The 41,102-nt window shown below is 42.8% G+C and carries 28 protein-coding genes; 21 read left to right on the forward strand and 7 right to left on the reverse strand.

The genetic code is table 11. The features are described 5' to 3' along the window. The first annotated feature begins 1,293 nt into the window (after positions 1-1,293). The 6 genes from JWR61_RS06735 (at position 1,294) to JWR61_RS06760 (ending at position 10,386) form a co-directional block, all read left to right on the forward strand. Complete coding sequence (locus JWR61_RS06735) at positions 1,294-1,440, forward strand: hypothetical protein (RefSeq protein WP_290336503.1); 147 nt, start codon at positions 1,294-1,296, stop codon at positions 1,438-1,440. A 643-nt stretch (positions 1,441-2,083) separates the two neighbouring features. Next, positions 2,084-4,495, forward strand: a complete 2,412-nt coding sequence (locus tag JWR61_RS06740; RefSeq protein WP_301927073.1) for a sugar-binding domain-containing protein — start codon at positions 2,084-2,086, stop codon at positions 4,493-4,495. Between the two features lie 361 nt (positions 4,496-4,856). Beyond that, positions 4,857-6,389 carry a D-arabinono-1,4-lactone oxidase gene (locus tag JWR61_RS06745; protein ID WP_301927074.1) on the forward strand — a complete coding sequence of 511 codons (1,533 nt, stop codon included), beginning with the start codon at positions 4,857-4,859 and terminating at the stop codon, positions 6,387-6,389. A 50-nt stretch (positions 6,390-6,439) separates the two neighbouring features. Then, on the forward strand, positions 6,440-7,981 hold the full coding sequence (locus JWR61_RS06750; protein WP_301927075.1) for a D-arabinono-1,4-lactone oxidase: 1,542 nt from the start codon (positions 6,440-6,442) through the stop codon (positions 7,979-7,981). A 143-nt stretch (positions 7,982-8,124) separates the two neighbouring features. Beyond that, a complete protein-coding gene (locus JWR61_RS06755; RefSeq protein WP_301927076.1) occupies positions 8,125-9,441 on the forward strand; it encodes an adenylate/guanylate cyclase domain-containing protein in 1,317 nt (438 codons plus the stop codon). 267 nt (positions 9,442-9,708) lie between these two features. Then, the gene (locus tag JWR61_RS06760) at positions 9,709-10,386 is read left to right on the forward strand and encodes a DUF1349 domain-containing protein (RefSeq protein ID WP_301927077.1); all 678 of its coding nucleotides are present in this window, start codon (positions 9,709-9,711) and stop codon (positions 10,384-10,386) included. A 146-nt stretch (positions 10,387-10,532) separates the two neighbouring features. Here the strand turns inward: JWR61_RS06760 and JWR61_RS06765 are convergent, their stop codons facing one another. Together JWR61_RS06765 and JWR61_RS06770 are read right to left on the reverse strand one after the other, a co-directional pair. Beyond that, the gene (locus tag JWR61_RS06765; protein ID WP_301927078.1) at positions 10,533-11,396 is read right to left on the reverse strand and encodes a S9 family peptidase; all 864 of its coding nucleotides are present in this window, start codon (positions 11,394-11,396) and stop codon (positions 10,533-10,535) included. Between the two features lie 361 nt (positions 11,397-11,757). Next, the gene (locus JWR61_RS06770) at positions 11,758-13,083 is read right to left on the reverse strand and encodes a Gfo/Idh/MocA family protein (protein WP_301927079.1); all 1,326 of its coding nucleotides are present in this window, start codon (positions 13,081-13,083) and stop codon (positions 11,758-11,760) included. A 115-nt stretch (positions 13,084-13,198) separates the two neighbouring features. On the opposite strand from JWR61_RS06770, the gene JWR61_RS28235 reads away from it, so the two are divergent. Next, the gene (locus tag JWR61_RS28235; protein WP_367881791.1) at positions 13,199-13,267 is read left to right on the forward strand and encodes a hypothetical protein; all 69 of its coding nucleotides are present in this window, start codon (positions 13,199-13,201) and stop codon (positions 13,265-13,267) included. 115 nt (positions 13,268-13,382) lie between these two features. Here JWR61_RS28235 and JWR61_RS06775 read toward each other — a convergent pair whose 3' ends face one another. The 3 genes from JWR61_RS06775 to JWR61_RS06785 all read right to left on the reverse strand — a co-directional run bounded on the left by JWR61_RS06775 (position 13,383) and on the right by JWR61_RS06785 (position 18,194). Beyond that, the gene (locus JWR61_RS06775; RefSeq protein WP_301927080.1) at positions 13,383-14,039 is read right to left on the reverse strand and encodes a hypothetical protein; all 657 of its coding nucleotides are present in this window, start codon (positions 14,037-14,039) and stop codon (positions 13,383-13,385) included. Positions 14,040-14,156: 117 nt separating this feature from the next. Then, positions 14,157-15,800 (reverse strand): amidohydrolase, encoded by a 1,644-nt coding sequence (locus tag JWR61_RS06780; RefSeq protein ID WP_301927081.1) that lies wholly within the window; start codon positions 15,798-15,800, stop codon positions 14,157-14,159. A gap of 219 nt (positions 15,801-16,019) precedes the next feature. After that, positions 16,020-18,194, reverse strand: coding sequence for a DUF5916 domain-containing protein (locus tag JWR61_RS06785; RefSeq protein ID WP_301927082.1), 2,175 nt, complete (start codon positions 18,192-18,194; stop codon positions 16,020-16,022). 212 nt (positions 18,195-18,406) lie between these two features. On the opposite strand from JWR61_RS06785, the gene JWR61_RS06790 reads away from it, so the two are divergent. Beyond that, positions 18,407-19,996 (forward strand): peptide ligase PGM1-related protein, encoded by a 1,590-nt coding sequence (locus tag JWR61_RS06790; RefSeq protein ID WP_301927083.1) that lies wholly within the window; start codon positions 18,407-18,409, stop codon positions 19,994-19,996. Positions 19,997-20,036: 40 nt separating this feature from the next. On the opposite strand, the gene JWR61_RS06795 is transcribed toward JWR61_RS06790, so the two are convergent. Next, the gene (locus tag JWR61_RS06795; RefSeq protein ID WP_301927084.1) at positions 20,037-20,693 is read right to left on the reverse strand and encodes a T9SS type A sorting domain-containing protein; all 657 of its coding nucleotides are present in this window, start codon (positions 20,691-20,693) and stop codon (positions 20,037-20,039) included. 218 nt (positions 20,694-20,911) lie between these two features. Here JWR61_RS06795 and JWR61_RS06800 point away from each other — a divergent pair, with 218 nt between their 5' ends. From JWR61_RS06800 to JWR61_RS06830, 7 genes are all read left to right on the forward strand, one after another. Then, positions 20,912-23,329, forward strand: a complete 2,418-nt coding sequence (locus tag JWR61_RS06800) for a zinc-dependent metalloprotease (RefSeq protein WP_301927085.1) — start codon at positions 20,912-20,914, stop codon at positions 23,327-23,329. Between the two features lie 48 nt (positions 23,330-23,377). Further along, the gene (locus tag JWR61_RS06805; RefSeq protein ID WP_301927086.1) at positions 23,378-25,210 is read left to right on the forward strand and encodes a CocE/NonD family hydrolase; all 1,833 of its coding nucleotides are present in this window, start codon (positions 23,378-23,380) and stop codon (positions 25,208-25,210) included. Positions 25,211-25,395: 185 nt separating this feature from the next. Then, positions 25,396-27,018, forward strand: coding sequence for an alkaline phosphatase PafA (gene pafA / locus JWR61_RS06810; RefSeq protein ID WP_301927087.1), 1,623 nt, complete (start codon positions 25,396-25,398; stop codon positions 27,016-27,018). Positions 27,019-27,102: 84 nt separating this feature from the next. Then, positions 27,103-28,134 (forward strand): hypothetical protein, encoded by a 1,032-nt coding sequence (locus JWR61_RS06815; protein ID WP_301927088.1) that lies wholly within the window; start codon positions 27,103-27,105, stop codon positions 28,132-28,134. A gap of 139 nt (positions 28,135-28,273) precedes the next feature. Beyond that, on the forward strand, positions 28,274-30,157 hold the full coding sequence (locus JWR61_RS06820; protein WP_301927089.1) for an ABC transporter ATP-binding protein: 1,884 nt from the start codon (positions 28,274-28,276) through the stop codon (positions 30,155-30,157). A gap of 26 nt (positions 30,158-30,183) precedes the next feature. After that, a complete protein-coding gene (locus JWR61_RS06825) occupies positions 30,184-31,209 on the forward strand; it encodes a phospholipase D-like domain-containing protein (RefSeq protein WP_301927090.1) in 1,026 nt (341 codons plus the stop codon). 88 nt (positions 31,210-31,297) lie between these two features. Further along, entirely contained in the window at positions 31,298-32,995 is a 1,698-nt protein-coding gene (locus JWR61_RS06830) for a GMC oxidoreductase (protein ID WP_301927091.1), read from the forward strand. A 407-nt stretch (positions 32,996-33,402) separates the two neighbouring features. Here JWR61_RS06830 and JWR61_RS06835 read toward each other — a convergent pair whose 3' ends face one another. After that, complete coding sequence (locus tag JWR61_RS06835; RefSeq protein ID WP_301927092.1) at positions 33,403-33,687, reverse strand: transposase; 285 nt, start codon at positions 33,685-33,687, stop codon at positions 33,403-33,405. 196 nt (positions 33,688-33,883) lie between these two features. Between JWR61_RS06835 and JWR61_RS06840 the strand changes: the two genes are divergently transcribed. The 6 genes from JWR61_RS06840 to JWR61_RS06865 all read left to right on the forward strand — a co-directional run bounded on the left by JWR61_RS06840 (position 33,884) and on the right by JWR61_RS06865 (position 40,866). Then, complete coding sequence (locus tag JWR61_RS06840; protein ID WP_301927093.1) at positions 33,884-35,440, forward strand: serine hydrolase; 1,557 nt, start codon at positions 33,884-33,886, stop codon at positions 35,438-35,440. A gap of 317 nt (positions 35,441-35,757) precedes the next feature. After that, on the forward strand, positions 35,758-36,210 hold the full coding sequence (locus tag JWR61_RS06845; RefSeq protein ID WP_367881792.1) for a (2Fe-2S)-binding protein: 453 nt from the start codon (positions 35,758-35,760) through the stop codon (positions 36,208-36,210). A 51-nt stretch (positions 36,211-36,261) separates the two neighbouring features. Then, entirely contained in the window at positions 36,262-38,430 is a 2,169-nt protein-coding gene (locus tag JWR61_RS06850; RefSeq protein ID WP_301927095.1) for a molybdopterin cofactor-binding domain-containing protein, read from the forward strand. Positions 38,431-38,570: 140 nt separating this feature from the next. After that, positions 38,571-38,981, forward strand: a complete 411-nt coding sequence (locus tag JWR61_RS06855; protein WP_301927096.1) for a cytochrome c — start codon at positions 38,571-38,573, stop codon at positions 38,979-38,981. 24 nt (positions 38,982-39,005) lie between these two features. Continuing rightward, a complete protein-coding gene (locus JWR61_RS06860; RefSeq protein ID WP_301927097.1) occupies positions 39,006-40,142 on the forward strand; it encodes an XdhC family protein in 1,137 nt (378 codons plus the stop codon). A gap of 115 nt (positions 40,143-40,257) precedes the next feature. Then, positions 40,258-40,866, forward strand: coding sequence for a nucleotidyltransferase family protein (locus JWR61_RS06865; RefSeq protein WP_301927098.1), 609 nt, complete (start codon positions 40,258-40,260; stop codon positions 40,864-40,866). Positions 40,867-41,102: the final 236 nt, after the last annotated feature.

A 41,102-nucleotide genomic window follows, 5' to 3' on the forward strand; every position in this document is an offset into this window, starting at 1 on the left:
CCTCGGCACATCTCAGGCATTCTTCAGCGCATTTTTTGCAATGCTCGTGTTCATGCATTCCGCACTCTTCGGCACAGTGCCGGCAAATTTTTTCACAGAAAGCTAAGAAGTCATGTGAAAATTCGCTTTGCCTGATGAGCAGCCTTGCGGCCAGGGAGCAAATTTCTGCACAATCCCGGTCAAGTTCTATGCAATACGCCATAGGAGTTACATCCGGCTCATCAAGACATGATGCGCCGCAGATTTCGCATGCTGTCGCACACGCTAAAAGTTGATTAATAAGCGCTTCATGCTTATGCCCGGTGTGATGGTGTGATGGTTGTTCGTGTTCCATACTTTAATTTTTTAGTAAACTATTAGTTGTTGATACAGGTACAGACACAAAAAGCTATCCAAATATGGAATTTTGGTATTTACTTACTTTGTAAGTGCAACAGTCTACCAGGACGTTGCCGCAGATACAATCCAATAGTTGCAGTCTTGTAATGGGGAAAACAGCTATTATCGAAGTCCAGCGCTTACTTTTAAAATGTGTTATGTTTAATAGCATTACACCTTTTAAATCCAACCCATTATTTCTTAAGCAAAACAGCATAGCCTGAACGTTACTTCTTATTGGATACAACCACAACGATATGGGGATGAACGTGATGAGAAAGGAGCACCAGGAATGCATGTTGGACAGACAGAGGTACTTCAAGTGCAGCACCTTAGCCACTGGCCGTTGTACGTCTTGTTAAGGCAACCTCGTCCGTTGGCCTCACTATCAAATTTTTATTCAGGCCGCATTGTTTTGCGTTACATGAGCCGGGGCAGTACCGCTACCTGTTACCCTTTGGTAATGGCTGGCTTCGCTTAACCAGGAATACCGGATTGAGGGGCTTATCCCAACCAAAGGAGCAGGTAATTTTTATTTTTTTTAAACTATCTGAATGTTTAAATGTAATGGAGTACGCAAAACCTTTTCAATAAAGTACTAACTCGATTATATATAGTTTCAACCTTACCAAAATTTAAAACAACAACATGCTAAACAAATTTTTAAAATTTGAATTTGCCATCTTAATTCTTTCTGTAGTAATAATATTTATCTCAGAGTATTATTATATCGTTTTGAACAATCATGACCGGGCTATTTTTATTGGGTTGTGGCCACCAACCATGATATCCTTATTGGCTTACTTAAATTCTAAAAAAAGCAAATAATGGAAAACCTAGATTTAATTATATTGACAATTTTGGTTTCGGGTTCATTTTTCGGATTAGGTTTGTCCATATTTAAAACCGAAAAAAATGCCAGGAAAAACAATCCGTAATTTCGTCCTTCCTGCCTGTCACAACATTTTAAAAGAATGCCAGTCGCATAGCCTGGAACGTTGGGTAATTTTGAATTACTTTTTGCAGCAGTTTATTACTGCGGCGTTCTTTTCAATTGAATAACTCAATTAATAACACTTGCCAAATTACATGTGCTTTGTATTTGCATTTGTTGATAGTTGGTTAAGGCGGTTATTTATTCCTGGAGTATTCTGCCACTATAGCTCAAAAAAGTATAGTTATCAACAAGGTCAGCATTTGAATTGCTTTTTAAAGCGTGAACAACAAACCCTGCCAACATATTGAGGCAATAATCAACTGCAGAAACATCAGCGCCCGGCCAGCCTTTGTTGCTTTACCTCGCTGTGTTCCAGATCCCGGGAGGATGATATTAAAAGGAGCCGCTGGCGATTGAAAAAAAATAAATCAATACGCCCATCTGGCAAAATAACGACGTCTTTGTCGATCTGCGATTTATGTTCTAACAGTCAAAACCATTCTACAAATTCAGCAAACGATTTATGGGGCTTGAAGGGTTTGTCTTCAAAGTCATTGTTTCTTGTTGTCTGTATAGCTAGCTGGCAGAAAACGTTAGTGAAAAAAATAGGGCTATTTTTGGCAACCCTATTTCCTTTTCATTGCTGATAATTTTCATTGCCAAAATGCAATCAATTTTTTTTAAGTTAGCCTAAATTGTGCAGGACAATAATTTTGTATTTGTCAAACAGGTATTATTTATCTTTCCAAATAAGTTAAAAGAATAAAAATGAAACAAAAAAAATATGTATTGGTTTTTTTGTTGTTGCTCCTGCAGGTTACTTCAATGACGTTTGCACAGGGGTTTGGAGATCGGGTGCTTTTTAATGACCGCTGGTCTTTTCATTTGGGCGATATTCAATTTGGTGGAATAGAGCAGCTTGATCATTCAGGCTGGCGGGTGCTGGATCTTCCGCACGACTGGAGTGTTGAAGGTATTGCCAGTACAAAAAATGCAAGCTGTACGGGTTTTTTGCCGGGAGGCATTGCCTGGTACAGAAAAAGTTTTGATATGCCGGTCGAACGAAAAGGTCAGCAGGTGTATATTTATTTTGGTGGTGTATATAACAACAGCGAAGTTTTTATTAATGGAATCAATGTGGGTAAAAGACCCAATGGATATATTTCGTTTATGTACGACCTTACTCCGTATCTTAAATTCGGGGCAAAAAATACAATCGCTGTAAGGGTGAATCATAGTGAAGATGCAGACTCCAGGTGGTACACCGGGTCGGGAATTTATCGCGATGTGTATATGGTGTATGCCCAACCGGTACATATTGATTTGTGGGGCGTGTATTATACTACTAAGCAAACCGGAGCAACTGCAAGTATACAAATAGAAACCAATGTTATCAACACCAATAGCAAGGATGGTGCTATTGTTCCGCTTGTGGTAAAGCAGGAACTGTTTGATGCAACGGGGAAAAAAATAACATCAACCATTTCTAAATCAAAGGTTACAGATAAAAATAAAATAAGCCAGGGTCTACATTTTTCGAACCCGGTGTTATGGACATTGGATGCACCTTATCTGTATACGCTTACAACAACCCTTCTTTCAGGAAAAGATACCCTTGATAAGACCAGTATAAAGGTCGGTATGCGTACCATTTCTTTTGATGCCAACAAAGGTTTCGCTTTAAATGGGGTCAGTGAAAAATTAAAAGGCGTATGCATTCATCACGATGCCGGCGCCCTCGGGTCGGCAGTGCCCAAAGAGGTCTGGCGGAGACGGTTCAGTATTTTAAAGGACATGGGTTGCAATGCGATTCGAATGTCACACAATCCGCAGGCGACTGACTTGTATGATTTATGTGATGAGCTGGGGCTGCTGGTGATTGATGAAGCTTTTGATGAATGGGAGTATCCCAAACATAAATGGATTACCGGGTGGAATGACGGAGAACCCGGATTGCAGGGCAGTTCTACCTATTTTAAGGAATGGAGTGCCCGGGATTTGAGTGATATGGTATGCCGCGACAGGAATCATCCTTCTATCATTATGTGGAGTATCGGGAATGAAATTGACTATCCGCAGGATCCTTATTCGCATCCTATTTTAAACCAGGCTGGTATTCGCCAGAAACATAAAGCGGGCCATATCATTTCACAGCCGGGGGCAGAGAATATGGGATACATCGCGAAAGACCTGGTATCAATCATAAAAAAGTTTGACCAATCAAGACCAACTACTGCTGCATTGGCCGCACCGGTAATGTCGAACGAAACGGATTACCCGAAGGCACTGGATGTGGTTGGGTATAATTATACAGAAAGCAGCTATGAAAAAGATCATACAATGTACCCGGACAGAATCTTTTACGGAAGCGAAAACGGAACCAGTTTAGAAGCATGGAAAGCAGTTACAGAAAATGATTACATCCTCGGCCAGTTTTTATGGACAGGATATGATTTTCTTGGCGAAGCAGGAAGCTGGCCTTCAAGAGGATCAACTGCAGGTCAAATTGATTTAGCCGGGAATATAAAACCAAGGGGTTATTTCAGAAAAGCGTTATGGTCAACCTCACCCACTGCATATGCAGGCACCTATCCTTATCGTGCAGAAGAAAAACCTTCCATGAATGCTCCTGCTCTATGGAATTATAAAGAAGAAGAAAAAATCAGGGTGGTTTGTTACACCAATTGCGAAGAGGCTGAACTGCTTTTAAATGGCAACAGAATAGGGGATAGAAAGCCCTACGATAAGGCAACCGGAATTATTTTCTGGGACATCCCTTTTAGTGCAGGCAAATTAGAAGTGCTTGCATTTAATAAGGGTATTCAAAAGGCGGCTTCCATTATTGAAACAGTTGGCAAGCCAGCCTATATTGCTGCGGAGGCGGATAAAAAAAGTTTTACAACAAAAGGAGAAGTCGCTCATGTAATGGTAACTATCAAAGACAAAGATGGGCGCACAGTACCCTTCGCCGACACTGAACTTCTTTTCCAGGTTTCAGATAACGCTGTTTTGTTGGGCACCGAAAACGCATCCAGTGTACTTCCGGATAATTTTAAGGACAATATTCAAAGATGCAGGAACGGCAAAGTGCTGTTGTATATCAGGTCGGTTGATCCTTCAAAACCTGTGCATATCAATATCTCTGCCCCGCTGTTTGAGGAATTGATTGTTACACTATGATGTATTGGACGTATTTTTTAACCCTCGTATTATACATTGTGTGATAATGGAATTACCTGTCTGGTATGCAGCATGCAAAGGAGATTGAGATTAACAACGGGAAAAGATGGCCGATGTAAGCGTTGTGTTTGAGTTGACACCTGAAAAAGGACAGCCTTGCATTGGCTGATGCAGAAGTGATTACTGCCGTTTATACCAGCACCTTCCAACAAACGTATTGCTGCCCTGTTAACGGCAATCGCTTTGCTGTTGGTGATAACCTGCCTTCCCGTTAAGGGCGATAATATAGTTTGCATCCTTTCTTTATTTTATTTATTTTAGAATACCAATTCTGTCATTACTCTAATCCCTCATCTTTTTTATGGACACACTCAGCATAAACAGCGCCACTTATTATTTGCCCGAAAGCGAGGCCGATGTCATCACGCTCGTTAACCAGGCCAAAGCACAAAACAAAACCATCTGCCTGCGGGGTTCCGCACATTCTTTCCCGCTTATCAACACTTTGGAAGCGGAAGCCGCGACCAATAAAAACCTGTACATCCTGCTGGCAAAAATGAATACGGTCCACATTGATAAAGACAACGCGTTGGTTACGGTAGACGGTGGTTGTCATTTGGGTTTAGACCCTTTTGACCCCGCGAATATTTCCACCCTGGAAAACTCTTTGTTGTACCAGTTAGATCAGGCCGGGCTGGCGGTACCAGATCTTGGCGGTATTACCCACCAGACAGTTGCCGGATTTTTATCCACCGGTTCATCAGGTGGCAGTACGCAGTTTTCTTTTGACGATGCATTGATGAGCATTAGCCTGGTCAATTGCGGCGTGAACGGCGCTGAAAAAGTTACATTCAACCGTCCTGTTCCGGATAATCCGGATGATCCTTTTTATGGTATCGGTGTAGCCACCATCGGCTTGTTTGGCGTGATTGTTTCCGCCACTTTTAAATGTGTACCGCGGTTCAATATAGTGGGTACAGAAACCACCACTACAGAAGCCGCATGCCCAATCGATTTGTTTGGCAATGGCAGCGGTGATAAACCATCCCTGCAAACTTTTTTAGAGCAAACCCAGTATGTGCGGCTGATGTGGTGGCCGCAAAGAAATGTGTCGAAGATGGTGGTGTGGCAGGCGAAGCAACAGGCGCCCACACCTGATTTTAAAATAATTCCTTACCAGGAAGTACCCTGGGTGGCGGGCAGCCCGATACCTTTAACGATGGCTGCTGACCTGGTATTTTCGGCCATTGGTACCTGGCCCAACTGGTTACTGGATGCCATGGGCGACACACCAAAATACCGGGAAATAAAGGAGATGGTGGACCTGGCTTTTTATCCTGCTATTCTTCCGCTCATTTGTAAATTTTTTGTTCAGGATGGAGAGAATCAACCCTTCCAGGATGTGTGGTATAATGGCATACCGATGGATAACCAAATGAGTGACCGCCTGATGCCGGTTTGGTTTACAGAATTGTGGATACCCATTGGGAAGACACATGAAGTAATGACAACACTGTTGAATTTTTATAGCGAAGGCCCGCAAAATACCGGCGCATTTTCCTGCGAAATATATGCTACCAAAAGCAGCCCCTTCTGGATGAGCCCCTCTTATCAAACCAACGTTATCCGGATTGACGTTTTTTGGTTTGCCAATAACAGCGGCGACCCGGTTGAATTTTATAAACCGTTCTGGGCCCTGCTGCAGCAATATAATTTCCGGCCGCACTGGGCAAAATACCTGCCGGGGGGTGATAGCCCCCAGGGCGTGGCCTACCTGAAATCTGTCTACCCAAGATGGAATGACTGGATGGCCTTGCGGGAGCAAATGGATCCCGGCCAGGTGTTTGTAAGCGACTACTGGCGTGGCCATTTGGGTATTGCGCCCGTGCAATAAAAATATTTTTCTTCCATTTTATTATAACGAAATATTAATAGCTTTTTATCATGATTACTCCAGACGCAAAAGGGTTATATCATCCTGCCAGCAATGATGACATCAGTACGCTGATTCAATATGCTATACAAAATAAATTACAGGTAAGGGTAAGAGGTGCTGCACAATCTGTCAACGCAGCGGTGGTAACAGATGCCGGTAACAACATCAATATACAACTGGATCAGATGCGGACTGTAGTGTTCAATGATGCTGCTGTGCAGGTTACCGTAGGTGCCGGTTGCAACCTTGGGGTTGATCCTTATGATCCTTCTGAAACAAGCAAATTGGGAAACAGTTTTTTTGAACAGCTCACTCAACATGGATGGGCCATCGCCAATGTGCCGGACGCCATTCATCAAACCGTGGCAGGCTTTATTTCAACCGGTTCCTCAGGGCCTTCCATGCAGCATTCTTTTGATGAATGCATCGTGGCCATTACTTTGATAGATGGCACCGGTACTCTGCATACGTTTACTAAATCAGATAACTTAAGCGATCCGTTTTATGCTGTTGGAACCAGTATGGGCTTGCTGGGAATTATCACGTCCGTTACGCTGCAATGTATTCCGGCTTTCAATATTATTGGCAGCCAGTCAACCACTAAAATAACCGACTGTGCGTATGATTTTTTAGGCAACGGGGGCGATGGCAAACCGTCATTGCAACAAATGATGAGCAGCGCCGAATACACCCGCATGCTATGGTGGCCTTTCTCTACCGTACAACGCGTTATTACCTGGCAGGCACATACTATGCAGCCATCCGACTACAACCAGCACACGGGTACGCCGCAACATTTTACTCCGCAACCGTACCAACCCGTGTTTAAAACGGTTGATGGATCTGCACTGCCGATGCAGGCCGCTGCGGCAGAAGGGTACAAACTGATTGCAACATGGCCGGCGTGGCTGCATGCTATCACGGGTAATTCACCGGCTGAGCCGGTTATTGAAACCATAACGGAGACCGTGGCGCCCTACCTGTACCCGCTGATGCTGAATATGTTTTTTGCCTGTGACAGTGATAAAAATCCACCGCAACAATTTTGGGATAACTGGCTGGGCAGCCTGCCGATGGACAGGGTAGAGTTTAGCAACAACCTGTTTAATATGTGTTACACAGAAATTTGGGTAACCGCAGATAAAACGCAGGAACTGATGAGCGCTTTTCAGCAACACTACCAGGAAGGTGGCTTTGCCGCTACCTGGGTATATTGTGTGGAAGTGCTGGGAGCGAAGGCAAGTAATTTTTGGATGAGCCCCGGCTATCAGCAAAACTCCGTCCGCATAAGTATCATGTGGTGGTTAGACAATCCTGTGCAGCCACTGAATTATTACCAGCAGTTCTGGGACTTGCTGTATCAAAAAAATATTCCTTTTCGTTTGCACTGGGGAAAATACCTGCCGCCCGCTGCATCCAGCCAGGGCCCCGCTTACCTGCAACAACAATATCCCCAATGGAATAACTTTATGGCGCTGCGTAAGAAAATGGATCCCGATAACCTGTTTTTAACAACCTACTGGAAAACTCAATTAGGAATTACCGTTTAATTAAGTGAATTTGTAGCTGTAAAACAAGTCCCCGGAAACCAATTATCCTTACCGTAGCATTAAACCGTAACAGCAATGAAGGTTTAATCAATGCATCTGTGAATAACGGTATCTTAAACAGAAACTACAAGCTGCATCAACAAATGGACGCAATAGGGAAAACAGCTGTCACATCAACCGGCAACAGCAATTTTTTGCAATGGGGCAAAAAGGCCTGGGCTTCCATCATTACCATTGGCATCACCAGCCAGCTAACGGCCTGGGAACAAAAGCGCACCCGTTTGCTCAATGGTGTTTCCGCCATGGCGCTTATTATCTTGTCCATCTATTGTTTATTGTATCTTAGTAAAACCGAGCGCCTTGTGTTGATTGAAAGCTTCCAGGGCGTGGTGGCCATGGCCATTGTATTACTGCTCAACCATTTTCACAAATACATTGCGGCCTGCCATTTTTTTAATATCTACAACATGCTCTGTTATTCCTTCTTTGCCATTTCGCATGGCAAGGTAGATGCGGCAGAATATATATTGGTGGCGGGAAGTATTGCTTCAATGCTTTTTTTCAGGGACAGGGTTACAGTGATTACTTATTTTATTTTAAACGCCGCCTGCTTTGCCGCCTGCAAATATTCCTTTACGGTAATGCAGCCTTTTTTGTTTATGCCCAATGGCGAAAACCTGTACTTCGCCAACCATGTAACGTTGTTTATTATTTTATTTCTGATCGTCTTTTATTTTAAATCAGAAAATGAAAAACAGGAAAACCAGCTGGAACAACGGAACCTGTTGCTGCAAAAAGAAAAGGAAAAGTCAGATAATTTATTGCTGAATATTTTGCCTGCCGAAACAGCCGAAGAATTAAAGGAAACCGGGGAAGCCGCCGCCAAAAGTTACAAGATGGTAACGGTGCTGTTTCTGGATTTTAAAGATTTTACCTACATGGCCGAAAGCATGCCGGCCGAAGAACTGGTAACCGCCATCAACTATTATTTCAGTGCCTTTGATAACATCATCCAGCGGCACGATATTGAAAAAATAAAAACCATCGGCGATGCCTACATGTGTGCAGGCGGATTACCGCAGGCCAACAAAACCAATCCCACAGACGTTGTGCTCGCGGCGCTGGAGATACAGGAATTTATGCAGCAGGACAAGCAACAAAAGCAGCAGCAAAACAAACCTTTTTTCGAAGTCCGCATCGGCATTAATTCAGGCTCCATCATTGCCGGCATTGTAGGCATCAAAAAATTTGCCTACGATATATGGGGCGATACGGTCAACATTGCCTCCCGCATGGAATCCAGTGGCATAGCGGGTAAAGTAAATATCAGCGGCGCCACCTACGAGTTGGTTAAAGATGCATTTAACTGCACCCACCGCGGTAAAATAGAAGCCAAACACAAAGGGTTGATTGATATGTATTTTGTGGATGGGTGTAAGGATACGGAAAGTCAGCAGTAATTATTGTATGCAAAACAGGTTCACAATTTTCAGTCCGCCTTTTTTGAAACGTGTTTCAATAATCCGCTGGTTTGGCCACCTCAGTGATTTCATATTTGCTACAATGCGATGTATCAGCAAGGAGCAGACGTTGCAAAAATAATGATCGCTTTCATATAATAAATGTTTACATTCATTTATAAATATTACACATCTTTGTATGCATGCTTATGGTAGCAATACACCAGTTAGCGGCAATGCTGCTTGAACGCTTAAAAAACACTCCAAATGTTTTACAGAATACATTTAAATACATTACTGCTTATCTTATTATTGGTTGTTGTACAACATAGTATAGCACAAAAAAATGACAGCATAAGAATTAAAAGTATTCCCTATCCTTTAAAATGGGATAATGAACCAAAGAAATACTCAATGGACAAAAATGGGGTAATCATTACTGCCAGCGAAAAAACTGACATGTTCAGAGACCCTAACGTCGCCTACAATACAGACAATGCTCCTAAGCTACTTTTCACTGCTGACAGTAATTTTGTAATTACAGCATCAATTGAACACAGTTTCTCCAACAAATGGGATGGAGGTGCCATCGTTCTCAAACAAGACAGTCTTAATTGGGTAAAATTTTGTTTTGAGCGCGACTATACCGGGGCAAGAAGGGTGGTTAGTGTGGTAACAAAAGGCATTTCCGACGACTGCAATTCTGTTGAGATAACCGGTAACAAGGTTTTTTACAAAGTTGCCAAAGCGGGCAATGTTATAACACTGTACTATTCAATAAGCGGCACAAAATGGTTTCTGGTAAGGCACTTTCAGTTTGACACAACCAAACCTTTCCAGGTGGGGTTCTTGGCGCAATCGCCTGTTGGGAAAAATTGTAAAGTCAAATTCCAAAACATTACCTATACAATAAAAAAGATAAAAGACCCTTATCTTGGCGACTAATAAATAAGGCTTTCAAAAGCGCATGCCTCCAACAAAAGTATTTGTAAAAGCTTTAGTCCCGTCTGCGTTTTCACCGCAATCAGCAACAATTATTGAAATCTTACCGTGAAATCCCGACGCTGAATGATATTCGCATTACTACAAAATCATGTAGCATGCTTCAATATAAAATCAACAATTGGCGTTGGATTTATAAGACTGTGTGGATGATGACCCACACCTGGTTTCAGTATGATTTGTATCGGCGCCTTCATCTCTTTATAACGCTGCTCAACTAATTGTATATTTTCTGCTATCGGCACCACGGTATCTGCATCTCCGCAAACACATAAAACAGGGATATGCGCATCGGCTAATGGCTTTAGATTATCTACCGGATTAAATTGATAAGCCATCGCTGCAGCATCATCTGCAAAGCCATATACTTTTTTTAATTTTTCCCAGTCACCCGCTGAACCTTCTCCCTTTCCCTTGCCGCCGGGCCAGCTTTTAAAATCACATACCGGCGCATCCACATATATACAACTTACTTTTTCAGGGTTTCTTGCGGCCCAGTTAAATGCAAATAATCCTCCTCTGCTAAATCCTTCCAAAACCGTTTTAGGATGCAATTTTCTATTTTTAATGAGGTAGGCATAATATTTATCCATGAGGTCAAGTGCTATGGGCGCACCATACATATCCTGCAAATCCATATACACCACAAAAAATCCTTTTGCCAGTAAGGTACTGTCAGCCTGCGGTTCATGACCAAAAAACTCCGTACGCCAGATCCATGGATTGCCCGGCTTTCTCTTTTTCGGTTCCACCACCAGGCAGTTTCTTCCATTCAATACAAAGTCTGTTCTTTTAAATCCCATCCAGGTGGAATAAGTAAATGAGTCTGTTGCTTGCAGCGGTTGCGTTACAACAGGCAGTGCGAGTGGCTTGCTATTTTCGGGATAGTTTTTAGCTTCCAGTGAATGATGAAGCACTAAAAGGGAAATCAACAAACAAATAAATCGAAACATACAATTACAATTTTATCAGCAACAAGTTACTTAAAAGCAGGAACTTGTTGTACTGCCGGAAAGCATGGTGCTGCCATTGATTCTGCAAAGACACGGCTATTGAATTTTTTCTTTGCTATAGTTTAACATAAACCCGCTTCGTGTTTTTGTTGCTTACCCAATGCAATAAAATTTACAAATCACTACCGGTGTAAGACTAGTTATTTTGCATTTGTGATGTATGCTGGGTTGGGGGGTCGCGGATGACGCATTGTTATTGCAGGGGCTCTCCGTGAAGCCCGCTGGTACAGAACCCAAGCCTTTCGGGGACTGAAACAATTTTAAAGTTCCAATGATTCTAAACACTACCCAACAATAACAATTATAATTTGATCGCCCATTCATTCATCATTGGCCTGCCAAGCAAAGCAGTTGCTTCTGCGTCATTTTTAAATGTTTCTTTTTTCGGGTTCCATTGCAGGCGGCGGTTTAGCCGGTAAGCCATATTGGCCAGGTTACATACAGAGGCGGTACGGTGACCTGTTTCCACGTCGCAGATGGGCTTTGTGCGTGTGCGTATGGCGTTTAAAAAGTCTTTGTAATGATTCTCGCTTTTGTACACATGCTTTTCATTTTCTCCAATAATCCTGGTTGCCAGCGGAGCAGGTGTTGTCTCAATCTGACCACGCTTTATTCTTAACTCTCCTTCCGTTCCGGTAAAGAGTACAGCGCCATCCCATTCCCATTTTTCATGCGTCATGATAACGCCATTTTTATACCGGAAGGTAAGGTTGGGATGCTCGCCACCATCAGGTGCAATAATTTCCACCGGGCCGCTGTTATCCATATCCAGCGCCCATTGTGCAATATCAAACATGTGTGCGCCCCAGTCGGTCACCATGCCGCCGCCAAACTCCCTGTAGTTGCGCCAGTTGGGAAACACATCTTTTGAAACCGGCGGCGCCAGTTCGGTATTAAATGCGGCGGGCTCATTGGGTCCAAGCCATGTTGTCCAATCAAGTCCGGCTGGTATAGGCTCCGCAGACAGGTTGTATTTTTGAGGCGGTGGTCCCACATTTACTTTCACTGATTTTACTTCACCGATATAACCGTTGCGTACCAACTCAACGGCTTGCCGAAACTCCGGCCAGGAGCGCTGCATACTACCGGTTTGAAACACCCTGTTGTATTTGCGGGTGGCATTCACCATTGCCCGGCCCTCTTTTATGGTAAGCGCCAACGGCTTTTCACAGTAGATGTCCTTGCCTGCTTCGGCGGCTCTTACCGCAGCTGCTGCATGCCAGTGATCGGGAGTGGCAATTACTACTGCATCCACATTTTTAAGGGACAGCAGTTCCCGCATGTCGTTGTAAACCGGTATATCAGCATAGCTGCCAATGGCTGCATTGGCAGCATAGAAATTTTTAATCTTGTCGATGGTGAGGTCGGCTTTGTCTTTATACACTTCGCTGATGGCGGCTATCCGTATTTGGCCGGTTTTAAGGAAGGCCTCGGTTAAGCCCCGGCCTTGTTTACCCGTACCGATAAAGCCCAGGTTAATCATATCGCTGGGAGCGGTGTATAGGGTGCCATCCGGCATTTTTCCACCCAGCACAAAGCGGGGTACAATGGTAAAGGCAGCGAAGGCTTTTGCAGAAGTGGTTATAAATTTCCTGCGGTTGTAGTTAGCGTTTTGATCTTTTTTCATGTATGGCAAATTATAATGGAATGTACAGTATTTTTTGTTTGCGCAATGATGTGGCGTTCAACATTTTTTTAATCAATAAAAGCTACAATAAAACAAACCTTTTTCCGAAGTCCGCATCGGCATCAATACAGGCTACGTTATAACGGGTATTGCAGGCATTAAAAAATTTGCCTACGATATATGAGCGATACGGTAAGAATGTAGCATATTAGCTGCTTTGCCAAACAGCTGCAAAAAGATACTTAAGTCGAAGATTCGCATAGCTATGCTTCATTCAAACTTGTTTGTTGTCTGCTGTTTTACCATTGTTCCTCAACGATTGTCTTACTGATAATAATATCAAATCCATACAATCCCTTTGCAATCTCGATGTCTACGCTGCGATATTTTTCAATCGCCGTTCCACAGGGAAAAATAAGCTCCTTCTCTTTATCCTTATACATTATATGAACATATGGTTCGCCACAGCTTCGGCTGGATTTTGCTAGATGTCCGTATGAAACAATTGGAAGAGTAATGACGATTTTGGAATTGTCATTAAAAATTTGGTTAGACCACATAAATAGAAAAACAAAAACTCCTCCAAAGGAAACAATATTAAAAAAATAATGAAAAAACATTGGATTCCGTTCAGGTGTGTACGGATTAAAGCAATAAATATTAAATACTTTTTTGAAAATTGGGGTCACTAATAAACCTGTCAACACCCATATAGATAAAGGAATATAAACAGAAATAAATGTCACTCTGTAAATATATATTTCCCAAACTGTCAATAATGCGCCTGTAAGGAAAAGTCCACCCAATAAATTACTCTTTAAATTATAGTAAGGATATTTAGCTTTCAGTCCTTCCAATGCTTTCTTTCGATAGTCCGGTGGTCTTACCTGGAGGTTCTTTTTTTTCCTTTTTCTTATCATAACAGAGCGGCTAAAAAATGCAGGAGCAGCTTTCACTTAACGGAGTGATTAATTTTAACGCGATTAAGTTTGCTTTTATATTGCCAGGATGCGTGGAAAATATCGCTGACAAATATTACTATTTTAACCGGTATTACAAATAAATAACCAACCTCAGGGCTTGCCGTACACCTTCTCTCCACCTAAAAAAGTAGCCACTACTTTTACTCCCAATAATTGTTGCGGAGCAACCTTCATAAGATCAGCATCCAGTATAACAAAATCCGCCAGCTTGCCTTGTTCTAGACTCCCTTTTTCATTTTCTTCAAAATTGGCTTTGGCTGCCCAGATGGTCATGCCCCGCAGGGTTTCTTCCCTTGATAAGGCATTCTCAGTTTGAAAACCGGTGGCAGGATAACCTTTGGCGTCTTTTCTTACAACGGATGCATAAAAAGTTTTAAAGGTAGAAATGTCTTCCACTGGAAAGTCGGTGCCTAAAGGAATCCAGCCATTTTGTTGCAGTAACTGTTTGTAGGCGTAGGCGCCCTTTTCCCTTTCTTTACCCAACCGTTTATCGGCCCAGTACATGTCGCTGGTAGCATGCGTTGGTTGTACAGAGGGGATGATGGAATTGCTGCCAAATAAATTGAAATCATTTTGATTGATTACCTGTGCATGTTCGATACGCCATCTTAAATCGTTGTTGCGTTTCAGGTACCTCGCATAGGTGTTCAGTATAATCCGGTTGCCGCTGTCGCCGATGGCATGCGTGCATAACTGGTAGCCCTTTTGTGCTGCAAAATTGGCCACGGAATCAAAATGCGCAGGTGTGCTTAATAAAAACCCATAGTGCCCGGGCTGATCGCTGTAGGGTTGTAGCAGGCAGGCCCCTCTTGAACCCAGTGCACCATCTCCATACATTTTTATACTGCGGATGTTGAGCCGGTCTGTTTTTACAATGCCATTTTTATCAAGCCAGTCAAAATTCTTTTTGGCATCACTCAGCATTACATACAAACGCATCTTTAACGTACCGGCTTGCTGTAATATGTTTATTTGTTCGGCTACTGTATAATCAAGGCCACAATCATCAATGGTTGTTAAGCCGACCGCAAAGCAATTTTTTTGTGCGGCCTGCAGTGCTTTTTTAAATTGCACTGCTGTAACGGAAGGTATTTTTGATGCTACCAATTCCACTGCGTTATCAACCAACATACCCGTGAGTTCTGTTCCCGGTTTGTTGACGATTATTTCTCCGCCGTTTATTTTGTCGCCTGCTTTTATGCCTGCTATTTCCAACGCTTTTTTATTGGCTATGGAGGCATGCCCGTCTACTCTTTCCAGCAATACGGGCCTGTCGGGGAACAACACTGTCAGTTGGTCATTGGTAGGAAAATCTTTTTTTGCCCAGTCGTTCTGGTCCCACCCACGGCCGGTTAACCAGCCTTCTTTATTCACCGCGGCAAAAGCCTTTACTCTTTTTAGTACGTCCTGCCAGCTGGTAGTGCCGGTAAGGTCAACCTGTTGCAGGCTCATACCATACCCAACAAAATGTGCGTGCGCATCTATAAAACCAGGATAGATAAATTTACCGCCCGCATCTAATTTTTGTTTGCAGGTATATTGTTTTTCCAGGTTGGCTTTGGTGCCGGTAGCAACAATTTTGCCATTGCTGATCACCATGGCTTCAGCAACCGAAAATGCGGCATCAACAGTATAGATGGTGCAGTGATATACCAGCAGGTCTGCTTCTTGTTTAGCGGCGAAGGAAGACCAGGCAATGAGAATACCAGTGAATAAGCAAATGATTTTTTTCATAGAATAAATCTAAGGAGGAATGAATAAAAATTGCTGGTTAAAAATTAATAATTAACAATTAATAATTGGAAATGCATAGGCTGCATATATAGCTTAAACATCTGATTTGGACAAACCATTCACTTCCAAACCATTCACCATTGACAACTCACTACTCACAATTCACAACTCACAATTCACCACTCACAATTCACCACTCACCACTCACCACTCACATACTCACATACTCCACCAATAAGTAAACTTCAGCGCCAATGCCCGGTTGCGGATAAAAAAGGGTGCTGTGTAATAGTTATCTGTATAAACAATATAAAAATCACTGGCCGGTTTGTAGCGCCATTGTAACCTTGTGTTGACATTTACATTTTTTTGCTGGTTGTTATATTGAACAAAAGCCGTGAAGAAAAAAGTATTTGTTAAGGTAAGGTCTATGCGGGGGCCTATCAGCCAAAAGTTGGTAACGCCCCAGGGCTTCGCCAGGTCAATGTGGTTGAAGCTGGTACTCAAAGTAATATTTACAAAAGGCTGAAAACGGTATCCTAAATCGGTAGTAAGCGCCAGCCTGGTGCCGTTGGCATAATAACCGCCGTACCGGGTGGTAAAACCATAAGTAAACAATCTTTGAGGCTTCGAGGTAAAAGTAGTGCCCCAGGAATTCCAGCTGTGTTTACTGCCGGTAAGCAAAGAATCTTTACCCGAATTGGTTGGGTCAAACGGCTTCAACAATTCTACATAATCGTGCGCCACCCAGGCATCAAAAACACCCTGGTTGCGAAAGCTTATTTTATAATCCAGGTAAGTTTCATTATCCGTTTGATGCATTTTACTGTTAAAGAAATAGGTTGAACTCAGCAATGGTCCATGACTTAAAATTTTTCCTTTTTTATTAGGGAAGAAATTGTAACTGACCTGGGGATTTAATTTGACGTAATTACTGCGGGGAACGTAGCCCACTTCGGCATTGTAATTTTTGCCCACAATTTCATGTTGCCATAACAGCAACCATTTTTTATCGGTGTATTGAAAGTTAGCGGCATGTACAAAATCGCCGGATGATTTGCCTGGCGTAAAAGATTTTAATACCATGGCTTTACCGGTGAACATATTATTGGCAGAAGCCAGATTGTACTCAACTCCAAGGTTGCGGTTGTATAAAGAGTAAACCGGCTTGCTGCTGTCTTTACCCGGTTGGTAATTCACAGATTGTTTGTTTACAAACATCAGCCTGATGTTTGACCGGGCAAACAGCCGGCGCTGCAAAGCAACTACAGTAAAATTTTGCGCCGGTAAACCAACTTCATCCTGGCTTTTTGTTTTCATGTCCATCACTCCGATGCGCCAGTTTTTATCAAGACTGCCGCTCAAACGGGCACCATAATTTATCGGCACCCCCAACCCAATCCGGCGGCTGAAAAAGGGCCGGATATTGGTATAGCCAAAATTGGCAAACAGGTCGGCATTCTCTAAAAAGAACTGTCTTTTTTCAGGAAAAAATAATTCATAGCGGTCCAGATTGGTAACCTGCTTGTCTACTTCTACCTGGCTGAAATCGGGATTTACAGTAAGGTCTAAATTCAGGGAAGAGGAAAGCGCAATCTTGGCATCTGCGCCAATGGCCTTTCGGTAATCATTGGGAGTTTTATGGTCATAATCTTTGCTGATGCCACCGAGCACATACGGAATCACCGAGACGTTGGCACCGGGTTCGGGCGGAGCTTCGTCCCATATCAGGTTGCCGGTATATGCCAGCGATGCCGTGGGAAATTGTCTTGGAATCGGCGTCCAGCTTGATTTTTCAGCTTCTTTAATATCAAGCCTGCTAAAATTGATGCCCCATTGTTTAATACCTTTTTTATACCGGATGGATTTAAACGGAATGGCGGCTTCAAAAATCCATTTATCAGGATAATTTTTTACCGCCGATACCCATTTGTTATCCCAGCTAAGGTCTGCACTGCCGCCACTGTATAAACTGCCATCCCATTGAGCCCCGGCTGCATTGGCGCCAAAAGTAAAGCCATTGGTGCGGTCATCAAAGGGGTCCATAAAAAATATAAAATTATCGTTGCGGCCAAAACTAAAATCCCTTCTTAAAGATTCTACCATATAAGGCGCCGGTTTGGTAAGATAGCAGACAGCAATGATGTAGATGTTCTTTGCATCATAGGTCATGCGCACGGAAGTTTTTACTTTGGCGTGGCTGGTATCCATCGGCAGCACCATAAAAAAGTTCTCGGCGGCGGGGGCGTCCTGCCAGGCCTTTTCATTCATTTGACCATCTATGGTAACAGGCAAACTGGTTTTGTTGATATGTAATTGGTAAGCCGCGTTTTTTTTCTGTCCAAAAGCAACAGTCGTAAGCAGGTAAAAAGGAAGCAATAATAGTTGTCTCAATACAGCAAGATTTTGGAGTTTAAATTGGGCTACAAGATAAGTATTGTTGCTAAAAGAAAGGCCGCCATTGGCAAAATGTGTTCAAATAAAATAAACAGGCTCCATCGGCTGACACAAAATAAAAACGTGATTGAGTTATATCTTTGGTATGACGACTATCAGTCATAAATTGTGTAATAATCGGCATATTTGACAAATTAAAGCAGTAAATAATGGAACTGTCATCACAGCAACCAGGCCTGGAAAAATTATTGTTCAGGTACAACCCTGCCGGCCTGCCGGTACCGGGTGCCGAAGAAGAGTTACAGTTATTTAAACAACTGCAGCAGGATTTTAGCCACCAGTTTAAACAACACTTTCCCGATCATCTTGCCAACAAAACCATTGTAGTGGTGCCCAGCCTTACGCTTGACCAGGAAGTGCTGTCGAAAATTAAGGGAGCGCTGTATTACGAAGAAAGATTGCTTTGTTTGCTGATGTTATTGCGCATGCCTTGTACACATGTAACATTTGTAAGCAGCATGCCAATTGACCCGGTAATAGTTGATTATTATTTGCACCTGCTGCCTGGTATAACAGGTTATCATGCCAAAGAGCGCTTAACACTTTTAAGCTGTTACGATGCCTCGCCCGCTTCACTTACCCAAAAAATTTTAGACCGGCCAAGGCTGATCGCCAGGATAAAAAAAAGTATACCAGCAGGCGACGTGGCGCACATTGCGTGTTTTAATACCACACCGCTTGAAAGAACACTGGCGGTAGCAATAGGTATTCCGTTGTTTGGCTGTGATCCGTCGCTGAGTTATCTCGGTACAAAAAGCGGCAGCAGGCGGATATTTTTAAAAGCCGGTATCCAAATGCCCCCGGGGGCGGAAAATTTAAAAAGCTATGAAGATATTGTACATGCAGTAGCTGCTCTAAAAGATATGTACCCGCAAACCAAAAAAGCGGTTATCAAGTTAAACGATGGTTTTTCCGGGGAAGGAAATGGCGTACTTACTTACCCTGGTATTGCAGATAAAAGAGACTTGTTTAACTGGATTCATCATAATCTTTACCAGGCTATCAAGCCTGTGGCACAGGGTCTTTCCGTTGAAAAATTCCTGGAAAAATTTTACCAGATGGGAGGCATCGTGGAAGCATTTATTGAAGGCGATATTAAAGCCTCGCCATCGGTGCAATGCAGAATTGATCCTTTTGGCAAAGTGGAGATGATATCTACCCATAACCAGGAGCTGGGTGGCGATAGCGGCCAGGAATTTATAGGCGCTTATTTCCCCGCAGATAAAAGTTACAGCCTTGCCATTTGTGAAGCCGCACAACTGGTGGCAGAAGAATTGAAACACAAAGGTGTACTGGGGCGTTTTAGTATTGATTTCATCTCGGTAAAAGAACCGGGAGGATGGAAGAATTATGCCATTGAAATCAACCTGCGCAAAGGTGGCACTACCCATCCTTTTTTGATAATGGAATTTTTAACAAACGGGCATTACGACTGTACTACCGGCTTGTTTGAAACCGCCAATCAACAGCACCGGTATTATTTTGCATCTGACAATTTACAAAAGGAAACTTATAAAGGCCTTACCCCGAAGGACCTGATAGATATTGCCATGTTTCACGGCTTGCATTTTGACGGTACTTCACAAAAAGGGGTGGTGTTTCACATGATCGGGGCACTATCACAGTTTGGAAAGATTGGTATTGTTTGCATCGGTGCTTCGCCCGAGGAAGCTTATGGGTATTACACCAAAGCGGTGGCTGTTTTTGATGCCGAAACGGCACGCCAGCCAGCGGTGTGATGAGTGTTTAACATAACCGGGCAGCCGTCACGCTGAACGTCTATACCTTCACTATTTTCTGGTGGATGATGATTTGTCTGTTCGCAACAACTTGCACCACATATATTCCGCTGGGTAAACTGCCCATTCCGTCCAGCTGAAATGTGTTTTGCCCTTTGCTGATAGTTATATTTTTGGTAGCTGCAATTTGACCGGTGGTGCGTTGTATTGTAATGGAGCCATTGTTATTTTGATCTGCCGAAAACCGGATGGTTATATTTTCTGTAAATGGATTAGGATACAGCAGTGTAGCATTGGTTTCGGCTGCGGCCAGTTTAACCATTTCAACATCGCTGAAAGTAACGATGCCGGTTACATCCACTTCCTTTAAACGATAATAGGCCAGGTGTTTTCCACTTAGGGTAGAATGATGATCGACAACCTTGTAACTGTTATTTACACCATTGTTAAGTCCGCGTACAATTATTCCGGTTGATTTAAAATTGGTGCCGTCAAAAGAGCGCTCCACATCAAAATAACTTTCGTTTACCTCATTGTCTGCTATCCAGTTTAATTCTACTCCTTTCTGTATGGCTGATGCTTTAAATGAAACATATTTAACAGGTAAAACGCTGTAGTGTGGCTGCTGCGACTGTGCTGTAAGGCTGAATGAAATCAGCAAACAAAAACAGGTTAGGGATACACGGATGGTTTTCATTTTTCAGGGTTTTGGGGCGGAGGTAATATTACTACCTGTACTCATTAACACTACAATGGTGCCAGAAGTAAAGCTGCTCATTTTTAAGCAGTTAGAAAAATATTTTAGGCCAACTGTTCCATTTTATAGACGGTTAGTTTATTTTATGGAAATTGCTTTATTGACTCCGGTGGTTTAGCTGATCCTTTGTATTTTGTGTATTCAATAAAAACAGTTCCATGCTACGTTTATCTTTTTTATGCCTTTTAGTTCCGTTTTTATCAATGGCACAAACCAATGCCATCAAAGACAAAACAAAAAACATGAAGCCTTATGAAGGCTTTTTTACTTTTTACAGGGATGACAGTACGGGGAAAATCTGGTTGCAGATTAATAAACTGGAAGAAGAGATATTATACCAGACATCTTTACCAGCCGGTCTAGGAAGCAATGACGTAGGTCTCGACCGCGGCATCATGGGCACAAGCTATATTGTAAAGTTTAGCAGGGTAGGCAATAAGGTATTGATGATTGAACCTAATTATAACTACCGTGCTGTAACCGGCGATGCCGCCGAAAAAAGGGCCGTTCAACAATCCTTTGCGCAGTCAGTTATATGGGGCTTTACCATTGCTGCTGAAAACAACAACAATCTATTGGTAGATGCAACGGATTTTTTACTGCGTGATGCCATGCAGGTGGCCAACCGGTTACAAAATACCAAACAGGGCACTTATAGCCTGGATGCTTCCCGCAGTGCCATGTTCTTTCCGCGTACAAAAAACTTTCCGCTTAATACAGAATTTGAAGCCACGGTTACATTTGTCAATCACGATGGAAAAACGGGCAACTATGTCAATTCGGTGGTACCGGCCGCAGAAGCGGTCACGTTGCGCATGCACCATTCTTTTGTTCAGTTGCCGGATAATAATTTTGAAACAAGATTGTATGATGCCCGTTCACCCTTTATCACGAATTCGTATTATGATTACAGTACGCCGGTAACAGAACCCATTCAAAAAGATTTTATCATCCGGCACCGCCTGCAAAAAAAAGATCCGTCCGCAGAAAAAAGTGAAGCGATTAAACCAATTGTATACTACCTGGACAATGGCACACCCGAACCCATCCGCAGCGCTTTGCTGGAAGGGGCAGGCTGGTGGAACCAGGCATTTGAATCGGCTGGTTTCATCAATGCTTTCCAGGTAAAAGTGTTACCGGATAGTGCTGACCCAATGGATATCCGTTATAACATGATTAATTGGGTACACCGTTCAACACGTGGCTGGAGCTTTGGCGGAGCGGTGGTTGACCCACGCACAGGAGAAATTCTCAAAGGCAATGTTACACTCGGTTCGCTGCGGGTAAGGCAGGATTACCTGATTGCGCAAGGTCTGCTGGCACCTTTTGAAAACGGGCAATTACCTGCCGACAACAAAATGCTGAAGATGGCTTTGCAACGGTTGAAACAACTGGCTGCCCATGAAGTAGGGCATACCATCGGCCTGATGCACAATTATATTTCCAGCTCGCAAAACAGGGCCAGCGTGATGGATTATCCGCCGCCCATGGTATTACTAAACAGCAACAATGAAATCGATTTAAGCAACGCCTATACCAACCAAATTGGCGATTGGGATAAGGTAAGTATTCAATACGGTTACCAGCAATTTTCGAAACAAACAAATGAAGCCGAAGCGCTCAATAAAATATTAACGGATGCGGCAAGAAACGGACTGACGTTTATCTCCGACAGGGATGCACGTGATCCGGGCGGACTTCATCCCAGCGCCCATTTATGGGACAATGGAAAAGATGCGGTGACCGAATTAAAGAATGTAATGAAGGTAAGGGCGAAGGCCTTGTCGAAGTTTGGTGAAAACAATATCCGTAAAGGTGTACCTATGGCCATGCTGGAAGATGTGCTGGTGCCCATTTATCTTTTTCACCGTTACCAGGTAGAAGCAGTTACAAAAGAAGTTGGGGGAATGTATTATACGTATGCATTGCGTGGTGATGGTCAGCTGGTAACACAGCCTTTAACAAAGCAGGAACAATTAAATGCCTTGAACGCAGTGGTTGAATGTATCAATCCGCAAACACTTGCATTGCCCGAAAATATTATTAAGTTGATACCACCCCGCCCGGCGGGGTATGAGTATAACCGGGAATTGTTTAACCGCCGCACCGGCCTTGCATTTGACCCGCTCGCCGCCGCAGAAGCCGCTGCGGATATGCCCTTATCTTTTTTATTTAACACCAGCCGCTTAAACAGGATGGTACAATACCAGGCGGAAAATAACGGTCTGGGTATTGATGAGATGATAGCGGTGCTGATGTCAGCAACCTGGGATGCGCCTTCATTAAAAGGTTTACAGGGTTTGATTCAGCAACAAAACCAGCAGCTGTTGCTTACCTATTTGCTGGCGGTATCCGTCAGTAATGATGCTTCATTTGCTGCGAAAGCGCAAATGCTGAATGCGATTGAAGTAATAAAAAAACGTGCGACAGACAAATTAAAAACATCGGCAGATGCCAACAGTAAGGGTTACCTGTTGCTTACTTTAGAAAGAATAAAAGCACCGGAAAAAGCAAAGCCCACTTTGCATGAAGCCCCGCCTCCCGGATCTCCCATAGGTTGCGAAGCGGATCAATAATATGCAGATTGTAAAATTTAATAAATGCGATCTTATAAATTCAGGTATATGAAAAAAATATTGCTTTGTTTGTTATGTGTTGTTTCCTTCATTGCATTAAAGGCGCAGGATGACAGTATCCGTTTTTATAAAAAAACGTCGGTCATGATTCCGATGCGGGATGGCGTAAAATTGTTCACCGTGATATTGAGCCCGGTGGATGCAAAAAAGCCGCTGCCATTTCTGATGCAGCGAACTCCCTATGGTATTCCGGTTGGCAATGATACGGTGTATAAAACCGAATCACTGCGTAACATACTGGCGGATGGCGGATATATTTTTGTATACCAGGACATTCGCGGAAAATATAAAAGCGAAGGCTCGATGCAGATTCACCAGCCATTGATTCATGCCACAAAAAAAGGCGCTATCGATGAAAGTACTGATACATGGGACACAGTTGACTGGCTGTTGAAAAATGTAGCCAATAACAATGGGAAGGCCGGTATTTATGGTATTTCCTATCCCGGCTGGCTGGCGCTGGCTGGTTCGGTTGATCCGCACCCGGCTTTAAAAGCAGCTTCTGAACAAGCCTGTATGGCCGACCTGTTTTTAGGCGATGATTTTCATCACAACGGAGCTTTCCGTTTAAGCTATGGAATGGAATACAGTTATGAGATTGAATTTGATAAAACGACCGACAGTGATTTTCCCTTTCCGCAATACGATCTGTTTGACTGGTACCTTAAACTGGGTTCATTAAAAAATGTAAATGAAAAATATTTTCACAACAAAATTCCTACCTGGAACAATTTTGTTGCGCACCCTGCTTACGATGCCTTCTGGCAAACCAACTCGCCTTTAAGCTATGTGCATGCACCGCAAATTCCACAGTTGCATGTGGGCGGCTATTACGACCAGGAAGATATCAACGGCCCGCAACTGATGTATGGGCACATGGAAAAGAAAGACAGTTTCAACCGCAATTTTATTGTGCTGGGCCCATGGAATCACGGACAGTGGGGCGGGGGCAGGGGCGATAGTTTGGGGAAAATTTCTTTTGAAAGAAAAACCGGAGTTGACTTTCGCGTGCTTCAAAAAAAATGGTTTGATTACTGGCTGAAAGGCATTGGAGATGGCAAGTTTGACGAAGCCACTTGTTTTCAAACAGGCAGCAATCAATGGAAAACTTATACCAGCTGGCCCCCTAAAAATGCGGTTGCAAAAAGATTGTATGCAGCTGCCAATAATAAAGCCTCCTTTACCCGGCCAACGGCTGCGGTGGCTTTTGAAAGTTATGTAAGTGATCCCGCAAAACCAGTTCCCTACAGAACGCTGCCCATTGAAGCTACCTATGGCGAAGGCAGCAGGTGGCGGCCCTGGCAGGTAGAAGACCAGCGTTTTGTAAGCAACCGTCCGGATGTGCTAAGTTTTGTAATGGATTCACTTACTTCAGATATTACAGTAACAGGAAATATTATCGCCCATCTTTTCGCTGCGACAAGCGGTACAGATGGAGACTGGATTGTAAAACTCATTGATGTATATCCGGCATTTGATACTAAAAGTCTATTCATGAGCGGCTACCAGTTGCCAGTAGCAATGGAAGTATTCCGGGGGCGTTTTCAAAAAAGTTTTTCCAATCCGCAGCCGTTGGTTGCCAATAAACCCACTGAATTTACCATTGATCTGCACAGCATCAATCACACATTTAAAAAGGGCCATCACCTGATGATACAGGTGCAGAGCAGCTGGTTTCCGTTGATTGACAGGAACCCGCAAAAATTTGTACCGAACATTTTTGAAGCAAATGAATCCGATTACATAAAAGCAACACAACGGGTGTATTTTTCGGCGCAATACCCAACGTATATTGAATTGCCGGTAATGGGAAATAATTAATAAGCGGTTGTAATTAGCAGCTGGTGCTTTTTGTGCAGGCATATCCGTTCTCAAAATGGAGTTGGTTAGCCGGAGAAAATGCAAAGACCCATTAAAAAATAATTGTTAACAAACCCAACATTTTATTATGTAAATTAGAGCTGGTATTCACTACTTTTTGTCTCTTTCATCCTAATAAATGTTGTATGAAAAATTTCATTGTAACAATACTGGCCAGCATTCTTTTTTTTAATCTTTCTGCTCAAAATCCGGTTGCAACTGGTCCGTCTAAACAGGCTCCTGTTCAGCGGCCAAAGCTGGTGGTGGGTATCGTAGTGGATCAGATGCGCTGGGATTACCTTTACAGGTATTACAATCGCTATGCGGCCGATGGCGGCTTCAAACGCCTGATGGGTAAAGGGTTTAGCTGCGAGAACACATTTATACCTTATACACCTGCTGTAACCGCCTGCGGCCATACCGCTATTTATACAGGTTCAGTTCCTGCTATCCATGGCATTACCGGTAACGATTGGTGGGATTACGATTTGAATAAATATTTATACTGTACCGACGATGATAGCGTAAAAACAGTTGGCAGTAATACGGAACTGGGTAAGATGAGTCCCCACAATTTACTGGTTACTACAATTGGTGATGAGTTGCGCCTGGCCACCAATTTTAAAAGTAAAGTGATTGGTGTTGCTTTGAAAGACCGCAGTGCCATTTTGCCCGCCGGCCATAGTGCCAATGCTGCTTTTTGGTATGATAATAAAACGGGCGACTGGATCAGTTCAAGCTATTACATGAACCAGTTACCGGCCTGGGTAAATGAAATTAACGCAAAAAAGCTGGTGGATAAATATTATACACAGGATTGGAATTTACTGTACCCTGCTGCAACATACGATCAAAGTGTACCGGTTGTCAAACCCTTCGCTCATCCGCTGAAACAATATGTTGCCAAAAATTATGGCGTTATTTCCGCAACACCCTATGGCAATAATTTTACTTTTGATATGGCCATGGCAGCCGTAAATGGTGAACAACTTGGTGCCGGCTCCTCAACTGATATGTTAACCGTTAGCCTTTCTTCACCAGATTATATTGGCCATGCCTACGGCCCTAATTCCATTGAAGCAGAGGACGGTTTTTTAAGACTTGATAAAGAGTTGGGTGACTTTTTTAATTTTTTAGATCAGCATTTTGGCAAGGAAGAATGCCTTGTTTTTCTTACGGCCGATCACGGCGCAGCAAACGTGCCTTCATTTTTAAAAGAGCATAAAATACCGTCCGGTAATTTTGATGATGAAAAAATTACGGGTGCAATTAACCTGCAGCTGAAAGCAAAAACGGGTATTGATGAACTGGTGATTGGCATTATGAATTACCAGGTATATCTTAACCGCAATGCCATTGTAACATCAAAGCTCAATAAAGATTCTGTTGACAAATGGGTAATGGATTATTTATTGCAGCAGCCCGAAATGGAGCGGGTATTGTTGCTGGACAACCTGGCTGGGGTAACGCTAAATGAAAAGATAAAATCAGCACTTACGAATGGCTATTATCCAAAACGAAGTGGTGACCTTCAACTCGTTCTTAAGCCGCAGTACATCGATGGATTTTTGCGGGGCGGCACCACGCATGGCGTGTGGAATCCTTACGATACGCATATTCCGTTACTGTGGTATGGTTGGAAAATTAAACCCGGCAGTTTAAACCGTGAAGTATATATGACGGATATTGCCGCCACGGTCGCTGCATTGCTGCACATTCAAATGCCATCAGGATCTGTAGGACACGTAATTGAAGAAATAATGAAATAGCTTTTTACAAATAGTTATTTTGCATCACAGGTTTTGATGATAACCCGCATTGCAAATCAACATTTATCATCGAACTATTTTTTTATGCAACTATTTTTTATAAGACTGCTGGTAGTAATTATTTTACCGCTATGCGTTTACAGCCAGTCCCCAACCTTTGATAAGGTACAATTTTTTAAACAGGAAAAGCCTGTCCCAGTTACGCTGGAAGCTTACTGGAGTAAAATAATGAATCAAAAAAATACAGAGGGTAAAGTGTTTCCGGCAAGGCTTAAAGCTACTCTTGATGACAGTTCCCATTCCGATGAACCGGTAGATCTCGTGGTACGCGGGCATTTCAGACGTGATTATTGTATGGTGCCGCCAATCAAACTGAGTTTTTATAAATCAGAAAGCTCTGTGATGCATTCCCTTAAATCGCTTAAACTGGTTAGCGCATGCAGACTTACCAATACTTACGGACAATACCTGGTAAAAGAATTTCTGTTGTACAAAATGTACAACCTCTTAACAGACAAAAGCTTTCGGGTAAGGATGTTACAGTTGGAATATAAAGACAGCAGCGAAAAAAAAGGCAGTTTTACCAATTATGCTTTTTTGATTGAGGATGTAAAAGACATGGCTAAAAGAAACGGATGTATAGAAAGCGATAAAAAAAGAATCAATACAGTGAGTACTGACCGTAAACAGATGACAATAGTAGCTTTGTTTGAGTATATGATTGGCAATACGGACTGGTCTGTGCCAGCAGGGCACAACATAAAATTGCTGGAATCTAAAGACGACAGCCTTGCAAAGCCTTTTTGCGTACCATACGATTTTGATTACTCTGGCATCATAAACGCAGACTACGCTGCACCAGATCCTCTACTCAATACCGAATCAGTCACGCAACGGGTTTACCGGGGATTTCCGCGTACAATGGACGAATTAAAAGACGCATTGGCAACTTTCAAACAGCAAAAAGATAATATTTATGCACTGGTTAATAATTGTGCATTGCTCACCAGCAAGAATAAGGGTTATATGCTGGATTACCTGGATAGTTTTTATAACATTGTAAAAAATGAAAGGACTATAAAAACAGTTTTTATTGACAATGCAAGGTATGATTGACCGTAAGCGTTATTCATAAAAAATTACCAGGAGATGAAAGGAGCTTCACGGTTTATTTTAAACCTTTACATCCATTTTTTATTTTATCTGCGGTTGAAACTTTTTTGAATCAGGGTTTACACTGAAATTTCTCACTGGCATGGAAACAAATATTTCTGATAAGAGCAGCAACTTCGCCGGTTCAGTCACACGCAAAAAAGCCGGGGGGCTAACCTCACTGGTATTCGGTTTAATACATCCTTACCGCAGGTGGCTGAATTTTATTTTGCTTGCCATGCTGATTGAAACAGCCATGAGTCTGGCAGCGCCCTGGCCATTAAAAATAATCATCGATAATGTAACGGCCCATCATGCATTGCCTGGTTGGCTGGTGTGGATGCAGCATACTTTTTTTGGCAGCACCAATTCAGGTCTTGCGGCCGTAGCCGCCGTGTGCGTTGTATTGATTGCATTGACCGGTTCACTCGCCGGTTACGTAAACAGTTATTTTACCGAAAGTGTGGCGCAGTATGTGGCCAATGATTTAAGACGTCGAATGTACCATCACCTGCAACGATTGTCCCTTGCCTATTACGACAGTACGCAGGTGGGAAAAGTCTTAAGCACCATCACATCAGATGTTTCAACTATACAGGATTTTGCATCCGCAGTTTTGCTAAGCATTTTTATAGATGTGCTTACCATTGCCGCTATGCTGGGATTGATGTTTTACCTCAATTTTCATTTTGCGTTGATTGCTTTTGCCGTCACACCGTTCCTGTTATGGTTTATCGCCCGTTTTAAAAAAGTGGTAAAAAAAGCCACGCACGAAGTACGGCAGGAGCAAAGTAATATGGTAGTAATATTACAGCAGGGACTGGAATCTATCCGTTCTGTAAATGCCTTTGGCCGCCAGGATTTTGAGGAAGATAAATTGAAAAAAATAAGTCTTAAAACAGTGGGTGCAGCATTAAGGGCAAGGCGCTTAAAATCGCTGATGTTACCCGTTGTAACCGTTACGGTGGCTATTTGTACAGCCATTGTGCTGTGGCAGGGTGCCGGCCTTGTTGTTAACGGCACTATGACGGTAGGTGCGCTGACTGTTTTTTTGGCCTACCTGGCAAAATTTTTTCACCCGGTGCAGGACCTTGCTAAACTAACCAATACAATAGCCCAATCAACCGTGGCACTCGAACGCATCAAGATGATTCTTGACACCGATTCATTTATTCCACAAAAACCAAATGCGATCGTTCCCGGAAAATTCAAGGGCGAAATTATTTTTGAAGAAGTTAGTTTTTGTTACACCAAAGAATCGCCGGTTTTGCACCAGCTTAATTTAGTGATTAAGCCAGGCCAGCGAATTGGTATTTGCGGTGCTACCGGTTGCGGTAAATCTACCGTGGCCAGTTTAATTCCCCGTTTCTATGATGTTACAGGTGGACGCATTTTGATTGATGGCATTGATATAAAAGATTATCAGCTGGATGGGTTAAGAAGCCAGATTGGCTTTGTGCTGCAGGATACAGTATTGTTTTATGGTTCCGTAAAAGAAAACATTGCTTATGGCCGGCCGGAAGCTTCCGACGCAGAAATTATTGCTGCAGCAAAACTGGCCAATGCTGATGATTTTATCGTAAAAATGCCGCATGGTTATGATACTTTGGTAGGAGAAAGGGGAATGACTTTGTCCGGTGGTCAGCGCCAGCGTATTGGTATTGCCCGCGCCATTGTGCGCAACTCGCCGATTCTTATTTTAGATGAGCCGACAGCCGCACTGGATGCCAGCTCTGAAAAAATTGTGATGGATGCATTGGAAAAACTGATGAAGGGGCGCACGGTAATTATCATCGCTCACCGCCTCAGCACTATCCGCAATGCGGACAAAATTATTGTAATGAAAGATGGCCTGGTAGCCGAAGAAGGATCACACCAGGAACTGCTCGAAAAAAATAAAATGTATGCCACCCTGTACCACGTACAGGCAAGTGAATCTGCAATAGACATTTTAAAGGAAAGTTCGGCGCTCACAGGCAACGTATAATAGTAATATTCAAAAATTAAATAAGTATGTATCACCGCTCTGTTCTTATTTTACCTGATGATGGCATCCAGCCTGTGATTGATGCGATTGAAACGGCGAAAATAAATCTGCGGATAAAGATGTTTGTATTTTCTGACCCCGTGCTGATTGATGCAGTAATGGCAGCAAGTAAACGTGGCGTTAAAGTAAAAGTGATGCTGAACCCGGCAAGAAGGGATGGCGAAGAAGAAAATGAAACGACGCATCAAATACTTGCAGCGGCAGGTATTGACGTAAAAGACAGTAATCCCAATTTTGGCTTGACACATGAAAAGTCAATGGTGGTGGATGATAAAATTGCCTTTGTAAAATCATTGAACTGGGAGACTAAAAACTTAACAGAAACACGTGATTATGCCATCATAACTTCCCATCCGCACGAAGTGAAAGAAATCATTATGTGCTTTGAAGCTGACTGGGACAGAAAAGATTTTAACCCCGGTGCAAATGCACATTTGATCTGGTGCAGCGGCAATGGCCGGGAAAGAATAGCACATTTTATTGATGAAGCAGTACATACTTTGTTTGTACAAAATGAACGTTTCCAGGACCTGGTGATTATTGAGCGGCTGGTACGTGCAGCAGAACGTGGTGTAAAAGTGCATGTGATGGTTAGGCCTCCGCACACCCTAAAAAAAGAGAAACTGGTAGAAGGGGTGGGTGGCCTGAGAATAATGAATGATGTAGGTATCAAAATACACAAATTAAAACACCTTAAACTGCATGGTAAAATGTTGCTGGCAGACGGCTGCCGGGCTATTGTCGGCTCTATCAACCTCGCCCCTGGAAGTTTTGATGACCGCCGCGAACTGGCCATAGAAGTGCACGATGCAGCCATAGCAGAGCGATTGCACGAGATAGCTCATTTTGACTGGCACAATTCTCATCCCCTGGATCTTACAGATGCCGGCCTGTTTGAAGACCTTGAAAAAAGAGGCCATGGTGGATCAGAAAAATTGGTACTCGACCTGGATGTGCCGAAGCATAAAAAACACAAAAAGCATAAAAAATAACTTCTTCTTTTTAATATTCATTTTACAGGCTGTTATCATTTTTTATAAAATTTGGGTTGTAAATTTACCCTTCACACAAACAGCTTACATGCCTCCGGATTCCACGAATATTAATAATAAGGCCACTGCACAAAACACATACGATGTAATTATAGTAGGCTCCGGCATTACCGGCGGCTGGGCTGCCAAAGAATTGTGCGAAAAGGGATTGAGAGTATTGTTGCTGGAAAGAGGCGCCAATGTGGAGCATCCCAATTATCCCACTGCCACAAAAGATCCCTGGGATTTTCCGCATCATTTGCATTTATCTGAAGCCGATAAAAAAGAAAAATTTATCCAAAGCCGCCATTGGTCTTTTAAAGAAGACAATAAACATTTTTACATCAACGACCAGGAAAACCGGTATGATGAAATCAAGCGTTTCGACTGGATAAGGGGAGACATTGTTGGCGGCCGTTCGCTGCTTTGGTCACGGGCCTGTTACCGCTGGAGCGATCTTGACTTTGAAGCCAATTTAAAAGATGGTCATGGTGTTGACTGGCCCATTCGTTATAAAGACCTGGCGCCCTGGTATGATCATGTAGAATCTTTCATTGGTGTAAGCGGCTCGGCAGAAGGCTTACCACAATTACCGGATGGCATTTTTCAGCCGCCATTTGAGATGAATGCGGTAGAAAAATATTTTAAAACAAAAGTAGAGGCGGGTTTTGCCGACCGCAAAGTAATCATTGGCCGCACTGCCAATCTTACCAAACCGGTGCAGGGGCGTGGTCAGTGCCAGGCAAGGGATCTTTGTCACCGCGGGTGTCCTTTCGGGGCTTATTTCAGTACCAATGCCAGTACCATGCCTGCGGCCTATGCCACGGGTAATCTAACGGTTAGGCCCTTGTCGCTGGTAAATAAAGTGCTGTATGATGAAAAGAAACAACGTGCAACCGGCGTTGAAATAGTGGACATGAAAACCAATCAAACAGAAGAGTTTTATGCAAAGTTGATATTTTTAAATGCGGCCACAGTTGCTACTGCATTTATTTTATTGAACTCAACGTCGTCCCGTTTTCCAAATGGCCTGGGCAATGGCAGCGGGCAGGTAGGGCGCAATTTAATGGATCACCACAAAGGTTTCAGTGCTTCCGCAGCCGTAGATGGTTTTGAAGATATGTATTATTATGGCAGAAGGCCAACCAATATTTATATACCGCGGTTTAGAAATGTACAACAAAAAGATAACGGATTTTTGCGGGGCTATCACTTTGGCGCCAGCGCCTACCGCAACCAGCAGCAAAGCGATACCATCGGTGCTGAGTTAAAAGAAAGTATGTGTGAACCTGGTGGATGGCGCATAGGATTATATGCTTTTGGCGAATGCCTTCCTTATGCCGATAACCGCGTTACATTAAACAACGATAAAAAAGATAAATGGGGCAGACCGGTAATTGCCATCGACTGCGAATTTAAGGATAACGAAAAAGCAATGCACGAAGACATGGGCGTCACAGCAAAGGAAATGCTTGCTGCCAGCGGTTTTAAAGATATACAGGTGGGAGGCAAAATTTCTTTTCCCGGCAATGCCAACCATGAAATGGGTACGGCCCGTATGGGACGGGATGCCAAAACATCTGTACTCAATGGCTTTAACCAAATGCATGAAGTACCCAATGTATTTATTACCGACGGCAGCTGCATGACATCCGGCAATTGTGTAAACCCATCTTTAACCTACATGGCGCTTACAGCAAGGGCATGTGATTATGCAGTGAAGGAATTGAAGAAGATGAATATTTGAGAGAAGGCGTACATCTTCAAAGTTTAGAATATTTTTATAAGGCTTGTGGTAATTGGGATAAATGATTCGAGTGACTCATAAATCATCTTTTGAATATCGAAATGTTGAAAAAATATGAGTACTGTGTATTTAATCCCGAAGGGATGATAATATTATAGAACAAAAAGAACGTACAAAATAAATATAAACCCCGAAGGGGTGATATTATTTTCATCAATAAATTTGGATATTTACTCGTACCATTCAAAAAGATATTTTTCATCAAACTCTATTTTAAAAGCTGTCAAAAGACTGATATATTCCTGTCGGAAAGTTTTCTTTTTATGATGAGCTTCCTGGTTTAATATATAGTTGTACACGTTTTCAATTTGTGACTGGCCATAAGAAAACGCGCCGTAACCTTCCTGCTATTGAAATTTCCCCTTCACCAGTTTATGATCATTGATAAAATTGGAAGAATTATTTTTAATATCCCGGACGAGGTCTGATATTGCGGTTGCAGGTTTTAAACCTATAAACGCATGTATGTAATCCGGCATTCCGTTGACAATAATACTCTTCTGGTCTTTACCGCTGATGATACCGGAAATGTATTTATGTAAATCGGTTTTAAAATTGTCGCCGATCAGGTTAGCCCTTCCTTGTACAGCGAATACTACCTGAATATAAACTTTAGAAAAGGTACCGGGCATACTATTTATTTGAGATTAATAATGTCACCCCTTCGGGGTTTGATGCTTAACAAAATACATTTTTTACTATAATAATTTCAGTCCTTCGGACTTTTATTGAAAAGTTTAATTATCATGTAAGCTACATTCCAACAATGAACGTAATCCTCTTTGCCCAAAATATTTTGTATCGTACATTCAATAAAATTTATTTTCCATGCAATTGAAATCATTCATTTTACTTGTTCTAATCGGTATAGTCTATTCCGCATCGGCACAAATCAGTTCTGCAGCTATCGATAGTTTGGTTGAAAAAACACTAAAAACATTTGATGTGCCGGGCATTGCCGTGGCTGTTGTAAAAGATGGCAAAATTATTCATGCCAAAGGCTATGGGGTACGCTCTTTAAACACCAAACAAAAAACAGATGAGCATACCTTGTTCGGTATAGCCTCCAACACAAAAGCCTTTACCGCAGCAGCATTGGGTATTTTGGTTGATGAAGGAAAAATAAACTGGAACGATAAAGTGACCGACTATATCCCGGAGTTTAAAATGTACAATCCTTATGTGACGGAAGATTTTACCATCCGCGATTTATTAACCCACCGCAGCGGCCTCGGTCTGGGTGCCGGCGACTTGATGTTCTGGCCCGACTCCAATAATTTTACAAAAAAAGACATCATTCATAACCTGCGCTATTTAAAACAGGTGTCCGGTTTCAGAACAAAATACGATTATGATAACCTGATGTACATTATAGCAGGCGAAGTGGTGGCGAAAGTATCAGGTGTTAGTTGGGAGAATTTTATTGAAACACATATTCTGCAACCGCTTGGCATGACAGAAACGTCCACCTCGTTTAAAACCGTTCCCAACAAAACAAATGTAATTGATCCGCATGCGCTGGTGGATGGGAGGGTACAGGTGGTCCGCCGCGACTGGAGTGGGGTGGCCAATTCTGCCGGCGGTATTTACAGCAACATTACCGACATGAGTAAATGGATCATCATGCAAATGAACAACGGTAAATATGGTGACGGACTCAGTAAAAAAATATTCAGTGAAGAAGTACATGAAGAAATGTGGACACCGCAAACCATTATTCCTGTGCATGGCCCATCACCTTACAATACCCATTTTGCCTCTTATGGTTTGGGCTGGTTTTTAAGCGATGTAAAGGGCTATCTGCAGGCAACGCATACCGGTGGGCTCGCTGGCATTGTAACACAAATTACCCTGATACCCGAAATTAAATTAGGCATCATCGTTTTTACCAACCAACAATCCGGCGCAGCTTTTACAGCAATCACCAACACCATCAAAGACAGTTATCTTGGTGTTACCGGCGTGGATCGCATCAAACAAAATCATGACCGCGTCGTAAAGAATGAAGCAGAAGCAGCAAAAATAACCGGCGATATATGGAAAGATATTGAAGCGCAGCAAAAGAAGAATACTTCACCAAAAGATACTGCTCTTTTCACCGGAACTTATACGGATAAATGGTTTGGTGATGTAGTGATCTATTCAAAAAATGGCAAGTTGTGGTTTGAATCCAAAAGATCTTTCTTATTGAATGGTGAAATGTTTCCTTACAAAGGCAACACATTTATTGTAAAATGGGGCGACAGAAGCCTGGATGCAGACGCGTATGTGCAATTTGATTTGGATAATACCGGTAAGGCCAATCGGATAAAAATGAATCCGATTTCACCGCTGACAGACTTTAGTTTTGATTTTCAGGATTTGGATTTTACGCGGGTGAAATAATGTGCAAACATTTTTGTTTACCTAAACAACTGTTTGTATTCTTTATAATAAGCGTTGACGAGGAAAAAAAGCAACCAAAGAAAAGGCAGATGGAAACACTATCCGAAGCCAGGCTTTAAACCCGTCCTAAGCAAAAGGGACATCCGTAGAATTATTTGCTATTGGGGTTTAGATCTTTTAAACAAACGATGAAATAGTTTGTTTAAAAGATGCAGGCTAAATTCACCAAAACTGATAAAAATATTTCCCGCTACCCTTAAAAATATTTACTTTGTACAGTCATATTTTACAACTTCCAAAATAAACATACCATGGCCATTTATGAAATTAACATCAACAGTAAATCTTATAAGGTAGATGTGGAACCCAGCATGCCGTTACTTTGGGTAATCCGCGATTTTGTTGGATTAACCGGAACCAAGTTTGGCTGCGGTATTGCGCAATGCGGGGCATGTACCGTACATCTAGATGGTACGCCCATCCGGTCGTGCAGCTTTCCTGTTTCTGCCGTAGGTGCGAAAAAAATTACTACTATTGAAGGGGTTTCAGCAAATGTAGATCACGCCATACAAAAAGCCTGGATAGAACTACAGGTGCCACAATGCGGATACTGCCAGTCGGGCCAGATAATGAGTGCAGTGGCGCTGTTGAAGGCAAAGCCTAAACCGACGGATGCAGACATTGATATTGCTATGCAGGGAAATCTTTGCCGCTGCGGTACCTACCAGCGCATACGCAGTGCCATTCACCGGGCGGCTGAATTAATATAACCGTTCGCTTTAAGGTATCTTGTTTTAGCTCATCTTTTCAAACTATTTACAATGGAAAAAACCGCTTCAAATATCAATCGCCGGAATTTTATAAAACTGTCCGGCATTACAGGTGCCGGCCTCATGATAGGCCTGTCTTTAAAAGGAAACAATGGCGTTGGTCAGGTAGCCAATCTCAGTGGCGAATTGCCGGCTTTCAATTTAACACCTTTTGTCATAATTGAAAAATCCGGCGCCATCACCATTTTTAATACAAGCCCCGAAATTGGGCAGGGTGTGTTTCAATCTATTCCCGCACTGATAGCAGAGGAGCTGGAAGTATCGCTTGACCAGGTAACCATTAAACAAACGGGAGGCGAAAAACAGTTCGGTCCCATGCAGTTTGCGGGTGGCAGTATGTCCGTAAGATCAAATTATACCAACCTGAGAAAAGTAGGTGCGAGTGCAAAAGAAATGCTGCTGACGGCAGCCAGCCAGCAATGGAATGTGCCGGTTACAGAATGCCGGGCGGAAGGTGGAAAAATACTGCATAGCTCCGGTAAATCGGCAGGCTATGGAGAACTGGTAGAAGCCGCTTCCAAACTGGAAGTGCCAAAATCACCTAAATTAAAAGATCCGGCGGATTTTAAATTATTGGGTAAAAATATTCTTCGGCCGGATATCCCTTTAAAAAGTTCCGGCAAAGCCATTTTTGGAATCGATATTTCTGTTCCCAATATGGTCTATGCATCAGTGGCGCATTGCCCCGTGTTTGGCTCAAAGCTGGTAAGTTTTGATGACACAGCAGCAAAAAAAGTGAAAGGTGTTACCAGGGTAGAAACCTGTGAAAGAATCATTGGTAAATACAAGTATCCCGCCGTGGCAGTAATTGCCGATAATTACTGGGCCGCACTACAGGGGCGTAAGGCGCTGGCAATAAAATGGGATCACCAGGGCAACGAAACATTCAATTCAAAAACCTACGAACAGAGGTTACGCAACTTGTCAAAAAAGGAAGGCGTAGTAGCGCACAACCAGGGAGATTTTGATGCAACATTTAAAGCAGCGCCGCTGAAGCTGGAAGCGTTTTATGAAACACCAGTGGTATCCCATTCCCCGATAGAACCAATGAACTGCGTGGCTAGCTGGATGGAAGGCAGCAAGCTGGAAATATGGGCATCTACACAGGTTCCGGGCGATATCGTGGATTCTTTCTCAAAAGCATACAATGTGCCAGACGGCAATTTAAAAGTAAATGTGTTGTTTAATGGAGGTGGTTTCGGTCGTCGTTTGTACAACGATTATATACATGAAGCGGTACAGCTGACAAAGAAAATAGGTCAGCCGGTGAAGCTGATCTGGACAAGAGAAGATGATACGCAAAACGGGCCATTCCGCCCGATGACTTTTTCTGCTATGAAGGGTGCCTTGTCTGCCGATGGTAAAGCCATTGCTTTTCAGCATAAAGTAATTGCACCTTCGCTGGATGCAAGTGAAAAAGAAAATTATGACCCGAACAAGCCAGATGGAACCATGACGGAAGGCATCAGTGAACAGAAGTATGAAATCGCCAACATGAAAAATTTGTATGTATATGCGGATTCGCATATTCCGTATGTTGCCTGGCGGGCGGTAACCAGTACTACGCTGGCCTTTGCGCACGAATGTTTTATTGATGAAATGGCGGTAAAGGCAAAGAAAGATCCGATGGCTTTCAGGTTAGGCATGCTTACAAAAGAGTCAGACACCAAAAACGTGTTGCAAAAATTGAAAGAGGTCAGCAACTGGGATAAGCCATTGCCGGCGGGCTGGGGAAAAGGTGTTGCACAATATGAATTTTTTGCAGGGCTGGGCGGCTATGTGGTAATGGTTTCAAAAAAAGGCACCGGGGTTAAAATAGAAAAAATATATGCCGTGATCGATCTGGGTACGGTGGTAAATCCGGATACGGTAAAGGCACAGGTGGAAGGAGCAGCTGTAATGGCTTTGACTGCCGCCATCAAAAGTGGGATCACCTTCGACAAGGGGCAAACTGTACAAACCAATTATCATAATAACCAGCTGGTACGTTTTAATGAAATGCCGCCGGTTGATGTACATATATTAGCCAATGGCGGATCAACCATTAAAGGAGCCGGTGAACCAGGGCTTCCACCTTTTGCACCCGCTTTGTGCAATGCTATTTTTGCGGCTACGGGCAAACGCATTCGCAGGCTGCCTTTTGATATTAATAAAGTGTAATTTCTAAATTAAAAAATCAAAAGTAAAAATAGGCAGGTTCATGGAGCAGAACAGTTATATATTGTTGGCTACCCGGGACCAATGGATGCTATCCAACAATTAAATTCATTATTCTCATAAAATTAAATTTGGCTTTTCGCATGTATAAAACAATGGTATCCTTTTTCATCGCCGCTGGCGTCATTTTTATAACATCTTCCTTTTATCAGAAATATGATTTACCAAAGAGCATTGAACGTGGTAAGGATGTATATACTACTTATTGTATGAACTGCCACATGGTAGATGGCAACGGCACACCCGATGTGTATCCACCGCTCGCAAAATCAGACTATTTGAAGAAGCCGGTTAAGTTGCAGATACTTGCCGTGCTGAACGGGCAGGATGGGGAAGTGATTGTAAATGGAAAAAAATACAATGTTTTAATGCCGGCTCAAAATTATTTAACCGACGAGCAGGTGGCCGATGCGTTGAACTATGCACGCAACAGTTGGGGCAATAAAAATACCGTGGCGATTACGCCTGCGCAGGTAAAAGCATTGCGTAAATAGATTGATTTGAGTTAAAGCATTGTAATGAAAGAAATCAACGACATTATAAAAGCGTATGACGAAGCACAGCAAAAGGGTGAGCAATCTGCCCTTGCCACTGTTGTGCATGTGGCAGGTTCGTCTTACAGGCGGGAAGGCGCCCGTATGTTGATTACAGAACAGGGGCAATTAACTGGGGCCATTAGTGGCGGTTGCCTTGAGGGCGATGCCTTAAGAAAAGCCCTGCTCGCTATGGCACAGCAACGCCCCATGTTGGTAACCTACGACACCAATGATGAAGATGATGCCACCATTGGGCTTGGTCTGGGTTGCAATGGCATAATACAGGTGTTGATTGAACCCATTGATGGCAGCCGGCCTGGCAACCCGATTGCGTTATTAAGAGCCATTACATCCAAACGACAGCATAGTGTGTTAGTAACATTATTTTCCCTGCATGATAAAAGAGCTATACAACCCGGCACCTGTATGATGGTTACAGCTGATTGTTGCATTGCTAATGATTCCATCCCTTTAAAAGATATATTGATAAAAGATGCCGGCCTGGTATTGCACCAGCAACAATCTTTATTTAAAGAACTTGAATTTGAATCAGCACCGTTAAACGCTTTCATCGAAATGATTCCACCCGCAGTGGCACTGATCATTATCGGTGCAGGGAATGATACCATCCCCTTGGTGAAAATGGCAGATATGCTGGGTTGGCAAAGCACGATTGTGGATGGCAGACCGGAATACGCAAAGGCAGAACGTTTTACCGCAAGCTGCCAGGTACTGCTTTCCAAACCTGAAAATTTGCTGGATAAAATCAGCATAGATGACCATACTGTATTTTTGCTGATGACGCACAATTACAATTATGATATGGCCATGCTGCCTGTTTTACTTGCCAATAACGTGGTGTATGCAGGGATGCTGGGACCAAGAAAAAAGCGGGACAGGATGCTGCAGGAACTGCAGGATAAAGGCATTTCATTTACACCAACGCAATTGTCAGTTTTGCATAGCCCAATCGGACTTGATATTGGGGCCGAAACGCCGGAGGAAATTGCATTGTCTGTTATTGCTGAAATTAAAGCGGTGTTGAGCGGCAAAAAAGGTAGTCCGCTGGCGGCTAATAATTCGCCGGTTATTCATTCCCGTGCTGTTTTAAAGGCATAAGTTATGTGACAGTGATCTTAATTTTTATTTAGATATACCTGTTTATCCGGTTTGCTTTTTTTTATTTTATACAAGAGACCACCCCACCAACTTTTATTTTATATTGAGCGCTGTTATGTTGGAAAATATCATACACTATTGCGGCATTATAGTGCTGGCTGCAGGCGCATCTACCCGTTTAGGTAAGCCAAAGCAATTACTGCCTTATAAGGGTAGAACTTTATTACAGCATAGCGCAGATACAGCTGGTAATGCGATGATTGGCCCGGTGGTTATCGTAGCGGGTTGTGATGCCGGTTTAATTTCCCAACAGGTAAACGACAGACCGGTGACTATCGTTACCAATGAACATTGGCAGAGTGGAATGGCGTCCTCTATTGTCTGCGGACTTCAGTTTTTATTATCCACCTACGCTGAAACAGATGGCGTTATTATTATGATGAGTGATCAGCCGTTTGTTACCTCCGCTTTGTTGCACGATTTGATAAACGCACAACACCAAACGGCAAAGCCAATGGTTGCGTGCAGCTATAATAACACCATCGGCGTGCCGGCACTTTTTTACAAAACAATTTTTCCCCAGTTATTACATTTATCGGGCGATGCCGGCGCCCGTAAAATTTTACAACAGCAAATGCCAAATGTTGCTACGGTATCATTTGCCAAAGGCGATGTTGATATTGATACACCTGAAGATTATGGAAAACTAATTCAATCAGGATAAAAGTCTTTTGCTCCATCGGGCTTAATTCACCATTCATCGAAACAATCAATCTGTTAAACGAAAAACAAAAATGGATTGGATGATTCATTGCATTTTTACATCCGAAAGCAACGGTAGCGCAGGACAAAAAAACATTAATTCTTTAGAAAATAGGTACAGCAATTTCGAAGAGACAGAATTGAACCACCACAGCGAAAAGTAAATTCAGGATTTATATTTTAAGATGTTCCATTCCT

This window comes from Ferruginibacter sp. (genome assembly GCF_028288465.1).
In the GTDB taxonomy this organism is placed as follows: domain Bacteria; phylum Bacteroidota; class Bacteroidia; order Chitinophagales; family Chitinophagaceae; genus Ferruginibacter.

Bases quoted from the DNA above. Each gene is read 5' to 3' on its own strand.
- JWR61_RS06755 (WP_301927076.1), top strand. From the start codon at position 8,125: ATGGACGCAATAGGGAAAACAGCTGTCACATCAACCGGCAACAGCAAT.
- JWR61_RS06760 (WP_301927077.1), top strand. From the start codon at position 9,709: ATGTTTTACAGAATACATTTAAATACATTACTGCTTATCTTATTATTG.
- JWR61_RS06750 (WP_301927075.1), top strand. From the start codon at position 6,440: ATGATTACTCCAGACGCAAAAGGGTTATATCATCCTGCCAGCAATGAT.
- JWR61_RS06855 (WP_301927096.1), top strand. From the start codon at position 38,571: ATGTATAAAACAATGGTATCCTTTTTCATCGCCGCTGGCGTCATTTTT.
- pafA (WP_301927087.1), top strand. From the start codon at position 25,396: ATGAAAAATTTCATTGTAACAATACTGGCCAGCATTCTTTTTTTTAAT.
- JWR61_RS06770 (WP_301927079.1), bottom strand. From the start codon at position 13,083: ATGAAAAAAGATCAAAACGCTAACTACAACCGCAGGAAATTTATAACC.
- JWR61_RS06850 (WP_301927095.1), top strand. From the start codon at position 36,262: ATGGAAAAAACCGCTTCAAATATCAATCGCCGGAATTTTATAAAACTG.
- JWR61_RS06780 (WP_301927081.1), bottom strand. From the start codon at position 15,800: ATGAAAAAAATCATTTGCTTATTCACTGGTATTCTCATTGCCTGGTCT.
- JWR61_RS06795 (WP_301927084.1), bottom strand. From the start codon at position 20,693: ATGAAAACCATCCGTGTATCCCTAACCTGTTTTTGTTTGCTGATTTCA.
- JWR61_RS06790 (WP_301927083.1), top strand. From the start codon at position 18,407: ATGGAACTGTCATCACAGCAACCAGGCCTGGAAAAATTATTGTTCAGG.
- JWR61_RS06800 (WP_301927085.1), top strand. From the start codon at position 20,912: ATGCTACGTTTATCTTTTTTATGCCTTTTAGTTCCGTTTTTATCAATG.
- JWR61_RS06840 (WP_301927093.1), top strand. From the start codon at position 33,884: ATGCAATTGAAATCATTCATTTTACTTGTTCTAATCGGTATAGTCTAT.
- JWR61_RS06865 (WP_301927098.1), top strand. From the start codon at position 40,258: ATGTTGGAAAATATCATACACTATTGCGGCATTATAGTGCTGGCTGCA.
- JWR61_RS06835 (WP_301927092.1), bottom strand. From the start codon at position 33,687: ATGCCCGGTACCTTTTCTAAAGTTTATATTCAGGTAGTATTCGCTGTA.
- JWR61_RS06820 (WP_301927089.1), top strand. From the start codon at position 28,274: ATGGAAACAAATATTTCTGATAAGAGCAGCAACTTCGCCGGTTCAGTC.
- JWR61_RS06765 (WP_301927078.1), bottom strand. From the start codon at position 11,396: ATGTTTCGATTTATTTGTTTGTTGATTTCCCTTTTAGTGCTTCATCAT.
- JWR61_RS06735 (WP_290336503.1), top strand. From the start codon at position 1,294: ATGCCAGGAAAAACAATCCGTAATTTCGTCCTTCCTGCCTGTCACAAC.
- JWR61_RS06745 (WP_301927074.1), top strand. From the start codon at position 4,857: ATGGACACACTCAGCATAAACAGCGCCACTTATTATTTGCCCGAAAGC.
- JWR61_RS06805 (WP_301927086.1), top strand. From the start codon at position 23,378: ATGAAAAAAATATTGCTTTGTTTGTTATGTGTTGTTTCCTTCATTGCA.
- JWR61_RS06740 (WP_301927073.1), top strand. From the start codon at position 2,084: ATGAAACAAAAAAAATATGTATTGGTTTTTTTGTTGTTGCTCCTGCAG.
- JWR61_RS06860 (WP_301927097.1), top strand. From the start codon at position 39,006: ATGAAAGAAATCAACGACATTATAAAAGCGTATGACGAAGCACAGCAA.
- JWR61_RS06825 (WP_301927090.1), top strand. From the start codon at position 30,184: ATGTATCACCGCTCTGTTCTTATTTTACCTGATGATGGCATCCAGCCT.
- JWR61_RS06830 (WP_301927091.1), top strand. From the start codon at position 31,298: ATGCCTCCGGATTCCACGAATATTAATAATAAGGCCACTGCACAAAAC.
- JWR61_RS06815 (WP_301927088.1), top strand. From the start codon at position 27,103: ATGCAACTATTTTTTATAAGACTGCTGGTAGTAATTATTTTACCGCTA.